General features: G+C 38.3%; 36 protein-coding genes, 1 tRNA gene and 1 pseudogene (2 of these 38 running past the window's edge). 12 read left to right on the plus strand and 26 right to left on the minus strand.

The window, feature by feature from the left end; genetic code table 11:
- The 6 genes from ISX59_RS09880 to ISX59_RS09905 all read right to left on the minus strand — a co-directional run.
- On the minus strand, positions 1–99 hold the beginning of the coding sequence (locus tag ISX59_RS09880; protein WP_220575864.1) for a GDSL-type esterase/lipase family protein. Its footprint begins 1,974 nt before the window's first position; 99 of the gene's 2,073 nt are visible here — the first part of the coding sequence; the start codon lies at positions 97–99; its stop codon lies beyond the left edge, outside the window.
- On the minus strand, positions 96–758 hold the full coding sequence (locus ISX59_RS09885) for an SGNH/GDSL hydrolase family protein (protein WP_022012119.1): 663 nt from the start codon (positions 756–758) through the stop codon (positions 96–98). Before ISX59_RS09885 ends, ISX59_RS09880 begins: the two co-directional genes overlap by 4 nt.
- 20 nt (positions 759–778) lie before the next feature.
- The gene (locus tag ISX59_RS09890) at positions 779–2,791 is read right to left on the minus strand and encodes a family 20 glycosylhydrolase (protein WP_005819541.1); all 2,013 of its coding nucleotides are present in this window, start codon (positions 2,789–2,791) and stop codon (positions 779–781) included.
- Between the two features lie 32 nt (positions 2,792–2,823).
- Positions 2,824–4,458 (minus strand): sialidase family protein, encoded by a 1,635-nt coding sequence (locus ISX59_RS09895; RefSeq protein ID WP_005776517.1) that lies wholly within the window; start codon positions 4,456–4,458, stop codon positions 2,824–2,826.
- A 511-nt stretch (positions 4,459–4,969) separates the two neighbouring features.
- Entirely contained in the window at positions 4,970–6,985 is a 2,016-nt protein-coding gene (locus tag ISX59_RS09900; protein ID WP_005776516.1) for a RagB/SusD family nutrient uptake outer membrane protein, read from the minus strand.
- Between the two features lie 11 nt (positions 6,986–6,996).
- The gene (locus tag ISX59_RS09905; RefSeq protein ID WP_005809005.1) at positions 6,997–10,167 is read right to left on the minus strand and encodes a TonB-dependent receptor; all 3,171 of its coding nucleotides are present in this window, start codon (positions 10,165–10,167) and stop codon (positions 6,997–6,999) included.
- A 750-nt stretch (positions 10,168–10,917) separates the two neighbouring features.
- Here ISX59_RS09905 and ISX59_RS09910 point away from each other — a divergent pair.
- A complete protein-coding gene (locus ISX59_RS09910) occupies positions 10,918–14,187 on the plus strand; it encodes a TonB-dependent receptor (RefSeq protein WP_005776513.1) in 3,270 nt (1,089 codons plus the stop codon).
- 28 nt (positions 14,188–14,215) lie between these two features.
- Positions 14,216–15,787, plus strand: coding sequence for a SusD family outer membrane lipoprotein NanU (gene nanU, locus ISX59_RS09915; RefSeq protein WP_005809006.1), 1,572 nt, complete (start codon positions 14,216–14,218; stop codon positions 15,785–15,787).
- A gap of 207 nt (positions 15,788–15,994) precedes the next feature.
- Here nanU and ISX59_RS09920 read toward each other — a convergent pair whose 3' ends face one another.
- The 5 genes and pseudogenes from ISX59_RS09920 to ISX59_RS09940 form a co-directional block, all read right to left on the minus strand.
- The gene (locus tag ISX59_RS09920; RefSeq protein WP_005809007.1) at positions 15,995–17,557 is read right to left on the minus strand and encodes a RagB/SusD family nutrient uptake outer membrane protein; all 1,563 of its coding nucleotides are present in this window, start codon (positions 17,555–17,557) and stop codon (positions 15,995–15,997) included.
- Between the two features lie 18 nt (positions 17,558–17,575).
- Complete coding sequence (locus ISX59_RS09925) at positions 17,576–20,899, minus strand: TonB-dependent receptor (RefSeq protein ID WP_032530380.1); 3,324 nt, start codon at positions 20,897–20,899, stop codon at positions 17,576–17,578.
- Positions 20,900–21,468: 569 nt separating this feature from the next.
- Positions 21,469–21,855, minus strand: a pseudogene (locus ISX59_RS09930) (alpha-L-fucosidase C-terminal domain-containing protein); the annotation flags it as partial.
- Positions 21,856–22,048: 193 nt separating this feature from the next.
- A complete protein-coding gene (locus ISX59_RS09935) occupies positions 22,049–23,653 on the minus strand; it encodes a RagB/SusD family nutrient uptake outer membrane protein (protein ID WP_005786633.1) in 1,605 nt (534 codons plus the stop codon).
- A 28-nt stretch (positions 23,654–23,681) separates the two neighbouring features.
- Positions 23,682–26,969 carry a TonB-dependent receptor gene (locus ISX59_RS09940; protein ID WP_044301595.1) on the minus strand — a complete coding sequence of 1,096 codons (3,288 nt, stop codon included), beginning with the start codon at positions 26,967–26,969 and terminating at the stop codon, positions 23,682–23,684.
- Positions 26,970–27,447: 478 nt separating this feature from the next.
- On the opposite strand from ISX59_RS09940, the gene ISX59_RS09945 reads away from it, so the two are divergent.
- Together ISX59_RS09945 and ISX59_RS09950 are read left to right on the plus strand one after the other, a co-directional pair.
- Positions 27,448–28,770, plus strand: coding sequence for an ATP-binding protein (locus ISX59_RS09945; protein WP_137569058.1), 1,323 nt, complete (start codon positions 27,448–27,450; stop codon positions 28,768–28,770).
- Between the two features lie 742 nt (positions 28,771–29,512).
- Positions 29,513–30,763: an alpha/beta hydrolase family protein gene (locus ISX59_RS09950; protein ID WP_220575865.1), complete on the plus strand. Its 1,251-nt coding sequence runs from the start codon at positions 29,513–29,515 to the stop codon at positions 30,761–30,763.
- A 355-nt stretch (positions 30,764–31,118) separates the two neighbouring features.
- On the opposite strand, the gene ISX59_RS09955 is transcribed toward ISX59_RS09950, so the two are convergent.
- The 6 genes from ISX59_RS09955 to ISX59_RS09980 form a co-directional block, all read right to left on the minus strand.
- Entirely contained in the window at positions 31,119–32,756 is a 1,638-nt protein-coding gene (locus ISX59_RS09955; RefSeq protein WP_186993827.1) for a RagB/SusD family nutrient uptake outer membrane protein, read from the minus strand.
- A gap of 26 nt (positions 32,757–32,782) precedes the next feature.
- Positions 32,783–36,070, minus strand: a complete 3,288-nt coding sequence (locus tag ISX59_RS09960; RefSeq protein WP_032536314.1) for a TonB-dependent receptor — start codon at positions 36,068–36,070, stop codon at positions 32,783–32,785.
- A gap of 459 nt (positions 36,071–36,529) precedes the next feature.
- Positions 36,530–36,976, minus strand: a complete 447-nt coding sequence (locus tag ISX59_RS09965; protein ID WP_005776497.1) for a YhcH/YjgK/YiaL family protein — start codon at positions 36,974–36,976, stop codon at positions 36,530–36,532.
- A gap of 12 nt (positions 36,977–36,988) precedes the next feature.
- The gene (locus ISX59_RS09970) at positions 36,989–38,227 is read right to left on the minus strand and encodes an MFS transporter (protein ID WP_005776496.1); all 1,239 of its coding nucleotides are present in this window, start codon (positions 38,225–38,227) and stop codon (positions 36,989–36,991) included.
- Between the two features lie 15 nt (positions 38,228–38,242).
- A complete protein-coding gene (locus ISX59_RS09975; RefSeq protein ID WP_005776495.1) occupies positions 38,243–39,427 on the minus strand; it encodes an AGE family epimerase/isomerase in 1,185 nt (394 codons plus the stop codon).
- A gap of 23 nt (positions 39,428–39,450) precedes the next feature.
- Complete coding sequence (locus ISX59_RS09980; protein ID WP_005776494.1) at positions 39,451–40,368, minus strand: dihydrodipicolinate synthase family protein; 918 nt, start codon at positions 40,366–40,368, stop codon at positions 39,451–39,453.
- A gap of 298 nt (positions 40,369–40,666) precedes the next feature.
- Between ISX59_RS09980 and ISX59_RS09985 the strand changes: the two genes are divergently transcribed.
- Positions 40,667–41,875, plus strand: a complete 1,209-nt coding sequence (locus tag ISX59_RS09985; protein ID WP_005776492.1) for an ROK family transcriptional regulator — start codon at positions 40,667–40,669, stop codon at positions 41,873–41,875.
- On the opposite strand, the gene ISX59_RS09990 is transcribed toward ISX59_RS09985, so the two are convergent.
- The 5 genes from ISX59_RS09990 to ISX59_RS10010 form a co-directional block, all read right to left on the minus strand.
- Positions 41,872–42,336 (minus strand): WbuC family cupin fold metalloprotein, encoded by a 465-nt coding sequence (locus ISX59_RS09990; RefSeq protein WP_044301598.1) that lies wholly within the window; start codon positions 42,334–42,336, stop codon positions 41,872–41,874. The genes ISX59_RS09985 and ISX59_RS09990 overlap by 4 nt on opposite strands.
- The gene (locus ISX59_RS09995; protein WP_044301600.1) at positions 42,333–42,866 is read right to left on the minus strand and encodes a UpxY family transcription antiterminator; all 534 of its coding nucleotides are present in this window, start codon (positions 42,864–42,866) and stop codon (positions 42,333–42,335) included. Before ISX59_RS09995 ends, ISX59_RS09990 begins: the two co-directional genes overlap by 4 nt.
- Complete coding sequence (locus ISX59_RS10000) at positions 42,842–43,954, minus strand: Wzz/FepE/Etk N-terminal domain-containing protein (RefSeq protein WP_032530691.1); 1,113 nt, start codon at positions 43,952–43,954, stop codon at positions 42,842–42,844. Before ISX59_RS10000 ends, ISX59_RS09995 begins: the two co-directional genes overlap by 25 nt.
- 5 nt (positions 43,955–43,959) lie before the next feature.
- Positions 43,960–46,509, minus strand: a complete 2,550-nt coding sequence (locus ISX59_RS10005; RefSeq protein ID WP_005809019.1) for an SLBB domain-containing protein — start codon at positions 46,507–46,509, stop codon at positions 43,960–43,962.
- A 95-nt stretch (positions 46,510–46,604) separates the two neighbouring features.
- Positions 46,605–48,527, minus strand: coding sequence for a nucleoside-diphosphate sugar epimerase/dehydratase (locus ISX59_RS10010; RefSeq protein WP_220575866.1), 1,923 nt, complete (start codon positions 48,525–48,527; stop codon positions 46,605–46,607).
- A gap of 198 nt (positions 48,528–48,725) precedes the next feature.
- Between ISX59_RS10010 and ISX59_RS10015 the strand changes: the two genes are divergently transcribed.
- The 7 genes from ISX59_RS10015 (at position 48,726) to xpt (ending at position 55,353) form a co-directional block, all read left to right on the plus strand.
- Positions 48,726–48,798 (plus strand) — tRNA-Thr (locus ISX59_RS10015).
- A gap of 152 nt (positions 48,799–48,950) precedes the next feature.
- Complete coding sequence (locus ISX59_RS10020; protein ID WP_122330733.1) at positions 48,951–49,826, plus strand: DNA/RNA non-specific endonuclease; 876 nt, start codon at positions 48,951–48,953, stop codon at positions 49,824–49,826.
- 160 nt (positions 49,827–49,986) lie between these two features.
- Positions 49,987–51,024, plus strand: coding sequence for an endolytic transglycosylase MltG (mltG, locus tag ISX59_RS10025; protein ID WP_032530690.1), 1,038 nt, complete (start codon positions 49,987–49,989; stop codon positions 51,022–51,024).
- An 83-nt stretch (positions 51,025–51,107) separates the two neighbouring features.
- Positions 51,108–52,700, plus strand: a complete 1,593-nt coding sequence (locus ISX59_RS10030; protein WP_005819330.1) for a thiamine pyrophosphate-dependent enzyme — start codon at positions 51,108–51,110, stop codon at positions 52,698–52,700.
- A gap of 3 nt (positions 52,701–52,703) precedes the next feature.
- Entirely contained in the window at positions 52,704–53,288 is a 585-nt protein-coding gene (locus ISX59_RS10035; protein WP_044301602.1) for an indolepyruvate oxidoreductase subunit beta, read from the plus strand.
- Positions 53,289–53,389: 101 nt separating this feature from the next.
- Positions 53,390–54,697 carry a phenylacetate--CoA ligase gene (locus ISX59_RS10040; protein ID WP_005776480.1) on the plus strand — a complete coding sequence of 436 codons (1,308 nt, stop codon included), beginning with the start codon at positions 53,390–53,392 and terminating at the stop codon, positions 54,695–54,697.
- 86 nt (positions 54,698–54,783) lie between these two features.
- Positions 54,784–55,353, plus strand: a complete 570-nt coding sequence (xpt, locus tag ISX59_RS10045; protein ID WP_005776479.1) for a xanthine phosphoribosyltransferase — start codon at positions 54,784–54,786, stop codon at positions 55,351–55,353.
- Between the two features lie 66 nt (positions 55,354–55,419).
- Here the strand turns inward: xpt and ISX59_RS10050 are convergent, their stop codons facing one another.
- The 4 genes from ISX59_RS10050 to infC all read right to left on the minus strand — a co-directional run.
- Positions 55,420–56,208 carry an EFR1 family ferrodoxin gene (locus tag ISX59_RS10050; RefSeq protein ID WP_022011269.1) on the minus strand — a complete coding sequence of 263 codons (789 nt, stop codon included), beginning with the start codon at positions 56,206–56,208 and terminating at the stop codon, positions 55,420–55,422.
- Positions 56,209–56,632: 424 nt separating this feature from the next.
- Complete coding sequence (rplT, locus tag ISX59_RS10055) at positions 56,633–56,983, minus strand: 50S ribosomal protein L20 (protein WP_002561638.1); 351 nt, start codon at positions 56,981–56,983, stop codon at positions 56,633–56,635.
- Between the two features lie 100 nt (positions 56,984–57,083).
- Positions 57,084–57,281: a 50S ribosomal protein L35 gene (gene rpmI, locus ISX59_RS10060; RefSeq protein WP_004297539.1), complete on the minus strand. Its 198-nt coding sequence runs from the start codon at positions 57,279–57,281 to the stop codon at positions 57,084–57,086.
- Between the two features lie 65 nt (positions 57,282–57,346).
- Positions 57,347–57,671, minus strand: the 3' portion of a protein-coding gene (gene infC, locus ISX59_RS10065; protein ID WP_032530688.1) for a translation initiation factor IF-3. It continues 287 nt past the right edge of the window; the window shows 325 of its 612 coding nt (coding positions 288–612); the start codon falls outside the window, past its right edge; the stop codon is at positions 57,347–57,349.

A 57,671-nucleotide genomic window follows, 5' to 3' on the forward strand; every position in this document is an offset into this window, starting at 1 on the left:
CGTAATACTATTCCCCACGCAAGCAACTTTTATCCGCTTCTGTGCGGACAAAACTGCGCAAATCATCAAAAATAGAGATAAGAATAGTATCTTTTTCATTTCTTGTTTATATAAGGTTTAACAATATCCACCCATTTAAGGTAGCCTTTACCCAGTAAGTGTAAACCATCATTTGTATACTCAATATTCATCTTGCCGGTCTTCTCATCAACAAAATGAGAATAGAGATCAATATAGGTCACGTGTTCTCTGTCAGCCAGCCGAAGCAGCCCTTCATTAATCTTTTTCACCTCTTGCCAACGTGACGTATGTCCGCCAAACATCTTATAATGATCGGTTACCGGAAGTACACTTTGCAAATATAGCTTTGTTTTTGGAGATTCTTGTTTAATTTTTTGAGTAATCATACCAATACGATGAACAATTGTATCCGCAGAGGTGCCCCGGCTTACATCATTTATACCGATCAACAAGAATATTTTAGCGGGTTTTCCTTTTAAAATCGCATCCAGCCGATCATAAACACCCATACAGATATCACCACTGATTCCCCGGTTTTTGACATGCTTATTATTCAATAATTCACTCCATTCTCCCCCGTTAGTAATACTATTACCCAGAAAAATGATATCTTTTGAAGTCACAGGCAGCTCCTCAAACAGAGTTGCACGTTGATAATAGAACGTAGAATATTTGCGTTCCTGTGCGTTGCCCGCCATTGAGGCGAGCAACAACATCATTAATAAAATTTTCTTCATTCGTTTTTATTTTTTCTCGATCACTTCGTTTTGTCGGGCGAATAGATAAGTCCGTCCACTGCATTTTCTCCGTCAGGAGTTACAAAAACTGTAGTAAACATCCACTTCACCAACCGCACCTCGGGCATATTGAATTTGCCAACCGGCAATTTCAGGAAAACTTTATTCCAGCCTTTATTCAGATGTACGGCGATAGGCGGACGTGCCACACAATTTTCATTTCCCAACGCTATTTCATTACTCTTTGTACTATGAGTAGCTGTCCATACAGGCGGCTGTATTTCTTCATTATTGATCCAGATACGGCTGCCTTTATAGTCCCATTTACCTTGTAACGGAGCCAAGTCCATTTCCGAACGACCATAATTCTGAAATTCAGCCCATAGCCCTACTTCCTGATCTTTCGGAGAGTAAACCCATGTATAGGCATAAGCCGTATGATTCTCTTGCGGATCTTTATAGAAAGTAGGTACCATTTTCCCCCATACATGACGAAGATAGATACCCGCACCAATGGCAGGGTGTACCCCATACTCTTTTCCTTCATATAAATAAGAATCCTTCAATTCCTGTTCCGGAGGAAAGACTTTATTCAAATCTCCACCATTAGGAAATGCATCAGTAATATTCCATTTTACATTCGTCTGTTTTACATAGGCGAACGGATATCCCTTAAATGTATGCTCTTTATGCCAAAGCATACGATTCTCAAAATCAGCAAATTCTTTAAACTCCGGAGAGTCTTCAGAAGGTAAGATAGTACCATTCTTATCAAAATATTCTGTACCTCCGCCTTTCCATGCACGTTCAGCAATAGCCAGCATATTAGGATAGAAATTATTCTCAAGTATAATATTGCGTTCGTTAGCTACGTAACGGTCATTCCAGATGGCAAGAATTGTCCCTGCAATATCGTCACTTCCTTGCTCAACATTATAAATACGGCTGTTATACAATGCAATGATATCGCCAAAAGTATCAAAATGATTGAGATAATGAAACTTAGAATCAATTGCGGGAATACCTTTTTGGGCTTTTCCACGATAACTCCACAAATGCGTCATATCAATTTCGCCAGGTTTATAATGCCATCCCGGATTCCACGAAATTACTTTCTTTCCTTTGGCACGGACATATTCGACCATTTCCGGAACGAACTTTAGATTGGTAAACCGAACTTCATCCGTACCAATATGAAGATAAGGTACATCAAAAGTCTCGCAAACTTCATCTACCAGCAATTTAAGAATTTTCATTCCTTCCGGGCTCTGCATATCATGACGGAATGTACGGACAAAAGCCTCACTATGCCCCGGCATATCAAATTCCGGGATTAAAAGTATATTATGCGCTTTACAAAAAGCGACTAAATCTTTCGCTTCTTCCAATGTATAGTATTTACCCGGCATACGAGTCGTATTCACACTGTCATTCAGCATCGGAAAAATTTTACTTTCCAGCCTCCACGATTGATTTTCAGTCAGGTGCCAATGAAAGACATTAATTTTAAAACGTGAAAGAACAGCAATTTCACGTTTCAATTCTTCAATCGACATATACGTACGCCCTACATCCTGCATAAAGCCACGTATTCGGAAAGCAGGCCAGTCAACAATTGAACAACCGTTGAATGTTGCCTTTTTCTTTCGCACATCCTGTAACTGGGCCAAAGTTTGCATAGCCCAATACACACCATGCTCCGTCACAGCCTCAACCGTAACTTTACCATTATTTACCACCAGGCGATAAGCTTCGTCTGCGTTCAAAGGTACCTCTTCTAATGAAGGTACCAGTTTCACTTCAATACTTGCACGAGCTTTGTCATCAATGACTCCACCCCTATCGACAACAAAAGCTTCCCACTCTTGCCGAAGCACCGGAGTAGAAAGCTTTGTTCTGCCCAGTACAAAGCTGGAACTTAAAGGAGTGAACTTTTGCGGCTCCGGAAGCAGGTGATATTCACCTGCCCGGACCGTAGAAATTGTGCATAAGTAAATAATGAAACTGATTAAGAAAATTTGTTTATTTCTCATCGGTGTTTATTTAGTTTATGGGGGAAAATTTCTCATTTAATAATGTCTTTCAACTTCACTGCCTGGAATGTCATATGTGCCACACTGCTTTCATAAAGAATACCAACCGTTTCTTTATCAATCATAGTAAGACAAGAATAACCCCAGTTATTGCCTTCATCCAATAAAAGTTGGTGTTCGGGTGACCAAGTCACACCACCATCCAGACTGATTTTAATAGTAGTATTATAACGTCCTTTCGTCGTATTAGGATTAGAGAATATCAATAAATCCTTGCCCAAAACATTATCTTTGGCTTTCACGCTTATCAAACTAGCCATGCAAACCGATTCCGGCAATGCCTTGCGAGAAGATTCATGTTCTGTCCATGTTTTACCCAAGTCTTTTGTAATAGCCACAGCACGACTTCCACCACGATTATCACGCATATTCAACATCAATACTCCGGGCTCGACCTCGGCAACCTGAGCCTCTGTAGTATTCGTGCGTGCATAATTGTGCATTTTCCAGTTTTTACCACCATCTTTGCTATACATGATACCTGCATTGGGTACACGTGTCGAATCAATAAACTGAGTAGGGAATACCAAAGTACCGTCACTCATAGTGATGCCCCGACCCGGACCTTGCAACAGAAAATACCAAGACGGATCTTTTACCTGTTCTGTGATATTAATAGGTGCAGACCACGTTTTACCGTCATCCGTACTTTTGGCAAGAACAAGTTGCGCAGTATGATTCATATCCATACCCGGATGTGAACTCCACCATGCACGTTGGTTACCCATACCATGTGTCCAGGCAGCAACCACCCAAACATTATTTGTTTTTGTATCAACAAGGATAGAAGGGTCTCCTACTCCATTCTGACCGGCAGGCAGACCACCGAACTCCCCAAATGCCAAAGGCAAACGCATTTTCTCCCAGGTTTTTCCACCATCTGTACTGCGGCTTAAACCAACATCAACATGCTCTTGCAAGTCCACGCTACTATTATACCGTACATCATAAACTCCCAGCAGTGTACCTTTATTAGTAGTCACCAATCCCGGGATACGGAATGCGGCAGAATTATCATCTCCGGCATGACGTACTCCTACCCCCATGCGGTGTTCAATTCCTTCTTGCGAAACAACATCCAACAGAGCCTTCTTACCATCCAGAGTGACCGAAGCAATATCGGCAGTCACCTTACTGGTAAGGGATGTACCCGGCTTCATTTGCAGACTAATCCAGAAATAGTTAATTCCCGGAAACAGTTTTTGGTTCCCTTTCAAAACAACTTGATTGCCAGGATTACTCACCTCCGATTTTTTTATTGAATAAGAAGGATTGGCGGCAAGCGTTTTTCCCGGAGTGTTACTGGAGATGTATCCCACAGGAGCAAAACGTTTCTTATCTCTGTCCTGCAATGCTTCTGTACCACCATAATAAAGTTTTATAGACTGAATTTCAGACAGATCCACTCCTTTACCAAAATTCAACACTACATCATTAAGAGTCTGGCTCTCTTTAGCATCCAAACGAAGATAGAACAAGACATTATCTTGTCTCTCTATCAAAATAGGAATACGGGTCTCACGAACAAAAATTGTATCTGCGGCTCGAACTACCGGTATAGCACACAGAAAACAGAAAAGCGAAAATAGAATTACAGCTTTTTTCATGGTATCGACTAATTAATATTTATGTTATCGGGAGCAAAGATAGTATTTTTTATTATACAACAGCTATATTAATTAAATATTTTATTATATACCAGCCAATTAATAAATAGCACGCAAGCTAAGGGATTGTTTTTAATTCTATTTGCCATAAAAGCCTGTCTAAATTTCCTTCGTCTGTTTTTTCACAGAATACAGATACTCCCAAAAGGATAGAAAGAGACTAAGAAATCAATTATAAAACGACAAATTCCTCTATTCAAAGTGCTAAAGGACCGAAAACAAACGTATCTAAAATGGTAATTAAACTTCATCCTGGCTACCAGGATGAACTTGGCTTGTACGAAGAAAACATTTCTCTAAAGATCAAGATATACTTTACTCTGAATCTTTCGGATTCTGAGTTTTAACTTTGTGATGAGCATATCTGAAGTCAGAATAAAAAAGAGAGAGACGTTATCTTCAATAACACCCCTCTCCTCTACTTTATTTAAATAATCTATTGAAAACCGAATTATTCTTCAGCAACCTCTCCAATCTTAGTTGGCCAATAAGGATTCTGGTATAATACAGACGTTTCTACTTTTTCATCCGGAGACAGCAATTCCATCTCGCGAACCGGCACAGGGTTGAGATAATGAGCTTTCTGCCAGGTATAACCGTCGTATACGTCATTATTGGCTTTCAAAATGGCATAAGGACGCAAATACTTAAAGGTACGTGAAGAGATATTGGAACCTTCTTCACCGGAATCTTTAAATGTAATCTCAGCACCATTCTCATCTTTGTTAGCCGACTTATACATTTCATCCCAGAAATTACATCCTTCAGGCATATAGTTTTTCGTCAGCAAGTGATCCATCGAACGCCAACGAACCAAATCATCCCAACGCATACCTTCACCAATAAATTCACAACGACGCTCACGACGTATATTTAATAAGGTAGCATCTACAACCTGGGCACCTGAATACTTACCCCAATCTGTTTCCTGATTCAAATCAGTCGCATTGATAGTTTTTGTAAAATCAGGATCCAATCCGGCACGTTCACGAATAGCTCTCCAATACTGAGCCGCTTTGCCTGCCACATTGCCATTCTTCATATAATAAGCTTCCAGATAATTTAGATAAGCCTCAACACCACGGTAAATAATACATCCTGTAGTTGATTCAGCCTTTCCCCAAACATTCTGTGCCATATCAAAGCTGGCATATTTACGAATGCGATATCCTGTCTGGTCTCTCATCTCTTCACGGTTAGACACCGGGTGTGGAGCAAACATTTTCACCGTACCCGCTTCTTCGGTTGAATATACAGGCACAAAATTACTTTCACCAAACATAAACAACTGAAGACGATTATCACGATTTGCTTTCACATTATCCAATGTAGCATCACCTTTGTAAGGAGCCGCACTGCTTGCCGCATACCAAGGTAAACCATCCTGCATCAAGAAACTTTCAACATAGCTTTTCAACAAACCATGATTAGAACCGGATGCAATCCATGCCGGAGCACCATGCATGATAGAGAAGCTACCGGTTTTTGCATATTGACGCCAGAAAAGCACTTCATCATAGCCACTCAAATCAACAGTAGCATACATCTCAAAATAAGGATTCCATCCGGATGTAATAGAAGGATTAGCCGGGTCCGCAACTTTCGTGTTGGGTGTCAAAGTGATTTTATCTGCCACTTCTTCCGCAGCCTTCATAGCCTCTGTCAAGAAGAAATCAACTTCTGCTTCCACATCCAACGAAAAATTAGGATGCACTTTCTTTCCCGGCCAGTTGTCATCTCCCGGTACCCTTCCTGTACCTTTATGGTACCTTTCGAAAGAAGCTTCATACAATGCTACCCGTGATTTAATCAACAAAGCCGTCTCACGATTCAAACGAGTATTATTCTTAAATCCCTGACTATACATCATACTGGCAGCGTCATCCAAATCTTTCAAGATAAAACGGGCAACCAGATTACGAGGCTGACGAACACCTTTCTCCATCAGTACCGCTTTATCGTCAGGAAGAACTTCCGTTATGATCGGAAAATCACCATAATTACGCAACAGATTATAATACACAAGCGCACGCATCAAATGCATTTCTCCAATATAATGACGAATATCAGCATCCGCTCCGGCAACTTCACCCGCTTCATATTTAGGCACAGCATTTTCAAAGAAGTAATTGCAATAACGGATATTACTAAAACTCCAGTTGCCATCACTGGAAGGAACTTTCCAAAGTCCTTTTACATAACGGCTACTACGCCCTCCGGCTACCATATTATCTGTTCCGCCATCATTATTGGCTATGCCTGCTCCATAACCGCCATGCGAAGAAAAATAGTTCTGATACTTCGCTATGGAATAAGCAGCGAAATGGTCTACTGTCTGAAAATAGACTTCCGGTGTGACAGAAGAAAGCGGTTCTCTGTCAAGAAAGTCATTACAGGATGTGAGTGTCAATGCCCCTCCTGCAATAAAACATGCTTGTATAAACAGATTTTTTATTTTAAGTTTCATAATACTTCAATTTAGAAATTAATGTTAACACCGACAGATATTACTCTTTGCAAAGGATACAGTTTACCGGATCCTGTTCCGGCCAAACTTCCGGTAGCCTCCGGATCGAAAATCTTAGAAAGGCTGGTGATTGTAGCCAGGTTATCTCCTGAAAGATATACACGTACAGAAGAGATTCCGGCTTTTTCTGTCCACACCCGAGGCAATGTATAACCCAACTGAACATTTTTCAAGCGCAGATACGCACCATTCTGCAAATAACGTGTCTGGACTTGGGTATTACGGCCACCACTAAAGTTAACACGTGGATAATACGCATCTAAATTAGCACCCAACGGGTCACCTTCCGGACGGAAGAAATCCCAATGTTCAGTAAATCCGGTAGATTGCCATTCATTTCCTTGTCCGTTGGCTCCCCAGAAATAACATCCGTCCAACCACAGGTCACGTTTTCCGATTCCCTGCATGAAAATACTGAAATCGAATCCTTTCCACGCAGCGTCCAACGTAAGACCATATTTCAAGCGAGGGGTTGAATTACCGATAATGCGATAGTCACCGGTATCTCCTAACTTATTAGTACCATTGCTTATTTTTCCGTCACCATCCAAATCGGCATACATAATGTCACCGGCTCCCCAACTGGTTCCCAAAGAAGACTGATCAACTTTTGCCAAATGGGCATCCATCTCTTCCTGTGTTTTTGCAATGCCAATTGTTGTCAATCCCCAAATATCATTCAAGTGTCTGCCTTTATAGTACGAACCTACATCATATGAGTCATTCGGATAACGCAAAATTTTCTGTTGGTCATCAGAAAGCACTAATTTAGCTCCATAAGAAACTTCACCAATCCGGTCTCTCCAATTCAACTCCAACTCAAAACCATATGATTTCATATCCGAGTTGTTGATTTTAGGAACTGAAGTTCCCAACAGACTTGAAAGTTCAGGAGCCGGACCAATCATATCATAAGTATAACGTACGAAATAGTCGAATGAACCAGACAAACGATTATTAAAGAAAGACCAATCCAAACCGACATCCCAAGTCTCTACTGTTTCCCATGTTTTCTTAGAACTGACAATACCCGGATTTGTAGCATAGTTAGGACGTTCGCCATTTACTAACCAACCATAATTAGACCCTACAGGCATAGTCTGATAAAATGGATACCAAGCATCATTGGTATTCGTATTACCCAACTGTCCCCATGAAGCTCTTAACTTTAAACTTCCCATATTGATCTTTTCAGCAAAGCTTTCCATAAATGGTTCGCGGGCGATATTCCAACCGGCAGAAAACGAAGGGAAGAATCCCCAACGTTCTTTTCCGACAAAACGGGAAGAACCATCATATCGGCCATTAGCCTCAAACATATAGCGATCTTTATAACTCCAGTTGACACGCGCAAAGAAACCGGCTACAGAGTTGTCGGCATAACCACCATAAGCCTGTGGGTCATCAGTTGCCGTATTAATAGTCGGTACCCCCGGAGTAATCAATGTGTTTTTCTCAGCCGTAATGTTTCTGGTTTTATATAACTCTGCATTAAAACCAGCCATCACTTTAAAATAATGTCCGTTATCGAACTGTTTGAAATAGTCCGAATAAATATTTGTGGTATAATAATTTTCCTTCCAACTATATTCATTCACGCGAGAAGAACCTGCCGCATAAGAACCATATCCCATATCCCACACTGTATAATAGGGATCTCCATCTACATTGTAGGCATAAACAGGTAATACTTCCCAATGCTGATATTGAGTAGTGGTACGTACACTACCTTCAAGATTGATTTTCCAGTTTTTAATAGGCTCAAAAACCAGTTGCAACTGATTCGTATAAAAATCTTTCTGGCTGTTCTGCTTTCCTCCATTTTCCATCTGCTCCACTTCACCTTCGTCCATAGGGAATCCGTTAGGATCATAAGCCGGATGCACAGGCCATTTACGAGCTAAGTTATGGAAAAAGTTTCCTGTCAAGTAAGTAGGACGTTCAAAATCCTCACGGGTCCATTTAGTAGAATATGCCACCTTGAACCAGTCAGTGACAGCCGTTGTGATTTTACCATTCAGTGTGTAACGTTGAAACTTGTCAGATCCATGACGCATTAAACCTTTCTGATCCAGAAAACTTCCACTAATCAAGTATTGGGTTTTGTCCGTACCACCATTAATACTAAGGTTATGTTCCTGAGATGGCGCCCAATGATCATAAAATTCTTCAAACCAATCCGTGTTTCCATTCGCACTAGCCCATTTTTGCCAAATACCTGCTCCATTATCAACTGTAGTAGCTTTCAACGTTCCTTCTTGATAGGCTTTGATGCGTTCCATTACGGCAGGTGCAAAAATATCACCGCCACTTTTATTAGCAGAAGCACGATTGAAGTACTGAGCAAAAGTGTAAGAATCCATAATATCGGGAATACCAATAGCATCAGAAAAACGTGCGCTACCGCTATATGACACATTTGTCTTACCGCTCTTACCACTCTTTGTAGTTACAAGAATCACACCGAACGAAGCTCTTGCACCATAGATAGAAGCCGATGCAGCATCTTTTAATACCGAAACAGATTCGATATCGTTAGGATTGACAGTATTCAGATCACCCTCAATGCCATCAATCAAAACCAATGGAGAAGAACCCGATCCATCACCGATCGTTCCGGCTCCACGAATATTCATGTTCAATGTTCCATCCAGAGAACCACCGTTATTGCCAACAGTAAGATTCAAACCGGGAACAACCCCCTGTAACGCTTGTGAAGCATTTGCTACCGGCCGTGCTTCCAATGCATCAGCACTAACCATACCTACAGCTCCCGTAACGTTCACCTTCTTTTGTGAACCATAACCTACTACAACAACCTCATCCAGAACTTCCGAATCTTCTTTCAGCACAATATTATAAGTGCTTTCAGAACCAACTTTAATAGTTTGTTGTTTATAGCCAATATAACTCACCAAGAATTGTGAATTAGGCGCCACTTTTAACGAGAACTTACCATTTAAGTCAGTAATTACTCCATTAGTGGTTCCCACTTCTACAACACTTGCCCCAATAACGGGATCTCCGGTAACATCTGTTACCACCCCCGAAATCGCCTTTACCTGTGCCATCACATTAAACGATAGCAAACAGCCCAACAAAATAAAAAGGACTTTTTTCATAAATTGATTTTTAGTTAATAAAAAAGGAAAATTATCTCTTCTAAATCTCTTAAATATAAACACCTGAAAATGAGCACAGTCCTATCGGTACTTGGTTATATGGTATAACAGAAATAAGGACAATAAATATGCAATAATCTAAACATCAATTGTTTATCTTACAAACGAAAGATTTTAAAAAAATATTTTCGTACAAATGTTCACAAACAAATTTATTATGGTGAAAAGTAGTGAATCATCAGGCTATACTTTTCATCTTTTCTTGTGTTCGGAAGCCACTTTTATGTAAGTGAAATGAAGTGATCCATCTTTCAACACAAAGAAACATCTTATAACATATAATAAGGTTATTAGATATAATCTTTGGCACTTTTCAAGTTAATCAAACAGTATTTCAAAATAAAAACATATTACATTTGTCCATTTTAATGAAAGCAGTCTCATATATAATATAAGAAATCAATATTATATATATAGCACTCTTCCATAAACAATCTTTTATGAGAATCCGGAGCTGATTATCTTAGTTTTTCAATATTATTTCGGTTATATAAAAAATATATTTAAAATATACTTGTGAGTTTTTAATATAATATATATATTTGCAACGGTTTGATAGTATATAAATGAAAAGAAATAATAAATTTAACCTTTTTCATTTATTATTTAGGTAGTAAAAATACCAAGTACCGATAGAACTTAGTAAAAGCAATTATAATTATCTTTATTATTAACTAAAAAGCAATACTTATGAAGAAAACCATCTTCTTGATTTTGTGCTTATTATGCTCTATAGGAGCTATAGCTCAAACAAAATCCATCACAGGTGTGGTTACAGATGGTACCGGTGAATCTGTCATCGGTGCAAGTGTCGTTGAGGTAGGTACAACCAATGGTACAATCACTAACCTTGACGGCAAGTTCTCATTAACGATAGCTACTGGCGCTAAATTCACAGTTAGCTATATTGGTTACAAACCTCAAACAATTACTGTTAGCGCTGCAAACACTTACAATGTAGTACTGAAAGAAGATACAGAGGTATTAGATGAAGTGGTGATTACAGGATACGGTGGCTCACAAAAACGTGCAACTTTAACTACTGCTATTTCAAAGCTTGATAATTCTGTACTTAAAAATGCGGCTTTCAGTAATGCAGGACAGTCTTTACAAGGCTCTGTTACAGGTCTTCGTGTTGTTAACAAAACGGGGCAACCTGGTAGTGAACCGGATATTACATTGCGTGGAGGCGCTACTATTACAGGCGACAACAGCAAAGCTCTTATTGTAGTCGATGGTATTGTTCGCAATAGCATGAGTGATATTAATCCCTCTGATATTGAATCTATTCAGGTTTTGAAAGATGCCGCTTCAACAGCTATTTATGGTGCACGTGCCAATGGTGGTGTTATTTTGGTTGAGACTAAAAGTGGAAAAGAAGGAAAAGCATCTGTTAATTACAAATTTAAAATGGGTGTGAACTTCGCTCGTAAAGGCTATGATTTTTGCGATGCACACGATTATATTTATTATAACCGTATGGGCTACAAAAGAACCGGACGTACCAATGTCGATACACAAATGGGATATGGTATTGGAAATAACTTATTTGATATCCGCTATTTGACAGACGAAAATGCTAATCTGAAAAATGAAGGTTGGTCTTCTATGGCAGATCCATTTTATGATGGAAAAACGATCTTGTATAAAGACTACTCTGGTGAATTGGACGATGTGGTGTTTAACAATAGTGCTTTAACTCAAGATCATTATGTGAACATTACAGGTGGTAATGATAAAGGGACTTTTTCTGCAAGTTTAGGCTACTATAAAGAAGATGGTCAGATTAGAGGTACTGGTTACGAGCGCTTCAATGGTGCATTGAACGGTTCTTATAAAGTATTTCCTTTCCTGACAGTAAAGGCTAATGCGACTTACTCTTGGTCAACTCAACCGGAACTTTGGATCGGTCAATATGAATTTTTCTACCGTACACGTTCTCAACGTCCGACATGGAATCCTTGGAATGAAGATGGAACTCCGGCCTCCGGTTTCGGTACAGGAGACGGTAATCCCGATTATTACAGAGATAAGTTGACGAGCGAGAACAGCACTAATAAATCAACCTACAGTGTTGGATTTGCCCTTGACATTTTACCTAAAAAATTAGTGTTAAATGGAAATGCTTCACTTTATCGTTATGACTGGCAGAGAGAGAAGTTTAATAAATCTTATCAAGCTCAATCTTCTGCAACTCCTGATAATACACGTCAGGCTGAAGCTTATGTCCAGAAATACAATCAAATTCAGTTGAACGGAACACTGACATACACAGATACTTTTGCTGAAAAACACAATCTGGAAGCAATGGTAGGAACTGAATACTTCACCTATGATCAGTTCGATTTTGAAGCTAAAACCCAAAACTCTCCAACTGATGATATTCCTACCTTGAATGCTGGTTCTACAAGGACTTATACTTCTACAACTAAAACAGCATACCGTATTCTATCAGGGTTTGGCCGTATCAATTATAACTATGACATGAGATATTTAATTTCATTTGTTGCTCGTTATGATGGTATTTCAAAACTGAAAGATAACCGTTGGGGATTTTTCCCTGGTGTGTCTGTGGGTTGGAATATCATGGAAGAAAATTTCTGGAAGGATTCTAAAGTCTCAGAAGTTATTTCTAACTTGAAACCTCGTCTTAGCTATGGTGTAAATGGAAATGTAAATGGTATCGGAAATTTCGATGTATATGGTGCTTACTCTCAAGTAGGTGCAAAGACATATGGAGGTTCAACCGCATTCTACAACTCAGGCTTGGTAAACACCGGATTACGCTGGGAACAAAGTCAGTCATTTGAAGCTGGTCTGGACATCGGATTCTTAAACAATCGGTTAAGTTTCATTCTTGACTACTACAACCGTACTACTAAAGACTTGTTAACTAAACAAGCACTTCCGGGATATACAGGCTTTACAGAGATCATGACTAATATGGGAACTCTGCGCAACTATGGTTTCGAAATGGAAGTAAGAGCCAACATTCTGAATAACCCGAAAGGATTGACATGGGATGTTACAGCCAATCTGTCTTCTGTAGCAAACAAAATTGTGAAATTACCTTATAACGGCAATGAAAATAACCGTGTAGGTGGCTATGAAGTGGCAACCGGACGCAAAAAAGCCGATGGAACTCCTGAAACAAAATGGATTGCCGGCCGTCAGGAAGGTGGTAAATTGGGAGAATTGGTTGCTTACAAACAAAATCATATATTCAAAGATTGGGATGACGTGAAAAAGTATGCCAATAACCGCATCGACGAGGTAGCCAACTTATATGGTCCCGGACTTGCAGCCCAATATGCCGGAAAAGAAGGATGGCAACCGATCGAACCGGGTGATGTTTGTTGGGAAGATATCAATGGCGATGGTGTAATCAATGGATATGACCGTCAAGTAGTAGGAAATATATTTCCAAAAATTACTGGTGGATTCTCTACTACATTGGGTTATAAAAACCTCTCTTTATATGCTCGTTTCGATTACGCTTTAGGACATACCATTTATAATGATCTCGCAGCACGTTCTTTGGGACAGTATCAAGGTTCATTCAATATTATTAAAGAGGTAAAAAAGACATGGAGTGAGACCAATACTGATACAGATTTACCTGCATTCTATTACGCAGACCAGTTAAGCAAGAAAAATATTACACGTTCAAATAACGGTAATACAGCTATTGATAATAACAGTTCACGCTTCTATGAAAAGGGTGATTATCTGGCTTTGCGTGAATTGACATTAAATTATAATCTGCCTAAAGCATGGATCAGTAAAGTTGGCATGACAGATGCATCAGTCTATGTAACAGGACAGAACTTATTCTATATCACCGGATACACGGGTGTTTCTCCTGAGCCGGCTGTAGATACAACTTATGGTCGTGGAATAGATAACGGACGTTATCCAACTCCGAGAACAGTTTTATTCGGTTTGTCAGTGACATTCTAAATTATATATGATTAATACAAATAGCATTATGAAGAAAATATTTACATATATGTTAGCAGGGCTTTCTCTCCTGCTGTTTTCAAGATGTGATGCACTGGATATTGAACCTACCAGTTCTATTGCGGATAGTAATTACTGGAAGACTGAAGCTCAGTTCAGTACCTTTAATGTAGGTTTGCATGCATTACTTAGAGAATGTAGTTTTAATTTTTTCTTATTAGGTGAGCCTCGTGCGGACATTTATGGAGACGTTCCCTTTGGAGGAGAAGCCACTCAAGGTATGGAACGCTTGCCTTTCAATACGATAAATAAGGAAAACACAGGAATAACCAACTTTGCAGGAATGTACAAAGTGATCAATCAGATCAATTTGATGATCGCTAAAACCAAAGAAACGACTGTACTTCCCGAAGCTACTAAAAACTATTATTTAGGTGAAGCTTATGGTATGCGGGCATATCTTTATTTTCATTTATTGCGTTCTTGGGGAGATGTTATTCTCTATCTGGATTATACGAATGGAGCCTCTTTAGACTTAAGCAACCTCTCAAAAGCAGCCTCTCCTGCAGAAGATGTGATGAAACAAATCAAAGAAGATATCATTGCTTCTGAAAAGGCATTCGGCAGTGATTACTCTTTCAAATTCGGCAGATATTACTGGTCAATGGCCGCAACACAAATGCTGAAAGGTGAAGTTTATTTATGGAGTGGGCGTCAAATGGGTGGCGGCACAACAGATTATACTACAGCCAAAACAGCTTTACAATCAATTATCAGTAATGTAAATGTCAGCTTGCAGGATGATTTCTCAAAAGTATTTGCTTACAATAATAAAGATAATGCCGAAATTATTTTCTCTATACGTAATGCAAAAGATGAGTATAACATGTGGGACGATAGATTTAGACAAAACTTAGTACCACAGCAGGCATACATGACTGCAACTTACTGTAATAAAGAAGGAATTTCATTTAAAGATTTGCCTGAAGGACAACTTAACGGTTTGATTCGTCTGCAGATAAGATACGATTTGTATAATAAGGCATTCCGTGATGGAGATACCCGTAAGGACGCTTCCATGACAGCTGTTTACCAAAAGCAAGAAGATGGCACAATTAAATATATTGCTCCTTTCTGCAATAAGTATCAGGGAGTCCTGTTGGACGGAGCTTCACAGCGCAGTTTTTTGAATGATTACCCCATTTATCGATATGCAGACTGCCTGTTATTACTTGCCGAAGCAAAAGCGCTGTTGGGAGAAGATCCGGCAACTGAGATCAATCAAGTTCGTGAACGTGCTTATGGAAAAGAGTTCTTTGAGTTAAACAAAGCTACGCTATCTTATCCGAATGATAAAGGAGACTTCTATACGGATAATAAATACATGTCCGGTGATGAAGATCCTTTGGAAGCCATTTTGAAAGAGCGCATGCGTGAATTTATGTTTGAAGGGAAACGCTGGTATGATTTAAGATTATTGGGTGCAGACTATGTGACAAAGCGCACTTCTGCCGTTGCGACCCGCTTATTATGGCCGATTAATGAAAGTGTATTGACAGACAATCCGGCGTTAAAACAGACTCCGGGATATGAAAATTGATTAGTTAGTATAAGCGGGGAATGTCCGGCCGGACATTCCCCGCTTTATTTTGTTCTCCTCCATCTGCATATATAAAAATCGGCTCTATGATTGGAGAATAAGGAGTAATGTGTGTATGGCAATGAAAAAAGAGAAGCTGTCTCAATAATAACCGAGACAGCTTCTACATTTAATAAATAATCATATTTAAAACCTATTGATTAAGTTTTATTTTTCATATCCAGGTGTCTGTTTCAGCAACGGATTGACACTCATAATGTTAACATCAATAGGCCATAACAACTTGTATTCCTCGCTTGGGTCCAAAAGAGGTTTATCCGAAGGATAATTCGCAGTAGCAGAGAAAGCAAGAGATTTGCCATTAGCATCATGCATACGTACTACATCAAACCATCGCTTACCTTCCCAAACAAACTCTTTATCACGTTCCTGGAGAATGGTCAATTCATTCTCTGCATAATTTCCTTCCGTATATTTATTAGCCTCATAATTGGAGCCATATGCACGTTCACGCACTTCATTAATATAACCTGCGCAAGGATTTCCTAAACCATTTTCTATTTCAGCCATCATCAATAAAGCATCGGCATAACGGTAAACAATCACATCGGTATCATAAATACGATTGTTGTTCGAGTTGATAGAACCAATAGCCTTAAGCATAACACAACCAAAGCCTTCTTTATTCTTTTGGGTATAATATTCTAAGAATGTTGCATCACGACGAGTGTCTTTATCGCTATAGCTTTTCCAGAAATCTTCTGTATATTCATGGCGGAATGTACCTCCGGTACCTTTCAAATTTAATGTATCCGTTTCAATTTTATTATCATCACGGTCATATACCTGTCCAATGAATACTGCCTCCTGATAGAGGAACATGCCTCCCCAGTTTGTAGCTTCGCCATCAGCAAAATGTAAGGTGAAAATAACCTCTGCATTATTACGGTTAGCTGTACTAAATACATCGCTGAATTTATTTAATAGCTGAAATTTGCCTATCACTCCATTCAGAGCTGTTTTGGCTGTTTCTAAATCCGATCTTCCAGAAGCTGTATAGCCATTTATTGAAACTTTAGCAGCCCACATATAAATTTCCGCTTTCAACATCAGAGTAGCAGCTTTAGACCACATTGTCTTATCATATTTATTGGTCACTTCTTCTGTACCAAAATAGTTTTCAGATTTACCGATATCTTCTTTTATGAAGGCCATAGTGGCCTCGGGTGTAGCACGTTCGACATAAAATTTATCTGCAGTCACTTTGCCATCCAGCAACTCGACTGTTGTTACAATAGGTACTCCGCCGTAAGTTTTATAAAGCATAAAATAATAAAGAGCCCTTAAACCATATGCTTGTCCTAAATAGGCTTTTCTGTCTGCCTCACTTAAAAAATCACATTCATTCTCAACTTTTTGAATGAAATGATTAACTTGCATAATCGGGCTATATAATCCAAACCAGTTGCTGAATCCCGGATTATCCTGGCTTAAAGTGTTGGTACGCAATATGGCATAGTCCAAACTGGTGTTTTGTGAAGAACTACCAACGCGCTGTGTACCACCGCGCAATTCTCCCAAACAATAAAACATATTATAGTTACCTCTCAATTGAGAGTGCATGCCATTCATAAACCCTTCCACCTGGGCTTTATTATTCCAGTAGTTGCCGCTTCCGAAATAGTCTTCCGGAGCGAGATCCAATGCATCGCATGAAGTGTAAAGCACAGACGATACAAATAAGGAAATGATATATATTATCTTTTTCATAATTTGTCTTTTTTATATTTAGAAAGAAACATTAATACCAAAAATCACTGTACGAGGTAATGGATATCCTCCATTATTATCTGCTTTTTCCGGTGAGAATAGGTGTTTTGCTTCTGTCAAATAGCCTAAGTTCTGACCTGTAATAGATAGTTCCACATTGCTCAACTTAGCTTTTTGCGCCCATACAGATGGTAATTTATAGGATAATGAGAGTTCACGCAGCGCCAGATAATTTCCATTATAGGCAAACATGGATGAGCTACGGCAATAATTACGTTTACCCAATTGATCGGCCCATACATAAGTTGGATATTTAGCATTCGGATTTTCAGGAGTCCATGTGTTTTTGGTCTCCTCAATGGTATTATAAGTACCTTGAGCACATGCCATGATCCACATTGTTTTCCAGTCCACTGCGGTGAATCCCAATGCATAGTCGAAACGTGCAGACAAGGTAAGGTCCTTCCAGCTTACAGTAGTATTGATACCTCCTGTCCATTTAGGAACAGTATTCCCAATTTTCACCATGTCATAATTATCAATAACTCCATCACCATTTACATCTTTCCATTTCACGTCACCCGGCTGAATCGGAAGGGCATTGGCTTTTTGAGAATCTGTTAATTTATTGTAACCTTCTGTTCCACCATAAAGAGGACGGCCACTTGAACCGTTATTACCTGTTGTCAAGTCAATCAAGTTAGCCGGGATTTCGTCTTGAGATTTATAAAGTCCTTCTGCCACAAACATGTATAGATCGCCCGGACGTTGTCCTTCCTGATATCCACCAACCCACATTTTTTCATCTCCGTTTCCAGTATAAACCTGATAAGCACTTTGACGATTTCTTTCAAGTCCATTGTCCGGCAAAGAAACAACCTTGTTTTTGTTCAAAGCACCATTCCAGTTCAAGTTCCACTTCCAGTCTTTGGAATCAATGATCCGGAATCCTAATTCAAATTCAAATCCTTGATTCTGGAACTCACCATTGTTTGAAGTAACAGAACTTACACCTGAAGTAGACGGTACTGTGATATTAGCATATTTATCACTAGTCAAACGGTTGTAATATGTCAAGTTAGCATTGATGCGATTTTCCAAAAAGCCCATATCTAAACCGACTTCAAAAGTTCTCGATTTTTCCCACATCAAATATGGGTTAGGAATGCTGCTTAACAAGAAACCGGTTGAACCATTATAGCGATTGCTGCCATAAGCTCCCTGAACTGTATAGTTTCCAACAAAGTTCTTGTTTACATTACCATTTAAACCAAAGCTGGCACGTAATTTACCGAATGAAAGAATAGATGCTGTGTTTTCCATAAATTCTTCTTTACTGAACACCCATCCCGCTGATACACCCGGAAATACTCCCCAACGGTTTTCTTTAGCTAATTTGGAATATCCATCCCGTCTTAAAACCAAAGAAAGCAGATACTTAGATTGGTAGTCATAATTAACACGTCCAAAGAATGACATAATACGTTGACGAGAATGTGAAGAGTCTATAGAACGCATTCCTTCCTCTTTTGAGGTGTATTCCAAATCCATAAAATCATCGGTGGGAGCTCCAGAACCAGAAGCACTGAATCCCTTGCCGTATGAATCATAGTATTCAAAACCAACCATTGCATCCAAGAAGTTGTCCTTATTGATCTGATAATTATAGTTCAATACGGCATTATATGTTTGGTCTAAAGTACGGCTATATGAAGCAGAGGTGGCGTGAGATGTAATCAAGTTACCCGGAGAGCTCAAATAGTCTTTATTAAAAGCTTCTGTTTTTTCTTCGGAATAATACCAGATGGCTCCTAATTTCAATGAGAGACCTTTCATGAAATCAATTGTGAAAGATTGATTCATCGTAAACTTATCCGTATTATTATCACGAACGAATTGCTTAAAATTGTATTGTTGGTTACCATCACCGGAGTTCGGTCCTAATAGCATATCTCCATCTGCATTATAACCACGGAAAGTAGGAGGTAATGAAAGACAGCGTGAGAAATAGTTAGCCTCAGCTGTTTGCGATGCAGGAAGTCCGTTCCAGGTCGCATCTGCAAAATTGAAACTTGAATTAGAAGTTAACCATTCCTTAAGTTTATAATCAGCATTAAAAGTAAAAGTAATTCGTTGATACCAGTTACCTACTGCTGTACCCTCACTCTTATTGTAGCCCAAGCCGGCATAATAACTTCCTTTATCATTACCACCGCTTACGCTTAAGTTATAATCCTGAGAGAATGAAGGTGTGTTTATATTAAAATCGGCAATGTCTGTATTTTTATAAATAATTTTATCTCCATATACCGGGTCAATCATAGTCTGCCATCCTTGATTGAGCAGAAAAGATAGATTATCTGAATAGATCATCGGACTCCAAATAGCAGAACTTGTTTTATTTCCGTCTAATGGCGTTACACCATCCTTGTCAAAATATAAATTACCTGTTCCATAAGGAGTTGCAGTAGTCAATCCGCTTAGAGAAGACCATCCTTTCACATTAGCTCCGTCCGGGTGTTTCATATCTCCAACGTAAGCATTCATATAACCTGTACGCATCCAATAAAGGTAATCACCGGCATTCATAAAGTTATAAGAATCCTTGAAGTAGTTCAAGCCAAACTTTGCTTTTAGATTTACCTCTGCTCTACCCGCCTTACCACGTTTTGTTGTTACAAGTACTACACCATCATTAGCACGTGCACCGTAAATAGCAGTTGCACCGGCATCTTTCAACACCTCCATTGATTCAATATCATCCGGATTAATATCACTCAGCGAAGAGCGTACCTGACCGTCAATTAAGATCAGTGGAGAACCGGAACCATCAAAGTTCGTACCACCACGGAGTACTAAAGTTGGAGCACTACCCGGATTACCCGAAGTCTGACTTACTGACAAACCTGCTACAGCACCGGAAAGAGCTTGAGCCGGATTAGTAAACATACCTTGTTTTAAAGTTTCCTCTTTTACTTTGGCTATGGAGTTAGTCACTTTAGAACGCAATTGTTTACCGCCATAACCTGTTACAACCACTTCATCCAACATTTCAGAATCTTCCTTCAACTTAATATTAAAAGAATTTCTGCCCTTTACATCGATCGTTTGAGGCTGATAACCAACATAAGAGACTTTGATCTTTCCGTTGGGATCGACCATTAATGTAAACTTGCCGTCAATGTCGGTAATTACACCATTGGTAGTGCCGACCTCGACAACACTTGCTCCGATGACTGTTTCACCGGTAGCATCTGTAACCACACCTGTGATTGATTTCTTTTGCGCCATGGCTCCGATGGAACATAACAAGCACAAAATCAAGAAGATGGTTTTCTTCATAAGTATTGCTTTTTGAGTTAATAATAAAGATGTTTATATGTGTTTTTAAAACTGTTTACTAAGTTCTATCGGGACGGTAGGCGAAAAATGGAAGGAGAAGAAAAAGAGAGTAAGCAGGAAAGAAGCTGATATACAGAGATATACAATTTGTTTTTTAAGCCCCAAAAGGCTAATATAAGTGAGAAAATAACTTTTTTCGGACGGTAGACTAATGGTATAAAACAACAGATAAATGTTATAAAAATGCAATATAAACATTACTGTGGACAAGAACAGGGGAAAAAGAAAGTCATTAGAAATAATATTGATAATTATTTACAATACATACATTCTAACACAATAGAAAAAGCAATGCCACTATTAACATTTTATAGTACTAAGTGACGGATACTTGAAGGAAAATAAATTCAGCTATACTTATAGAGATAATTATTTAAAGAAAAAGCTTCATAGAGTTTATATTTAAGGCAGTACCCAAGTATACAGAAAGATACTCAGATACTGCCTTTTCAATTTGTGCAGCATGCTCGTGCAACAAAAAAGAAACTAATCGGTTTTATACAATATACCTATCGGTCTTTTTTATTTTCTATATTGTCCAATTTAAGAACCCATGCATAATCACAAGGTAATTCATCTGCGTACAGAGAAGGCATTGTGATTTCAAGATCATTACCTTTTTGTTTCCAAAGAACTTTCTTATCTGATCCTAATAAAGCAATCTTAGTCTTATTCCTTGTTTGAACGTTTTTCAACACAATTTTATTTTTAGGATATTGAGATAAAATAGCGTATACGTTTTCTCCCTTTGGGGTGAAAAAAACTTCTTTTACCGCATATCCGGGCTCCGGATCGACTGTCTGTTTCAATATAGCATCTCCACTGACATAATGCTTTTCTTTTGATTTCCACTCCCTGTTACCCTTAGTCCATTGGCATGAACGGTTCCAAGCACGTATGACTTTTATTATTAATTATTGGATACAATTTCCAGAAAGAATAATTAGTTTGCTATTGGAAGATAAATATAAAATAAAAAACAAACCTTCATTTTTACAATAATGGGACTTATCCCTGGTAATACAGAAATAAGTCCCATGCCACTTTTAAATATCTGAGAAAATCTTTCTCCAGTATATCGAATAATTTCTATTTAACATACCCTGGAGTTTGCTCCAACTTGGGATCTTTATTTAGCATTTCAGTTTCAATAGGCCAAAGTACTTTATATGCTTCAGTAGCCTCATTCAAAATAGGAGTGCCGTCTACGCTTCCTTCTGTACAGAACACCAGTGGCTTTCCGCCTTTAGTTAGGGTCATACGTAATACATCCCACCAGCGCTGTCCTTCACCAAGCATTTCTTTATCTTTTTCGTGAAGAATCGCTAATTCATTAGTTGTGAAATCAGCATTCTCATAACCATATTTAGCCTTATCCCAAGCCTTGCCATAGGCACGTTCACGAACAAAATTAATGTATTTAGCAACATCTCCTCCTTGCATATTTTCAACCTCAGCCATCATCAGATATACACCTGCCAAACGATATAATACAGCATCAGCATCCCATACATATTGATTGGTTGTTTGATTGAAATGTCCCATAATCTTTTTAAATATGGTGCCTTGTAGTTTATTCGTTTCTTTGTGATAAGCACTTAAGAACGAAGCATCCCGACGAGTATCTATTTTATCATACGCAAGGAAGAACTGTGATTTGTATTCAATGCGCTGTTGCCCGGTTGTACCAACTTTCAAAGTATCTCCCATAAGTTTTCCGTTTTCATCATTATAACCTACAGTCTTAAAGTTTCCTGTTTGAAAATTATATATGTAGGTAGTATAGCTATTACTAGCTTCCCCCTCAGCATATCTAACAGCCATAATAATTTCAGAATTACCTTTATTAGTTACATCAAAAACACTACTATAAGATGGTTGTAACGTTAAGTTATAATTACTCATCAAATTATTAAGATGTGTTTTTGCTATTTGCAAATCAGTTTCATTTGCTTTGTTATCATCAATTGATACCTTTGCATTCCACAGATAAACTTCTGCTGCCAGATATTCTGTAGCTGCTTTGGACCAATAAGCCTTTTTATTACCTCTGTTGTAAGGATCAAAAGAGTTATTATCACCAAAATACTTCAGGGACTCAGTCAAGTCTGATTTTATCTGTCCCATCAGAGTGGATCCACTTGCACGTCCTGCATACAACTCTTCCGGATTAAAGTTCCCATTAACGACCGGATTAGGATCCAAACGCAAAGGGGCAGTTCCATATATCCTGTATAAATCAAAGTAATAATAAGCACGCAAACCATAAGCCTGACCTAGGTAGTAACTTTTTTCGTCTTCGGTCATATAAGTTGCATCCTTTGTGTTTTGTAAGAAGATATTTACATTAGCTATCATTCCGTAAAGTTCTCCAAATTTGCTTACTCCCGAACTTTGTGGGGTTAATTGTTGAGTGACCAATTCACCATATGATAGAGAAGTACCGTCTACAGCAGTTCCCACGATACTTGTGCCGCCTCTTGATTCTCCAAAAGTATATTGATGCTGAAAAATCTTATCACGGAGATTTTTATGCAATCCATCCATATAGGCCTGCACATGTTCTGGTCTTTTCCAATAGTTTCCTGTACCATAAGAGTCAATAGGTGCCAAATCGAGTGAATCACAAGCACTGTACAAGCAGACAGTAACTGCCAAAACTCCTAATCGTATCATTATTTTAAAGATGTTCATATAATCATTCTTTTAAAGGTTTGTAAATTTAGAAAGTCAGATTCACACCAAATAACACCGTACGAGGCAATGCATATCCTGAACCTACTTTTCCGTTAGCTCCAGTTTCTGGTGATGAAACATTCTTTGCTCCTGTAATATATCCCAGGTTCTGTCCAGTTATGGACACTTCAGCACGTTGCATTTTGGCAGCACTCGCCCACTTCTGAGGAAGAGCATAACTCAGTGACAGTTCACGTACAGCTAAATAGTTCCCTTTGTAAGCAAACAAGGTTGATGGAGTATTGTAGTTATTCTTACCCAATTGATCTGCGTATAAGAAACGAGGGTATTTAGCATCTGGGTTTGATTCTGACCATGTATCATAGTATAAAGTAGGTACATTATACGAACCTTGCATACATCCCATATACCATGGTGTCTTACTCTGATCTGAGTTTTCATACACCCAGAAATCAAGTGCAAAGTCGAAACGAGCATATAGTTTCAGTCCTTTCCATGAAAGAGTTGTATTGAAACCACCCATCCAATGTGGATTCATATTTCCTACTTTTACTTGATCGAATTGATCGATGGTGCCATCGCCATTTACATCATGCCATTTTACATCACCAGGCTGGATCGGAAAATTCTTTTTAGCATCTTGTTCCTCCGCACTAAGTTTATTCCAAGCTTCTGGACCATAGTAAGTTACTGACCCCATATGTTTTACAATCAGATTACCAGGAATTTCATTATATGATTTGTAAATACCATCTGCTTTATAAAGATAAAGCATGTTGGGTTCACGACCTTCCTGATAACCATCTACCCACATTTTTTCGTTACCTTTACCAGAATAAATCTCATAAGCATCTTGCCGATTTCTTTCAAGTCCATTATCTGGTAATGAAACAATTGTATTTTTATTATATGAAATATTACCAGATGCAGACCATGACCAATCTTTATTCTCAAAAATCTTACCGGACAATTCAATTTCAAGACCGCGGTTACGCAGTTCACCATTGTTATTAGTCACAGAAGAGAATCCCGTTGAAGTAGGAAAACTCAAACTAGCATATTTGTCGGATGTCAAACGATTATAGAATGTAAAATTAGTAGTCAAACGATTATCGAAGAAGCTCATATCAATACCAGCTTCAAAGGTAGCAGTCTTTTCCCATCTTAAACTCGGATTCGGAAGTTTACTGATAAGATATGCCAAATTTCCATTATAGTTAGTGGTAGGTCCATAAGCTCCTTGCAAATCGTATTCACCAATCCCTGATGCATTACCATTAATACCATAACTCATACGCAACTTACCAAATGACATTACCGGAATCGTATTTTTGATGAAATCTTCACGACCGAAAATCCATCCGGCAGATACACCTGGGAAAAATCCCCAACGATTATCGCCTAGCAAAGAGGAATAACCGTCACGACGGAATACTGCTGATAACAGATATTTTGATTTATAATCATAATTCAGACGTCCGAAGAAAGATAAGATTCTCAATTTTTTATGTTCTGAATCAATAGAACGTTTGTTTGCTCCTGGATCAGTTAAACCAAGGTCTGGCAAATCATCTGTTGCCGCACCTTGTCCTGAAGCTTTAAATTGACGATAATACTTATCATAGTATTCTGTTCCAAGCATCAATTCGACATTATGGTCTTTAAAGAATGTCTGTTTATAGTTTAATACCGCATTGTAGGTCTGTCTAAAATCACGGGTATACTGCATTGAACTTGAACGGGTTCTATCATAATTCCCAGGATTCTTTTCGTAGTCTTTTGTGAATTTTTCCTGTAAATCTTCTGAGTAATACCAGTTTGCATTCAAATTAACCGATAAGTTTTTCAACAAATCAATTTTAAACGACTGTATCATTGTGAATTTATCAGACTGTAAATCTTGCCACCATTTATCCGGTTGGTAAGACTGATTTCCATCTGCCGTACCTGGACCTAACACCATATTTCCTTCTTCGTCCTCAAAAATCACAGTAGAAGGTAACGAACGAATACGACCAAAATAATTTGCCTCTGATCCATTGGAACCAGGCATACTTTCCCAATTAGCGCGGTTATAGTTTAACGATGATGTACTTGTTAGCCAATCTGCTATTTTATAACTTGCATTTGTCACAAATGAGTAACGTTCATAAAATGTATTAATAGGTATACCTTCCTGACGATTATATCCGATACCTGCATAATAACTTCCACGATCATTCCCACCAGACATATTTATGTTATAATCTTGTGATAATGCCGGATTGTTTAGATTATATTTATCCAGATTGGTATCTTTATAAATAATATCTTTTCCAGTAATAGGATCAACTACCGTCTTCCATCCCTTTTGAAGCAACCACGAGTTTTCATCATTTAAATACATTGTACTATATGCTGATTTACCATATACATTACCTGTACCATAAGGCTGTGCACCGTCAAGAGCACCATTCGCATAAACACCGTATCCCTTTGTATTACCGGCTTTATCAACAAATAAATTACCTGCATCATAAACAGCTTGTCTTAACGCTTTGATATATTCTCCACCATTAAGAAAGTCATAAGGAGTATATGCGTAATTCAGACCAACTTTAGCTTTAAAGTTTATCTCACGAAAACCTTGTTTACCCTTTTTAGTTGTTACAAGTATTACACCATTACTGGCACGCGCACCATAAAGTGCAGTCGCACCGGCATCCTTAAGTACATCCATGGACTCAATGTCCTCAGGATTAATGTCATTTAGTCCGTCACGAAGCTGGCCGTCTACAATTACCAAGGGAGAACCTGTGCCATCCAGATTAGTTCCTCCACGAAGAATAATAGTTGGTGCTGCTCCTGGATTACCGGAACTTTGAATAACTTTCAGTCCTGACACCGCTCCAGATAAAGCCTGAGCTGGATTAGAGAACAAACCTGTTGTCAAAGCTTCCTCTTTTACTTTAGAGATGGAGTTAGTTACTTTAGAACGAAGCTGTGTTCCGGAATATCCTGTGACTACTACTTCATCCAGCATTTCAGAGTCTTCTTTCAACTTAATATTAAAAGAATTTTTGCCTTTTATGTCGATTACTTGAGGCTGATAACCAACATAAGATACTTTGATCTTTCCATTGGGATCGACCATTAACGTAAACTTGCCGCTAATGTCGGTTATAACACCATTGGTGGTACCGACCTCGACAACACTTGCTCCGATGACTGTTTCACCGGTAGCATCCGTAACCACACCTGTGATTGATTTCTTTTGCGCCATGGCTCCGATGGAACATAACAAGCACAAAATCAAGAAGATGGTTTTCTTCATAAGTATTGCTTTTTGAGTTAATAATAAAGATGTTTATATGTGTTTTTAAAACTGTTTGCTAAGTTCTATCGGGACGGTAACCCAAATGTGGAGAAATGGAACAATAAGCACATTTAATAAACAGCTAACATACAGCAATTTAAATAATTCACATAATTATAAAAAAGAAAAAAATAGACCCATTATTTATAAATATTAGCGGTAGCATAGGGGTATAAATGACAAACAAATAAGGTTATATTATAAATATAATCTTCATAATTAACTTATATCATAATAGACAAGACGTTAGTTCAAAATAGTTGACATATATAAATTGGCATATCGAAAAGAACACAATCAGCTATTAACATTATTATACAAAGCGTCAGAGGAATCTTATGAAACATTGTACTTGAAATAATAGAAATAGAGTTATCTTTGTAACCGCGGTTACAGTAACGCCCGTTACAAAGTAAGGACTAAATAAACAAAGAATATGAAGTTTTACAATAGAGAGAATGAATTAGCTGAATTACAAAGGATACAAGAATTATCTTTTGGAGAGAACTCTCGTCTGACAGTAGTTACCGGAAGAAGAAGGATAGGTAAGACAAGTCTTATTATGAGAGCCTTTGAAAAAACTTCTACTATCTATTTGTTTGTGGGGAGAAAAAATGAGGCATCTCTATGTCGGGAATTCATAACCTTAGTTTCCCAGGCACTTGATATTTATGTACCAGAAGAAATATCGACTTTCAAATCCCTCTTTCGGTATATTATGGAAGCTGCTACCAGACAATCATTCAATTTGGTTATAGATGAGTTCCAAGAATTCTACAATATCAATAAGTCAATTTATAGTGATATACAAGATATCTGGGATCAGTATAGACAAAAAACCCACATGAATTTCGTTGTGAGTGGCTCTATTTATTCGTTAATGGAAAAGATTTTTCATAATGAAAAGGAGCCGCTTTTTGGCCGTGCTGACAACATTATAAAACTTTCTGCTTTCAGTCTGAATGTATTAAAGAAGATCATGAAAGACTATCATCCCCAATATACAAATGATGATTTATTGGCACTATACTCATTTTCTGGTGGAGTTCCTAAATACGTCGAATTATTTTGTGATAACAGAGTGTTAACTGTTGATGAAATGATCGATTTCATGGTCAGAGACAACTCCCCCTTTACAGATGAAGGAAAAAATTTATTAATAGAGGAATTCGGCAAGAATTACGGTACTTACTTCTCAATCCTGAGCGCCATCTCTGGCGGATATAATACTCAGACGGAAATAGAAGCACTACTTGGCGAAAAGAGTCTGGGCGGTTATCTAAAGCGATTAATTGAAGACTATAACATAGTAGTACGCCAACGTCCTGTCTTTTCTAAAGAGGGTTCTCAAACTGTCAGATATGAAATATGCGATAACTTTATTCATTTCTGGTTTAATTATTTCGATAGAAATCGTTCACTCATTGAAATAAAAAACTTCGTTGGCTTACGAAAATTAATAAAAGCTGACTATCCGACATATTCAGGAAAAATCCTGGAACAGTATTTTAAGCAAAAATATGCTGAAAGTTATGAGTTCCGTCTTATTGGTTCGTGGTGGGAGCCCAAAGGCAATCAAAACGAAATTGACATTGTAGCTATTTATTTAGATAACAAAAGTGCAATTGTAGCAGAAGTCAAACGTCAAAAAAAGAATTTCAAGCCAGAACTTTTCCAAAAGAAAGTGGAGCACTTAGAGAATAAAGTTTTGGCTAAATACCAAATAAATACAGTCTGTTTATCATTAGAGGATATGTAGTAGATAAATGTTCATTAGTAAAATGATAAAAGTATCTCGCTATGGAGCAGCCTGTTTTTTGAATACCCCTTTTATCAATTTGATATATTGGTACAGATCTGACATTTTGTATTTCTTGATGTCTCTACATCGTGCTAATCAGAGGGATGAGAGGAACCAGAATAGAAAAAACAAAATCTGAACCGTTTTATCAAATCAAAGGAAAAGTGAAATCACGATTCTACGATCAAAAAGCATATTTTTACCGACTTACGATTTACTTTTGCATAGAGATATTTCAAAAAAGGAACATAGCCACATATTTCTTTTTTCTTAATTTCATTGTCAAATAGAACATATAAAAGATTATTTTCACACTCTTAGCAGTGATTTAGACCGTCTGTTGACAGAGAACTAACAACTTGTTTTCAAGAAATTAATTTCGTATCTGTACGAAGTTAACTTCTTGAAAACACAAAGTTAACATTCTGATTTTAGCCAGTTAATATCTTCCGGTAGCAGTAATGAATTTATATACATTACTTTTGCCAATACAGTATATTATTCCTCAATTTATTCATATTATCTTCTATTTGTAGGATAGGAGATAATATTACAGGATTCTCAAACAAATAAAATACTATCTTTTTGCATCATATCTTATACTGTCACTTACTATATGTCCAATTGTATATTTCAACAATTAAAAGGAGTATATCAAAAAATAAAACTATATTTGTAAAACCTATAAAATTTAAATCACATGAAAAATATTTTTTTAACAATTGGAATATCACTGTTTTTTAATGGCAGCCTATATGCTCAGTCCGATGGCTGGTCTCCTAAGGATCATAATTTAATCACGTCTGCACGTGAGGACGGGCGATTTTTAAGCTCTTATGGTGTAGTGCACGCTATGCTCAGAAATACTAAGCCATGTTATGCTTTTCATGATGACTTCTCTCCCAAACAATTTCGAAAATGGCAAAAAGGACTTCGCCATGCGATGGAAGAAATAATGAAATTTCCTCAAATAAAAAATTCTCCTGCTCCTGTTTGTATAAAAAGAGAACAGCGGGAAGGTTATCGATTAGAAAAATGGGAATTTTATCCGCTTCCTGAATGCGTTTCTACTTTTCTTGTTTTAATACCTGATAATATAAATAAACCCGTACCTGCCATTTTATGTATTCCCGGTTCCGGAGGAAATAAGGAGGGACTTGCAGGTGAACCGGGGATAACTCCCCAATTGGACGACCGGTACAAAGATCCGAAACTGACCCAAGCCCTCAACTTTGTAAAAGAAGGATATATAGCGGTAGCAGTAGATAACCCGGCTGCCGGAGAAGCCTCAGACCTGGAGAGATATACTTTGGGCTCTAATTATGATTACGATGTTGTATCTCGCCATCTTTTAGAATTGGGATGGAGCTATTTGGGATACGCTTCATATTTGGATATGCAGGTTTTAAACTGGATGAAGACCCAGGATCATATTCGTAAAGATCGCATTGTAGTAAGTGGATTTTCTTTGGGAACCGAACCTATGATGGTATTGGGTACGCTTGATACTTCAATTTATGCTTTTGTTTACAATGATTTCTTATGTCAAACTCAAGAACGGGCGGAAGTGATAACTATGCCTGATAAAAACGGACGCCGTCCATTCCCTAATTCCATACGTCATTTAATACCTGATTTTTGGAAAAATTTCAATTTTCCAGACATTGTAGCAGCTTTGGCACCCCGTCCTATCATACTGACTGAAGGGGGATTAGATAGAGACTTGAATCTTGTAAGAAAAGCGTATGCTATAGCAGGCGCTCCCGATAACGTGAAAGTATATCATTATAAGAAATTCGCAGATCCAAATACACGAAAAAATGTAGAATACTTACCTGAAGGACTGGATCGTAATGAATATTTTCGAATGGTAAATGTAGATGGTCCCAATCATTATTTTAAATCAGAACTGGTTGTACCATGGTTGAGAGAATTATTGGAAGAAAGATGAAATGTAGTAATTGAAACCTAAATAAACAATCAATTTTAATTGAGGAGACGGAAAACAAAAACAGGAAGAAAAGAATTTTGTTATCCGCCCTCTCATATCACCATGTATACTGTTCGGTACATGGCGATTCTTTATCTATGATACAATTTACTGTAATACTCCACCAAAGTGGGATATTTCGCCTGTTTCAGTTTGTCATTATTCAAATCAGAGGACGGATAAACGGAATCTACCTTTATGCAGATAGATAGTTATCGAGCTCTGTCTCGTCTTAATGGACGGACAAAAGACATGCCGTATACTAAACAAAGTACACGGCATGTTGGCAATTAAGATTAATCGTATTTAATAATACCTATTCTTGTTTTTTATAAGTAGCATACCCCGGAGTTTGATAAATCAAAGGATCATTACCCAATAAGGTTTTGTCAACCGGCCAAAGCACTTTATGAGCCTCAGTTGTTTCGTCTAAAGCAGGCGTATCTGTTCCAATGCTTCCCTCTTTACAAAAAACGAGATGTTTTCCTCCTTTAGTCAATGTCATGCGACGAATATCCCACCAACGCTGTCCCTCTTGAATGAACTCTTTATCTTTTTCATGAAGAATCGCTAATTCATTTGTTGTATAATCAGAGTTTTTATATCCGTATATTGCCTCATTCCAATTAGTGCCATAAGCACGTTTACGAACAATATTAATATATTGAGCAACATTTCCTCCTTGCATATTCTCAATTTCGGCAAGCATTAAATAGACAAGTGGCAAGCGATAAATAATATAATCACCACAATAGATACGGCTTCCCTGAGCATTCACATAACCAATGTTTTTACGAACATGCGTTCCTCTTAAGGTCAGCTCATTTGTCTCAACATTTTTATTATACGAAGCAATAAATGTAGCTTCACGCCGCGTATCTGTTACATCAAAACTATTATAAATTTCATGTTTATATTCCAACTGCTGACTACCTGTATTGGCAATATTCAATGCATCAAGAAATTTTTCACCATTAGCTAAATAATTATCTTTAGTACTTCCAGTAGCCATTGCATAGGTGAACAAATTATTGTTATTAGTGGCCTCACCTTCTGCATATCTAACTGCAAATATGATTTCAGAATTTCCTTTTCCATTTTTGGCATCGAATACTGATGAAAAGTCATCTAACATTTTCAGTCCATAATTGCTCAAGACGTTTTGCAAATGTGTTTTTGCTATTCCCAGATTCGATTCATTCGCAGAATCATCTCCAGTAGATACCTTGGAAATCCAAAGATAAACCTCACCCATCAAGCACTCAGTAGCGGCTTTGGACCAATATCCCTTTTTATTTCCACGATTATTTGGATCAAATGAGTTATTATCACCAAAATACTCCATGGATTTATCCAAGTCTTTTTTTATTTGATCCATGACTTCTTTGGGAGTAGCACGCGCCATGTATAGTTTATTGGGGTCAATAACTCCTTCTACTACATCTGCAGAGAGACGTAAAGGTACACCACCATAAGTGCGATACAAATCGAAATAGTAAAAGGCTCTTAAACCATAAGCTTGTCCAAGGTAATATCCTTTTTTGGTATCGTCCATATAGGTGGCATCCGTTACTCTGGCGATAAAGAGGTTTATATTAGTCAACCGCCCAAAAATATCACCAAATTTATTAATGCCTCCAGTATGGTCTTCGTCAAAATTCTGTAATTTTATGTCACCATATAACATACCCATGCCATCGGCACTAGTACCGGAACTTATTAAAGCACCACCACGGGCTTCTCCCCAAATAAAAGTATGCTGAAAGGCCGCATCACGTAAATGCTTATGTATACCATCCATATATCCTATTACGTGTGCTTCTGTTTTCCAATATGAACCACTCCCATAGTAATCAATCGGGGAAAGATCTAATTTATCGGCACAAGAAGTACAAAGTACTCCGGAAGAAGCTGCCAGTAGGCTATATAATATTGTAGATTTTATTCTTTTCATATTTATTCTATTTAGTAATTAATTACTTAAAATGTTACATTAAGTCCAAATAAGAGAGTTCTCGGTAATGCATAGCCTGAACCCGCATTAGAAACCTCAGGTGTTGCTACATTGGCAGAAGTTATATATCCCAGATTTTGACCGGTGATTGACACATCTACTTTTTGGCAATATGCTTTGTTTGCCCATGCTTTAGGAAGTGAATAACTCAAAGAAATTTCCCTGATAGCTAAATAGTTTCCCTTGTAAGCAAACATAGTTGAATTTCGTGCATAATTAGCATTCGTTAAGACGTCTGCATATGCATAACGGGGATATTTTGCATTAGGATTCTCTTCTGACCAAGTATTGAATACCTCTTTAGTTGTATTATAAGTACCTTGAGCACAAGCTAAGAATATCTCAGGTAAAGTGTGGTCATAGATCCAATAGTCCAAAGCAAAGTCAAAACGACCATAAAGTTGGAAATTTTTCCAGCGTAAAGTAGTGTTGAAGCCACCGATCCAGTGGGGAGTTGTATTACCTGCTACGACTTGATCATAAGAGTCAATGATTCCATCTTCATTAATATCTTTCCATTTCATGTCACCCGGCATAATAGGCAAAGCACTTTTTTGTTGTTCTTTGGTTAGTTTTTTCCATGCTTCAGGACCATACATTTTTTTACCAAAATAATTACCGGAGGTAATAACCAAGTCCCCGGGAATCTCATCCCAACTACGATAAATTCCTTCTGATTTATAAACGACCATTACTCCCGGCTCTTTCCCTTCCTGATAGCCGCCAACCCATTTTTTTGCATACTCTATTTCACCTTTTTCATTAGTGAACTTTTCTCCTGTATAGATTTGTTGTCCACCTTGACGATTGAGTTCCAGACCGTTTTCTGGTAATGCAACTACTTTATTCTTATTAAATGAGATATTTGCGGATGCTTCCCAACTCCAATCTTTTGTTTTCAGAATTTTTCCAGATAGTTCAATTTCAATACCACTGTTTCGGAATTTTCCATTGTTATTTTTGATAGAGGAAAAACCGGTTGTTGATGGTAAACTGAAATCTGCATACTTATCAGATGTCAAACGATTATAATAGGTAAAGTTTGCATTCAAACGGTTTTCAAAGAAACTCAGATCCATACCAACTTCAGCTGTTTTTGTTTTTTCCCATCTCAATCCCGGATTAGGTAAAGTTCCAATTAGAAAACCTGTATTTCCATTATATACTGCTGTATTATAAGAACCTTGTAAAGTGTAGGCACCAATGCCTGAAGCATTACCATTAACGCCATAACTAGCACGCAGTTTACCAAATGACAAGAACGGAATGGCATCTTTTATAAAATTCTCCTGACCGAAAATCCAACCGGCAGATACACCTGGGAAAAATCCCCAACGGTTATCACCTAATAGAGAAGAATAACCGTCTTGACGGAATACTGCGGATAGAAGATATTTACTCTTATAGTCATAATTTAGACGGCCGAAATATGAAAGAATACGATATTGTTCATGCCAGGAATTAATAGTACGTTTTCCCTCTCCTTTATCTGTTAAACTCAGATCAGAGAAATCGTCTGTCGGTGCACCACTTCCTTTTGCTTCAAATCCACGTTTGTAGTTATCATAATATTCCATACCTAACATTAAATTAACATTATGATCTTTGGCAAAAGTATGAGTAAAGTTCAGGACTGCATTATACGTTTGCGCAAAGTTACGTTCAAACTTGGCGGTACTTTCGCGAGTTTTAGTGTAGTGTTCAGTCAACATATTATCCATATAATCTTTAGTGAAAGATTCATATAAGCCTTCTGAATAATACCAGTTTGCTGTACCTTTGATAAACAACCCCTTCATGATATCAATCTGAAATCCTTGAATCATGGTAAATTTATCTGTTTGATTAAAGTTTTGCCATTTTTCAGGTTGAAAAGCCTGATTTCCATCAGCAACGTTAGGACCTAAAGTCGGATTTCCATCTTCGTCTTCAAAACGAGCCGTAGGAGGAGTTGACATGATACGACCAAAATAATTTCCTTCACTTCCATTTGATCCCGGCATGTTTTTCCAGTTGGCTCGATTATAGTTGAAATTGGAAGTACTTGTCAGCCAATCTGTTATTTTATAGTTAGCATTTAATACAAAACTATAACGTTCATAGAAAGTACTGATTGGAAGACCTTCCTGACGGTTATACCCCAGACCGGCATAATAATTTCCCCGATCATTTCCTCCTGACATATTAATGTTATAATCTTGTGAGAAAGAAGGATTATTTAAATTATAATCGGCAGGATTAATATCTTTGTAAATAATCATATTTGAAGGATCCAATGGATCAACCATTTCCTTCCAGCCTTTCTGCAGCAAGTAAGCATTATCTGCTGTTTTTCCCATAATATTCCAAGCAGATTTACCTAATACATTCCCTGTACCAAAAGGCGAGGCACCTGTTAGATTAGCCAATGGAGCAATTGACACGTATTCACCATCAGAACATTTATAGCCAGATTTAGCATAGGTAGTACGCAAAACGTTGATATAATCCTCACCTCCCAAGAATTCATATGGATTATTCACATAGTTAAGACCTAATTTTGCTTTAAAGTTTATTTCACGATGACCGGCTTTACCATTTTTAGTTGTAACCAATATAACACCATTACTGGCACGTGCACCATACAAAGCGGTAGCACCTGCATCCTTTAAGACTTCCATTGATTCAATATCCTCAGGATTAATATCATTCAAACCATCTCGAAGCTGACCATCAATCATAACCAACGGAGATCCTGTTCCGTCAAGATTGGTACCACCACGCAATACAATTGTTGGAGTTGCTCCCGGACTACCTGAAGCTTGTGTTACCTTCAAACCTGCAACAGCTCCAGATAATGCCTGTGCAGGATTAGAGAATAAACCGACTTTTAACGATTCTTCTTTTACTTTTGAAATAGAGTTCGTAACCTTCGTACGTAGCTGTTTACCACCATAACCGGTAACAACCACTTCATCCAGCATTTCAGAGTCTTCCTTCAACTTAATATTAAAAGAATTTTTGCCTTTTACGTCGATTACTTGAGGCTGATAACCAACATAAGATACTTTGATCTTTCCATTGGGATCGACCATTAACGTAAACTTGCCGTCAAGGTTAGTTATTACACCATTGGTGGTACCGACCTCGACAACACTTGCTCCGATGACTGTTTCACCGGTAGCATCTGTAACCACACCTGTGATTGATTTCTTTTGCGCTATGGCTCCGATGGAACATAACAAGCACAAAATCAAGAAGATGGTTTTCTTCATAAGTATTGCTTTTTGAGTTAATAATAAAGATGTTTATATGTGTTTTTAAAACTGTTTGCTAAGTTCTATCGGAACCCCAGCACATTATTACTCTCAAAGCATTAAATAGGGAGAAACATTATATTACTATTAATCAATTATTTATAATCACATTTATAAATTAGATACAAATACATAATGCATATATTTAGTCTATTAAAAGACAGTATCATAATAGTCATTCTCTCTAAAAAGACATTTACCTTATATAGAACATAATAACACTGATTATAAGCAATATATAAATAGAGGAGAGAGAATCTTATAATAAGAAACTCTCTCCTCTCCCATTTGCATAGAAAAAATAAACATCTATCAAATCAATGATGATAGAAATTTACATAACAGCTCTATAATAAAAAACGCCTGGATTATTAATATTAACAATCCAGACGTTTTTTTTATTATACGTTTAACAAACTACAATTTAACTTTTGCTATAAGTTTACGAATCTTACCTTGTCCGATAAGGGGAGCATGGGGATCCTCCGGATATACAATCATGAATTGTCCCGGGAGCAAATCAACGAATGTAGTAGGCACATCAGAGTAAAGAGCACAATCCCCTTCTGCCGCATAAGGTTTCATTTCACTCTTTAGATCTTCAATAGCTTTCCAGCCTATAGTCTCTGTTCCTTCCAACAAAATATGTACATCAATGTAATCGCGATGTAACTCCAAAACTTGTTTATCGCGTGTAACACACTCAGGATTCACATTATTGATAAATAAGTTATCACCATCTATCTCAATTCGTCCTAATTCAGCATGAAGTAAATCATGTGTTTTTACGTAATCAAACAGAGTTTTAAACAGTGGGTGAAGTCCTTCTACCCTTTGGCTGTTCTGTAAATTAGATACAATCATTTCCTTTTATTTTTATTCCATATTATCTGTTTTCGGACGCAGGAAGTAGAGTTGTACTGCCAGTGCTATAAATACAATGATAGCCAACATGGCAAAACCTAAACCTAAATTTCCACCATCGGTCCACTTACCCAGCAAATCCGTGATAAATGCTCCTGCAAATACTCCTGTCATATTCATGATGCCATATGCTGTTGCACGATATTTAGAAGAAACGAACTGACAAAGAATAGGCATATTATTAGCATCAAAAATACCATAGCCGATACCGAATAATAACCCAGCCCCAACAACAGCAACAAAACTATGCCCAAATCCCAATAATAACAAAGAGGGAATCGTCAATCCCAAACCAATTGCACCGGTATATACACGCCCACGAATATTTTTTTGTACCCATTTATCAGAAAGAGTACCACCTAAAATTACACCAATAAATGAAGATAGTGCAATTGTTATAGTCGACATAGGTCCTGCCTGTGACATTGGAATATCAAGGTTTTCAGCAAACAAAGTTGGAAGCCAATTTTTAGTAGCCCATCCCGGCAAACTAGGAGCCGCAAAATAAAGCAATATAACCCAGAAAGCTATATTACTGAATAGTAATGATAGGCCTTTAAACAAACCTGCTTTCTCGCCATTCTTGGATGAAGGTTCCGGACGTTCTACTTTAACATGCTCTTTTTTATCTCTTAAAAATAATACCAAAACAAAGGCATATGCAATACCAATAATACCAAACCAATGAAAAGTAGTATGCCAAGAGAAAGCAGCCGCAACCGTAGCGCCAAAGCCACCAATAGCCTGTCCGGTATAAAGTCCGGTCATGTGAATACCAACCGCCAAAGAACGTGATTTTTCACCATGATAATCAGCAATTAAAGAAAGACCGGCCGGAATATAAAGAGCTTCGCTCACTCCCATCAATGCACGTAACCAAAAGACTTGATTAAATGTTTCTGCAACTCCCATTAAATAGGTCACAAAAGACCAAACAAAAAGACTGCCAACAATCAACCATTTACGATTCAGCCTATCGGCAATCATACCAGAAATTGGGCTCATAAGACCATAAATCCAAAGGAAAACGGCCATTAAACGGCCAAAATTAGTTGCCGACTGAAGTTCTACAATATCTACTTGCATAGCATCTTTCATCGTGCTAAGCATTTGTCGGTCCATATAATTGAGTAGGGCTACCCCCCATAGGAGGGCAACCACTATCCAAGGATAAATTTTTGAGTTTTTCATGATATAAATAAGAGATTATTTTTCTGACAGCAATTCCTGACAAAGTGCATAGCCTTTCGTCATCATTCTAGGAATGTGGAATGGTCCCTTAAACAAATTTCCTTTTGCAGGCTGAGAAATTGTTCCGTCACGATGAAGATAACCGTACCATTCACCAAATTCCGGATCAGGGAAATGGGCATAAGTCCAATCACTGATTTGTTTATGCATAGCCAAATATTTTTCATCTTTAGTAGCTTGATATGCATATAATGTTGCAATAATGGCTTCTGTCTGTGGCCACCAGAACTTCATATCATGTGCGTAATCTTGCGAAGGCAGGTTTCGACAGTCACGGAAGTTTATAATACCTCCAAATTCCTTATCCCAACCCCATTCCCAGGACCAATCAAGAATCGTAAGCGCTGTATCAACCATCTCTTTATCCCAATTACGACTCTTAGCTTCTTCAAGAATAAACCACGAAGTCTCGATACAATGCCCAGGATTAATGGTACGAGTAGCATTTGTATCAATAAATTCTCCATTGGGACCTACTGTTTCAAGCAAAGCTTTAAACTCCGGATGCATGAAGTCTTTACGCAAAATGGCTATGGATTCCTCTATTTGTTGATCAAGAACCGGATCATTAATAGCAGCACGAATACGTGAAGCTACATTAATAAGAATCATAATAATAGAGTGTCCTTTCATCTGTACGCGTTCACAATATTTCGGTTCCAGAATTCCAGGAGTAGAAAGAAAGCGCCGGATATCATTGAACAGTTTCAAGGCTTTAACAGCGTAATTATGATCGCCCGATGCGATAGCATATTCCGACATCGCAATGGCAGCAAATGTTTCAGAGAAAACATAGCGACGTTTACGAATAGGCAAACCCGTTTCAGTCACTTCAAAAAACATACGCCCATCTGTATCGAAACAATGTGCTTCAATAAAATCAAGAGTACTTTTCGCAGCTTCCAGCCATTCTGAATTATGTTCAATGTGATTATATGCATATGAACATGTAAAAGCAAATCTCCCTTGGAACCAAACAGATTTGGTTGTATCCATCAGCTGGCCATCTCGGTCTACGCAGGTATAAACACCTCCGTTTTTGCGATCCCAACCATATTTCATCCAAAAGGGCATGATATTGCTTATCATGTCATTTTTATAAGAGTCAGACCATGTCTGTAGATATTCTGTAGTATTCATAGCAATTGCAGTATTAGTTTATCTTAAAACTTATTGCAACGATCAAAGAAATGAATAGCCTCTAACTCAGCTTTCATACGTATTTCTTCATCATCTGTCATATTCTGGAAAGGAGTACGATTCTTACCTAAATCCAATCCTATCAATTTCATAATCCGCTTTCCACCTACAATATTTCCTCGGAAATGACAGATTACATTAATAACTTCCTGAGAGAAATTCTGTAATTCACGCGCTTTATCAAGATCTCCGGCTTTCCATGCTTCTATAATACCAACCAGATTTACACCATTATAATTGGTAGTTCCTCCAATGCCGCCTTGAGCACCACCCATAGCCAGACATGGAAGAATGGTTTCATCTTGCCCATGCAGCATATCAAATTTACCTCCTTTATACAAGCGGCACTGATTGTATTCATACATACTCTCAAAAGTATATTTAATTCCCGCAAAATTCGGAATACGTCCATCTACTGCCTCCAGAAATGAAACCATTGATAAGAATGCTCCATTAAATGCAGGAATATGATAATAATAGAATGGAAGATTTGGAGCGCCACAGGCTATTTCTTCACAGTATTTCACGAGTTCTTCGACACGACCCACTTTCGGAAAAGGAGGAGCCATAGCGCCAATTCCCCATGCACCGATTTTCTGAGCATGTTCGGCAAGCTTACGACTTGACTTTACACAGCAACTACCTACATGTACAATTACCTTAAATCCTTCCGGTGAAACTTCTACCCAACGTTCGGCGAGTTTCATACGTTCTTCATCGGTTAACATATATCCTTCACCAGAAGATCCATTAATGAATACACCTTGCAGACCGTTCTTTACTAACATCTTAGCATATGCTTCAATGGGTTCATAATTTACTTCTCCATTTTCATAAAACGGAGTAAAAGGAGCATTGATCAATCCAATAATCTTTTCCATGATAATTTCGTTTTTATATTAATGATATAGAATTTTAATATGGATTAGGAACTAGTTTTTCATAATACACTCGTAATATCCTTAGCATATCGGTACAAATATACGCATATTTATTAAACAATCAACATATAATAAAATATTTTATTAATAAAAAGAAGATTCAAATATCCGCTTAATAAAATTCATTCACTATTATTATCAATTAAAAACAATAGAGAAACATCTTTTCACCCTGAAAAACCTGAATTAATAAACAAATTAACTATCTTTGTAGATATTACCAAAATAATTAATCTATATGAAACAACATCTTTTAAAAGAAATAGAACTAGGAACCAAAAGCGCTCTTCTCAAAAAGAAAATTATTACACATTATATATATAATGGCAGCTCAACAATTACTGACCTGTCTAAAGAGTTGGATCTTAGCGTCCCCACAGTTACAAAATTTATTAGTGAAATGTGTGAGGAAGGCTATATTAACGACTACGGTAAATTAGAAACAAGTGGAGGGCGCCATCCTAATTTATATGGCCTAAACCCGGAATCCGGTTATTTCATAGGAGTTGATATTAAAAGATTTGCTATTAATATCGGTTTGATAAACTTCAAGGGCGACATGATGGAACTTAAAATGAATATCCCTTATAAATTTGAGAATTCAATAGAGGGATTGAATGAATTATGCAAACTCATTTCAAATTTCATAAAGAAACTGACAATAGCCAAGGAGAAAATACTGAATATCAATGTAAACGTTTCAGGCCGTGTTAACCCGGAGTCCGGATATAGTTTCAGCCAGTTTAACTTTGAGGAACGTCCATTATCAGAAGTCTTGGCAGAAAAGTTAGGATATAAGGTCACTATAGACAATGATACACGCGCCATGACCTATGGAGAATATCTAAAGGGATGCGTAAACGGTGAAAAAGATATTATTTTCGTAAATATCAGTTGGGGATTAGGTGTTGGAATTATTATAGATGGCAAAATTTATACCGGCAAATCAGGATTTTCCGGAGAGTTTGGCCATACCAGCACTTTTGATAATGAAATCATTTGTCATTGTGGCAAAAAAGGCTGTCTTGAGACCGAAGCTTCTGGTTCCGCACTACACCGTATCTTGTTAGAACGTATACAAAACGGAGAAAACTCTATTTTATCCAGCCGTATAGGAGATGTCAATAATCCTATAACACTGGACGAAATCATTGCTTCTGTAAACAAAGAAGACCTTTTGTGTATTGAGATAGTGGAAGAAATTGGGCAGAAACTAGGAAAACAAATTGCCGGACTTATCAATCTCTTCAATCCAGAACTTGTCATTATCGGTGGAACAATTTCACTTACAGGTGACTATATCACCCAACCTATAAAAACCGCCGTCCGCAAATATTCACTTAATTTAGTAAACAAAGACTCAGCAATCGTAACATCAAAACTTAAAGACAGGGCAGGTATCGTAGGAGCTTGCATGCTTGCAAGAAGCAGAATGTTTGAGTGTTAAAACTCAAGCATTCGCTCCATAAATAATCGGGCAGCCTCCTTGTCAGCAACTGGAGGTGCCCAAGATGCCAGATTCTCCGGAGTAAGAGGTACAAAAGGCCCCTGCTTAATTTCATAAATAACCGTTCCTGATTCCAAGACAATAATAGTATGCCATACGCAAGGAGGAATCTCAATTCCATAACGACCTTGAGTCGGATTCAGATTGACCTTTTCCATTACATTACCCTCATCATCAAATAAAATAGCCAATAAGCTCCCTCGTAAAACCAAGTAAACTTCTTCCTTATCCGGGTTTTTATGGCGATGAGGGGGTAAATAAGTTCCAGGCTCTAAAGCATTCAACATCCTATGAATAGCAACTTCCATGGATTCATGGAAATTATAATTCATTCGAAGACGTGAATTTTCCTTAGCCTGATCAGTTACTCTATCAAGAAGTTCTTCGGTAATCAGTTTCATTGTTTTTCTTTTGATACTACACAATCTGCAGATACTGTAGCCAAAGCACATCCTAACCCTTCAATCCGAAGTAACAACTTATTGTTTCCCTGACATTCAACTAATTCAGCCACTAATCCCTGCAACTGTCCACGAATCACCTGTACAGTAGCTCCTGGAACAAAATCTGTAGGCGCGAACTCAACCAATTCATGGGAACGTTCTATCATCGTTCTGAAAGTTTCCATCTGCACCTCAGGTATAGAAACGTATTGTCCCTTTTCCTTCAACAAAAAAGCTACTCCATGAATACTGGTTATTTGTGTAATCTCTTCAGAGGAGATATATACAAATAGACATCCCGGAACAACAGGAATAAAAATCTTTTTCTTACGATTGTTCCACATACGAATCACTGGCTGAAGAGGCAGGTAGTTATCAATACCTATCTTATCCAGTTGTTCCTTCACTTTCTTCTCTGCTCTTGGTGCCGTATATACAGCATACCAACAAGAAGCATTTTCTTTTATTTTTCTGGCTGTTTCTTCCATCCGTTCAATAAATCTTTAACAAAGAGAATCCATCCTATACTACCAACACCCGCTAAGAATACAAAACCAATTAAAATCATGATTTTATTAGGTTTAGCCGGTCTCAAAGGGACTGTTGCAGGTTGTACTACAGTATAAACAGGAGTAATTTCCTGTACTTTAGCTTTCGCTACTTGCAGTTGTTGCGCCACTTGAGTGAACACTCCATAAGCCAAATTTACCTCATTTTGCAAGCGCTCTTGCTCTGTACGAAAACTCTGCATAATGATATTCTGGTTACCATCCATGAAGTGAGCATATTTCTGCTGAGCCTCATAGTAGTTCCCCTGAGCTTCATCAAATAGTTTCTCCGTAAAAGCCAAATCATGACGCGCTTTATTTGTGCGATAATCAGTTATATAATTTTGCAAGCAATGCATTACTGTATCTGTTAAAGCTGCAGAAATTAACGGATCCTGCATTGTTACAGAAAGTGTAGTCACTCCTGTTTTCTTATCTACTGAAACAGATATACGATGACTCAAAGCATCTGCAATCCCAGCCTGATCCGGAGTCAGACAAAAAGGATTTATTTTTGCGTCTCCAAGTTCTTCCGGCGTATCTTTAAACAAAGAAACCACCCAACCTAATGCCTTAAAAGGAGCTGATGCAATCGCCCCCCACCATGGAGATCGCTGATGTTTATCCAAGTACTCATATAGAGTCGTATTAATTTTACCTTTCTGGTCAGTCACTTTTACATCAAACATTTCCAACAAGAATGGTGTAGAGCTGACAATATCCGGATATAATTCGGGAGAAAGAGCATCTTCTCCACTTGAACTGCCAATATTGATACCAGCCATAGCAGCTAATGCTCCCATACCTCCTGTAGATGACTTACTGCCAGTCTCAGGCGCCAGCGTCACACTAGTAGAATATTCTTTGGGAATACTAAAAGCTACCACAAGGCCTACCAACAGGGCAATCCCACAAACTTTAAATACCAATTTCCGACCAGCCCAAACTTTCTGAGCCAACTCTATCAAATCGATCTCTTGTTCTTCAGGTTGTGGAGTCGTTTTATTTATATTCTTATCTTCAGTCATAGTTATTACTTAAAGAGGTTAACCATAGTTGCAATCATAGTAGCTAATGAAGCCGCAGAAGTACCCATTCCTATAATTTCGGCTGCCGACATTCTCTTCTTCGGATCCTTACTTGGCACAATAATCTCACATCCCGGTTCTATTGCCTTGGAATTACCTGTACGCAGACGAGAAACGGTACCATTCATATAGACAACAAAAGCTCTTTTCTTTTTCGCAAGACTTGCAAAACCACCAGCCTGATTAATATAGTACTTCAAACTTTCACCCTTCTTATACAAGACTGTATTAGGATACATTACAGCGCCATTGATTTTTACTGTACTTACATATTCCGGCACGAACAGAATATCACCTTCACGCAACACCATATCAAAGTCCGATCCGGGATTAGCCAAAGCCTTTTCCAATTCTATACCTACAGAATAAGTATCAGAAACATCCAGTGTCTTGACAGAGATAGAATCAGCCCCACCTTTATTAGCCATGCGGAGTGCATCTTCCTTGCGCCGTAATTCCTCTTCAGTCATTTTACGAATCAAACGCGCACCTTTTACATAAGCATCTTGGGTAATCCCACCGGCCTTGGCAATCAAGTCACTGAGGCGTTCATTCTTTTTCGATAACGCATAGCGACCACCAAATAAAACTTCACCGCCAACCGTAACATTTTGTTGTTGATGATAAGCAGGACTACGACGAATATACACCTCATCAAAAGGCTCCAAATGGAAATCCTGATCGCCTCCAACAAGGAAACCATCCTTCAACTCAAAAGAGAAAGTCTTACCAACCACATTGCTCAATTCTGTACTTTTTGAATTTTTAATTCGACGGGACACATCAACACGAGCTGTTGAAGCAGCTTCTAATAATCCACCGGCCTGCAAAACAAGATCCTCAACCGACATATTCGACGAGTATAAGTAAGTACCCGGATTGGCAACCTCGCCATGAATAGTAAGTGTCGCTTCTTCTTTCAAATCTTCAATACTTGGAATATAAAGTATATCATTCTTCTGAAGAGGAATATCAGCAACTGTGCCATTCAACAATCCCTTCAGATCAATTTGAATCATTTCATGAGTAAGGTCGTCGTTTTCACGATCGATAATGGCACGATTCAAAAAAGCATCTCCTCTTACCCCTTCAGCTTTCTTTATTAGCTGTTTTACAGTATTTACAGTACCATCAATTTGATACATACCGGCACGATAAACAGCTCCACGGACTTCTACACGATTCTCAAAACGTTCTAATACCGAATCAACAGCTAAAACGTCTCCATCATCCAGTTTAAATACCGAATAGTCCATTTCGTCCACATTATATACTTGATGTTCACGACCCGTTTTACGAATCAGGCGTATAGCTTTCTTATAAGCATCTCCAGTGAATCCTCCTGAGTATTTCAAAATAGTAGCCATCGTCTCGGAAGGTTTCATTTCATAAAACATTGGTCTTTTTACCTTGCCAGTAATTTGTACTAAGGATTCATAAGGATCAACAATAACCACATCACCGTCTTGCAAGCGGACATCGTCATTCAATTTACCTTTCATTATAAAATCGTAAACATCCAAATCGGCTATTTTCTTACCGTTACGCACGACTTTGATACTACGCAGACTACCGATCTTATTAACGCCACCAGCGCGATACAAAGCATGGAATACAGAAGAGAATGCCGAGAGCGCATAAGTGCCCGGTATAGCCACTTCTCCCATAATACTGATTTGGATAGTACGTATATTCCCCAATGTTAAATCGACAGAGGTGTTAGGGTTCGGACCTGAAATGCCGGCATAGATTTTTGAAAATTCACGACGCACCGTATTATTAGCTTCACGAACAGTCATCCCGCTTAAATAAATAGGACCGAGATTATCAACTAAAATACTGCCCTCTGGCGAAATAGTCTGTCTTATTGTTGTCTGAGAAGCTCCCCAAACATCTATAATCACCTCGTCTCCAGGACCCAAGCGATAGTTTACAGGAGTAGCAATATTTACATTAGGCTCGAATGTAAGATTCTCGTTAGTGAAGATATTATGTCCAAAAATCTGTTGTGTCGGATCCTCTTCCGGTTTCATCATATATTCATCAGACCAATCCTCTTCATACATCATGTCCTCATCAGTCATTTCCTGATTATCATCGCCCATACCCCGTTTATTTTTCTGGTTAGCCGATTGACGGAGACCTTTTATATTTTTCTGATTCTTTTGATTTTTCTGATCCTTCAGGTTTTTCTGAGAACGATTCGAATAGTCACTTTCATCATTTTGCTGAGTACGTGTACGAGACCTTGTTGTATTCTGGTTACTCTGTGTACTTGTACTACCATTTCCATTTTCATATTTTTCCTGAATACGCTCGACCTGTTCCTTCGTAACGCCTCTTCTCATCAACTCTGTTGTAATCTGCTTCTGAGTTTTACCCATCTTTTGAGCATCTTTTACATACTGTACGACCTGATCATCGGACATTTGCTGAGCTACAGCTACACCGGATAAGGTAAAAATCAAGAAGAATAGTGTAATAAATCTACGCATAAGATATTCTGATTAATCTTTAGTGTTCCTCTAATAAATTATAAACCGGGCACAAAGGTAACATATTATTTTCATAATATACATTTATTTCATTCCTAAGTTTTCGAAAATAGATTAAAAGAGGCTTTATCCAATATCTCAAACTCAGAATTCTTACTAACAAACTCTGGAACGATCTTTTTCATAGAAGCAACAATGCCCATGGTGTCGGAAGTATAACTCAAATCTATTAACCTTTGAATTTCTTGCTTTATCTTCTCATAATCATATTCACGAACTTTTGCTATCATTATTTTTTCATGATAAGTAGGACAAGTAGACTCTTTTACATTCAGCAACTCTTCATACAGCTTCTCACCATGTCTTAATCCGGTAAACTCTATTTTTATATTTTTCTGCCCACTTAAATAAATCATTCTTCGCGCCAAATCAACAATCTTCACAGGATTACCCATATCAAAAATATAGATTTCACCTCCATTTCCCATGCTTCCAGCCTCCAATACCAACTGACAAGCCTCTGGAATAGTCATAAAATAACGTATAACCTGAGGATGTGTCACAGTCACCGGACCACCCTTTTCTATCTGCTGCTTAAATCTGGGTATTACAGAGCCATTTGATCCGAGTACATTTCCAAAACGAGTTGTGATAAACTTCACTTGTGCCCCATCTTTTGCATATTTAGATAACTTACGAGCAAGGGACTGAACATAGATCTCGGCAAGCCTTTTACTGCACCCCATAATATTGGTCGGATTAACAGCTTTATCTGTAGAAACCATCACAAACTTATCTACGCCATATTTCACAGCCAAGTCGGCCATAATGCAAGTTCCCAATACATTCACCTGTATCGCTTCAGACACATTATCCTCCATCATTGGCACATGCTTATAAGCAGCAGCATGAAAAACATATTGCGGCCGATACTCCTTATAAATATACTCCATCCTCGTTCGATTAGTTACATCAGCCACCAACATTTTAGCATCAATATCCCGCCAATTATCCAGTAATTCTAATTGCACATTATGTAACGGAGACTCCGCCTGGTCAACCAAAATCAACTTATATGGGTTCAGCCCCGCTATCTGCCTAACCATCTCACGTCCTATAGACCCAGCAGCTCCCGTGATCATAATCCGCTTCCCTTCAATGTGTGAAGATATTTTCCGGATATCAACATGTATTGGATCCCGTTGTAACAAATCTTCAATCTGTATATCTTTTATTTGCACGCCTTGCCTTCCAAGATCATTGATAGGAGGTACTGTAAGAATACGGATATCTTCAGCTATCAACCGATCAATCATGCCGGAAGTTTCAAGGCGATGTACTTTCTCGGAAGAAACAATAATAGCCTCGACTCTTTCTTCTTCTAATATATCAAACAAAGACTCATTATTCGCGTATACCCGGCAACCCATTGTTTGCTTCCCAATAAATCCCGTATCATCAGAAATAAACCCTTTCAATCTAAAATGATTACTTCTACTAACCCGTAGCGATTTGGCAATATTAATACCAGACCCTTTTGAACCATAGACAAAAACGCGAATACTGTGCCTACGATCAAAAGTCATCAACTCATGTATCATTTTCACCAAGATTCGCAAACAAACCATCAAGGAAAAATTAACTATATAAGCTGTAAGAATAACACTAATCGGCAGAACTTCTCCTCCACTCCACCCTATCCAAAGCAAATTGCCGATACAAACAACAAAATAGCCCAGAGTTAAAGAAATAAAAATACGAGAAATGTCAATAAAGGAAGAATAGCGAATTACTCCTACATAAGTACGATTCAGATGAAAGAAACACACATTACATATTACGCAGAATAGAGTTGTCCACACCCATAGTGAGAATTCAAAAACTAACACAGACAAACCTATTTGCAAAAGGCTCGCCAAAAACATTGAAAAAATCACTAAAAGAACATCGACAGCAAGTATCAGCCATTTTGAAGCAACTCGTGATGAAAGATACTTATAATAAAATCGTATATTCATAGTAATATAAAAGTAGATTTATCAGTAAATATGCAAAGATGAGTTTTAATATTTGAATCTACAACTATTTTCTAATTTAATCCTCAACCTTTTTATTTTATAAACATTTCAGAGAAAATATCACGAAAAAAGTATAGATTCATTTTGTTTTTAAAAATAAAGATGTAATTTTGCACGCCGTAAACGATAAAATGCAACGCCGCTATAGCTCAGTTGGTAGAGCAACGCATTCGTAACGCGTAGGTCGCCAGTTCAAGTCTGGCTAGCGGCTCTTTTATTATCCCAAAGGTGTAACTTGTATATAAATACCTGTTACACCTTAATTTTATCCATACAATAGCTGCTAACAATAATCATTGGAATACAATAATGCCTACGTACCCACATATTACTCGAAATTTCAAGCTTTAAATTTTCAATATCATGAAAAACAAGCGAAAAAAGTCGTCTAAAAAATATCATAGAAATTCGTTTAAGAGTATTTTCGGAATAGCTCTATTTGCAATCTTACCTTTAATTTATGGAATCTATCTTTGCATACCGGAGATTCAGACTACCCTCTTTCAGACAATAAAGGAATCAAAAGAGAAAGCTGTACCTAACTGTTTATGTTATGAGAATCTGGAGATTCCAATTTCTCAACACTCGCTAAACGGACAGCTGGTTTGTCACAAGGGATACACTGTATCTTATAATACAATCCAAAAGATTCCAAACTGGGTAGCTTATGAACTCACCCGACAAGAAACAAAGGGAAATGCCCAAAGAAACAATCAATTCCTCGCCGATCCTTCTATCAAAGGCAATATGGCAACTAATTCTGATTATTCACATTCCGGATTCGACAAGGGGCATATGGCCCCCGCTGCCGACATGAAGTGGAGTAACGAAGCTATGAAAGAGTCTTTCTATTTCAGCAATATATGCCCGCAACACCCCGAATTAAACCGGCGAAAATGGAAAGACTTGGAAGATAAAGTACGTGAGTGGGCAGTAGCCGACAGTTCCATCTTCATTGTCTGCGGTCCGATAATGAATAAAGAATCCCATACAATCGGCAAGAACCAGGTAACCGTACCAACAAGATTTTTCAAGGTCATCCTTTCTCTTTACGGTTCTCCCCCCAAAGCTATTGGATTTGTTTTCAACAACGAACCTGCAACAAAACCACTACGAAATTATGCAGTCTCAGTTGACAGCGTTGAACAGCTCACCGGCTTAGATTTCTTTTCTCCTCTTCCCGATTCTTTAGAAAATAAACTAGAGAGCCAAACAAATATCGCTTTGTGGAAAATATGAACGGGAACAAAAGCGTATATCAAAAACTAAAAATGAAAAAGTAAATACCCCTAAAAAGTAAATAATAACTAAACAGACAGAAAACATTTATTATCCAAGAACAAACATCTTTGAAATCTTCTTAACTTTGGCACAACTTTATAAATAGTGAATATTCTATATGAATAAGAAAAGAAAAAATATATTTTTCAGCATACTGGCTATTATTCTCTTCATTGGCATTGCTGGTTCCGGAATAGTTTATTACTATTTGTTCTATCCTCAATTTCATCCAAGTAAAACCACTTATATTTATATAGATCGTGATGACACTACAGATTCTATTTTCAACAAAATAAAAAAGCAAGGAAATCCTCATAACTTTGATGGTTTTAAATGGATGGCCCATTTCCGTGAATTTAGTAAAAACATCCACACCGGACGTTACGCTATCAAACCGGGTGATAATGCATACCACCTATATAGTAGGTTATCAAGAGGATACCAAACACCTGTCAATTTGACCATCGGAAGTGTACGAACTCTGGACAGATTAGCCCGCAGCATAGGAAAACAGTTAATGATTGACTCCACTGAAATTGCTACAGCGTTATACGATCCCGCTTTCCAAGAGAAAATGGGATATACGAAAGCTACCATGCCTTGCCTTTTTATCCCTGAAACCTACCAAGTATATTGGGACATCAGCATAGAAGACTTTTTCGCCCGGATGAAAAAAGAACATAATAAATTCTGGAACGAGGACCGATGTTTAAAAGCTAAAACAATCGGAATGACACCTGAAGAAGTTTGTACATTAGCCTCCATTGTAGAAGAAGAAACTAACAACAACGATGAAAAGCCGATGGTTGCGGGATTATATATAAACCGTTTACATACAGGTATGCCTCTGCAAGCTGATCCAACAATCAAATTCGCCTTACAAGATTTTAGTCTGCGCAGAATTACCAACCAGCATTTAAGCATACAGTCTCCATATAACACTTACCTGAATACGGGTCTTCCTCCGGGCCCTATCCGGATACCTTCTCCCAAAGGGCTTGATAGTGTATTGAATTATGTAAAACATAACTATATTTATATGTGTGCCAAAGAAGATTTTTCGGGTACTCATAATTTTGCTTCCAACTATGCAGACCACATGGTCAATGCAAGAAAATACTGGAAAGCGCTGAATGAAAGAAAGATTTTTAAGTAATCCCGTGATAAAATGATCTTAAAAACGTATCTTTGCCCGATATTATAACAAAATACGTGATTAACACCAAAAGAAAATAAGATATGAGCAAACAACTCTTACTTGGCGACGAAGCCATTGCACAAGCAGCACTGGATGCCGGACTTTCAGGCGTTTACGCTTATCCCGGTACTCCATCCACTGAAATTACCGAATACATCCAGATGGCTCCTATCACGAGCGAACGTAACATACACAACCGCTGGTGTGCCAATGAAAAAACGGCTATGGAAGCCGCCTTGGGTATGTCTTTTGTCGGCAAGCGTGCATTAGTCTGCATGAAACATGTGGGAATGAACGTAGCTGCTGACTGTTTTATCAATTCAGCCATCACAGGCGTAAAAGGGGGACTGATTGTAGTTGCGGCAGACGATCCCAGTATGCACTCTTCACAGAACGAACAAGATAGCCGTTTCTATGGCGACTTCTCATTAATACCCATGTACGAACCGAGCAACCAACAAGAAGCTTATGACATGGTATACAATGGTTTCGAATTTTCCGAGAAAACCGGTGAACCGATACTAATGCGCATGGTAACACGTTTGGCTCACTCTCGTTCAGGTGTAGAAAACAAAGCACAAAAAGCACAAAACGAAATCTCATTCAGTGAAGATCCACGCCAGTTTATCCTGCTACCGGGCAACGCACGCAAGCGTTATAAAGCATTACTTACACGTCAGGATGAATTTATCAAAGCATCCGAAGAATCACCTTATAATAGATACGTAGATGGCCCCAATAAAAAAATGGGCATCGTAGCCTGTGGAATCGGCTATAATTACTTGATGGAAAATTATCCTGACGGTTGCGAATATCCCGTTTTGAAAATTGGGCAGTATCCACTTCCCAAAAAGCAATTGATGCAATTAATCAATGAATGTGACGAAATCCTCGTATTAGAGGATGGACAACCATTCGTTGAGAAGCAACTGAAGGGATATCTGGGCATAGGATTAAAAGTAAAAGGTCGTCTCGACGGTACATTGTCACAAGATGGAGAATTAAATCCGGACACCGTGGCACGCGCTGTCGGCAAAGAGAATCGTTCCGAATTCAGTGTTCCGAATCTTGTAGAGATGCGCCCTCCGGCTTTGTGCGAAGGCTGCGGGCATAGAGATATGTATATAACATTAACTCAAGTATTGAAAGAAGAATATCCTACTCACAAAGTATTCAGCGACATTGGTTGTTATACGCTGGGAGCAAATGCACCATTTAACGCAATCAATTCTTGTGTAGACATGGGAGCATCTATCACTATGGCTAAAGGTGCATCCGATGGCGGGCTCCATCCGGCTGTCGCTGTAATCGGAGACTCTACTTTTACTCACTCCGGAATGACTGGACTTTTGGACTGTGTCAACGAGAATGCCAATGTTACCATTGTCATATCCGATAATGAAACAACAGCAATGACCGGTGGACAAGATTCTGCCGGCACAGGCCGACTTGAAGCTATTTGCGCCGGATTAGGCGTAGATCCGGCTCACATCCGTATAGTTGTTCCTTTAAAGAAAAACTATGAAGAGATGAAACAGATCATCCGTGAAGAAATAGATTATAGAGGAGTATCCGTTATCATCCCACGCAGAGAGTGTATACAAACATTAGCACGTAAAAAAAGAAGTAAGTAAGCCATGAAAAAAGATATCATATTATCAGGTGTGGGTGGACAAGGTATCCTGTCCATCGCTACAGTAATCGGAAAGGCCGCCCTCAAAGACGGTCTGTACATGAAACAGGCAGAAGTGCACGGCATGAGCCAGCGTGGCGGAGATGTACAGTCGAATCTCCGAATCAGTGACCAGCCCATTGCATCAGATCTGATTCCCTCAGGTAAATGTGATTTGATCATCTCCCTTGAACCCATGGAAGGGCTTAGATACCTCCCCTACCTCAGCCATGAAGGTTGGTTGGTAACAAACGAAACTCCATTTGTTAATATCCCCGATTATCCCGCTGAGGCAGATGTTATGGCAGAAATCAATAAACTGCCGCATAAGGTTGTTCTGAATGTAGATAAAGTAGCCAAAGAAATAGGCTCTACACGAGTTGCCAATATTGTTTTATTAGGTGCCACTATCCCATTCTTAGGCATCGATTACGAAAAGATACAGGATAGTATTCGTGAAATATTCCAGAAAAAAGGTGATACAATAGTCGAACTCAATTTAAAAGCCTTGGCTGCCGGAAAAGAGATCGCAGAAAAAACGATGAAATGACCAGGAACAATTGAATATAGAAAAGGTGATAATGTGATCGGGACAACCGTTGCATTATCACCTTGATACATTATCACCCCTACTTAAATAATTTATAAGCCATGAATACAAAATATTGGGAAGAAGAGATAGAGACCATGAGTCGTAAAAAACTGCAGGAACTACAACTCGAGCGACTCAAGAAAACAATTAATATAGCAGCCAATGCCCCTTATTACAAGAAAGTATTTCGAGAGCATGGCATCACTTCGGAAAGTATCCAATCACTGAACGACATCCGTAAACTGCCCTTTACCACAAAAGCAGATATGCGAGCCAATTACCCTTTCGGACTTGTCGCCGGAAATATGAAAGAAGACGGAGTACGTATTCACTCTTCAAGCGGAACAACAGGAACACCAACGGTTATTGTCCATTCACAGCATGACTTAGATTCATGGGCCAATCTGGTTGCACGATGCTTATATTGTGTAGGCATACGTAATACAGATGTTTTTCAAAACAGTTCCGGTTACGGTATGTTCACAGGAGGACTCGGATTCCAATATGGAGCTGAACGGCTGGGAGCTTTAACTGTACCTGCCGCTGCCGGTAACAGTAAACGCCAGATCAAGTTTATTACCGACTTTAAAACAACTGCCCTCCACGCCATCCCCAGTTATGCCATCCGCTTAGCTGAGGTCTTTCAGGAAGAAGGGATCGATCCATGCAGTACCACTCTCAAAACTCTCGTAATCGGTGCAGAACCACACACAGACGAACAGCGAAAAAAAATAGAACGCATGTTAGGTGTTAAAGCATACAATAGTTTTGGAATGACCGAAATGAACGGCCCCGGTGTCGCGTTTGAGTGTACAGAGCAGAATGGCATGCACTTTTGGGAAGATTGCTATTATGTAGAAATCATTAATCCCGAAACCGGAGAACCTGTCCCAGAAGGAGAAATCGGAGAACTCGTACTCACTACCCTTGATCGGGAAATGATGCCGCTCATACGTTATCGTACACGTGACCTCACTCGTATTTTACCGGGAGAATGTCCCTGTGGACGTACCCATATCCGAATTGACCGCATCAAAGGCCGTAGTGACGATATGTTTATCATCAAAGGAGTCAACATCTTCCCCATGCAAGTAGAAAAGATATTGGTACAATTCCCCGAATTGGGAAGCAATTACCTTATCACACTTGAGACTGTTAACAACCAAGATGAAATGATTGTAGAAGTAGAATTGAGCGATCTTTCTACAGACAATTACATTGAACTTGAAAAGATACGTAAGGACATTACCCGCCAGCTAAAAGACGAAATACTTGTCACGCCCAAACTCAAATTGGTAAAGAAAGGCTCTCTACCACAAAGTGAAGGTAAAGCTGTCAGAGTGAAGGACCTGAGAAACAATAAATAATCATCCAATGAACCCAATATGCCGATGTACCATCCGAATACATCGGCGCATTGGCATATTGGGCACATTAACTTATTATTATAATCATGCAATTACTTAAAAAAAGAATCCTGCAAGACGGAAAATGCTATGAAGGGGGAATTCTCAAAGTAGATAGTTTTATCAACCACCAGATGGACCCGGTACTAATGAAGTCAATTGGCGTAGAGTTTGTGCGCCTTTTTGCCGGAACAAACGTCAATAAGATCATGACCATAGAAGCCAGCGGAATTGCTCCGGCCATCATGACGGGCTATTTGATGGACTTACCCGTCGTTTTTGCCAAGAAAAAGTCGCCAAGAACCATACAAAATGCCTTGAGCACTACAGTACATTCATTCACTAAAGACCGTGATTATGAAGTAGTCATCAGCTCTGACTTCCTTACCCCGAAAGACAATATATTATTTGTCGACGACTTCTTGGCCTATGGAAACGCTGCTTTAGGTGTTATCGACCTCATCAAACAGTCTGGTGCCAATCTGGTAGGAATGGGATTCATCATTGAGAAAGCATTTCAAAACGGACGTAAAACACTTGAAGAAAGAGGAGTAAGAGTAGAGTCTCTTGCCATTATTGAAGATTTATCCAATTGCCAGATTACAATAAAAGATTAACTCTGTAAAAAAGCCTTTGTATTCTCTCGGACAGGCTATACAAAGGCTTTTCTTTATAATACTATTCTACTTAGCTGATTCGTGTGAAATACTCACATTAGGGTTTAAATACTGCCCTTTACTTCTGGTTCTTTTCCCATATTGCACTGCATGCTTCGGACAAACGTGGTAACAAGCCAAACAAGATGTACAGTCCATCCCCCACACCGGTCTCCACCCTATCACAACTACATTCCCAACCGGACATATTCTTTCACAGCGCTTGCAACCGATACAATCATCAGTAACATAAAACGGTTTTGCAGAAGTCATAAAACGATTAAAAAGCGGATTCAGTATCTTCGTTTTCAACCATGGAAAACTCCCCTCATTGCAATGAAAACCCGTCTCACGAGCATTTATCGAGTAGTTAACTTCTTCTACCCTGCCGACAGCTTTTTCTAATTTCTCTTTCTCCAATTCTTTCTTATCCACGTCAAATCCGGGAAGCAACACATAATTATTAGGCATCGTCACCGAAAATCCGGCATTACACTCTATTCCTTTACGAGATAATGCCCTGCGAAACACTTTCTCCGTCAATCCTGTATCATCTCCACAAGAACACACGAAATAGACATATTGGGAGTGATAATTAGCCAAAGTGACCCAATCCAGAAACTGCAACACGGCCAACGGAGGTCCCCATGAATAAACAGGAAAAATAAAACCTACTTTTTCATTATCCGCCAACACAAACTCTTTTATTCCATCCCTAATGGCATTCGGCATAAAAACAAATGTTTCGTTTTGTACCCTTGCAATCTGCTCCGCAATCCATTTAGAATTTCCAGTTCCTGAAAAATAGAATATCATAACTATATGTGTATTTAAAAGAAAACAGCATAAAAAAAGGACGGTAGTCTTTAAATGATTACCGCCCTTTTCCTTTATTAAAAAGCCGCACCGATGATGTGATGAAACTCCGAATGACATGATTTGAGTGCCCGTCCTCTTTGTAATCCACCGACTATAAAGTTATCCCGAAGGATGTGGCCCGCCATTGAGAAGCGAAGCTTGTCTCGGTTTTCAGTTTAATTGATGAGTTTCCCGATCCAATCAATGCGGCTAATATTTTACTACAACAAATGTAGTTACTTTTAGTGAGATAAACAAGGAAAAAGAAGATTTTGTTTCTCTCTTAGACTATTTTTTAAATTATAAACCCAGCTTTAAAAATGAAAAGTGCCGGTTACATTAACTGTAACCGGCACTTTGTAAATCATAAAACTGTCGGAACTTAAGCAGCTTTAGCCTTAGCGACTACAGCTTTGAAAGCTTCCGGATGGTTAACAGCTAAGTCAGCCAAAACCTTACGGTTGATTTCGATACCGGCTTTGTGCAGACCACCCATCAGTTTAGAATATGACATTCCTTCCAGACGTGCAGCAGCATTGATACGTTGTATCCAAAGAGCACGGAAGTTTCTCTTCTTGTTTCTACGGTCACGGAACGCATAGGTCAAACCCTTTTCCCAAGTGTTTTTAGCTACGGTCCATACATTTTTTCTTGCACCAAAGTAACCTCTGGTCAATTTCAAAATTTTCTTTCTTCTTGCTTTTGAAGCAACATGATTTACTGATCTTGGCATAGTTTTCTCTTTTTTGAATGTTAGCGCCGTTACTTCACGTAACGAACTTGAAGCTAAAGCATTCGGTTAATAACTTTAATAATACTTTGTACGCTTTTGATTACTTCATAGCTAAGAGTTCCTTAACCTGGCTTACATTTGTTGTATCAACAGTTGTTGAATAACACAGGTTTCTTTTTCTCTTCTTAGACTTCTTAGTCAAAATGTGACTGTGAAAAGCGTGCTTTCTTTTGATTTTACCTGTTCCGGTAAGGGTAAACCTTTTTTTAGAACCGGAGTTAGTCTTCATCTTTGGCATCTTAATTGTTTTTAAATTATTAAATTATATGGCAACGCACTATACCTGCGCGTTACGCATTTTTCTTACTCTTCATTGTTTTCAGCAGGCTTTTCTGCTTTTACTGTAGCCGGAGCAGCTGGTTTGGGAGCCGCAGGCTTCTTTACAACTCCTTCTTTCTTCTTCGGAGAAAGCTGAATCGTCATACGTTTACCTTCCAGAATCGGCAATTGATCGACTTTTGCATAGTCTTCCAGATCATTAGCAAAACGCAACAGAAGCACTTCACCTTGTTCCTTAAAAAGGATGGAACGACCTTTGAAGAAAACATAAGCTTTCACCTTGTCACCATCTTCCAAAAAGCCTTTAGCATGTTTCAACTTAAAATTATAGTCATGGTCATCCGTTTGC

The organism is Bacteroides sp. FSHCM14E1 (assembly GCF_019633785.1).
In the GTDB taxonomy this organism is placed as follows: Bacteria; Bacteroidota; Bacteroidia; order Bacteroidales; family Bacteroidaceae; genus Bacteroides; species Bacteroides hominis.

What these genes read in the sequence shown, in the direction of transcription:
- ISX59_RS09910 (WP_005776513.1), top strand. Translation starts at nt 10,918, where the DNA reads ATGAAGAAAACCATCTTCTTGATTTTGTGCTTATTATGCTCTATAGGA.
- ISX59_RS09985 (WP_005776492.1), top strand. Translation starts at nt 40,667, where the DNA reads ATGAAACAACATCTTTTAAAAGAAATAGAACTAGGAACCAAAAGCGCT.
- ISX59_RS09905 (WP_005809005.1), bottom strand. Translation starts at nt 10,167, where the DNA reads ATGAAAAAAGTCCTTTTTATTTTGTTGGGCTGTTTGCTATCGTTTAAT.
- mltG (WP_032530690.1), top strand. Translation starts at nt 49,987, where the DNA reads ATGAATAAGAAAAGAAAAAATATATTTTTCAGCATACTGGCTATTATT.
- ISX59_RS09980 (WP_005776494.1), bottom strand. Translation starts at nt 40,368, where the DNA reads ATGGAAAAGATTATTGGATTGATCAATGCTCCTTTTACTCCGTTTTAT.
- rpmI (WP_004297539.1), bottom strand. Translation starts at nt 57,281, where the DNA reads ATGCCAAAGATGAAGACTAACTCCGGTTCTAAAAAAAGGTTTACCCTT.
- ISX59_RS09890 (WP_005819541.1), bottom strand. Translation starts at nt 2,791, where the DNA reads ATGAGAAATAAACAAATTTTCTTAATCAGTTTCATTATTTACTTATGC.
- ISX59_RS10040 (WP_005776480.1), top strand. Translation starts at nt 53,390, where the DNA reads ATGAATACAAAATATTGGGAAGAAGAGATAGAGACCATGAGTCGTAAA.
- ISX59_RS10010 (WP_220575866.1), bottom strand. Translation starts at nt 48,527, where the DNA reads ATGAATATACGATTTTATTATAAGTATCTTTCATCACGAGTTGCTTCA.
- ISX59_RS09950 (WP_220575865.1), top strand. Translation starts at nt 29,513, where the DNA reads ATGAAAAATATTTTTTTAACAATTGGAATATCACTGTTTTTTAATGGC.
- ISX59_RS09965 (WP_005776497.1), bottom strand. Translation starts at nt 36,976, where the DNA reads ATGATTGTATCTAATTTACAGAACAGCCAAAGGGTAGAAGGACTTCAC.
- ISX59_RS10050 (WP_022011269.1), bottom strand. Translation starts at nt 56,208, where the DNA reads ATGATATTCTATTTTTCAGGAACTGGAAATTCTAAATGGATTGCGGAG.
- ISX59_RS09990 (WP_044301598.1), bottom strand. Translation starts at nt 42,336, where the DNA reads ATGAAACTGATTACCGAAGAACTTCTTGATAGAGTAACTGATCAGGCT.
- rplT (WP_002561638.1), bottom strand. Translation starts at nt 56,983, where the DNA reads ATGCCAAGATCAGTAAATCATGTTGCTTCAAAAGCAAGAAGAAAGAAA.
- ISX59_RS09935 (WP_005786633.1), bottom strand. Translation starts at nt 23,653, where the DNA reads ATGAACATCTTTAAAATAATGATACGATTAGGAGTTTTGGCAGTTACT.
- ISX59_RS09945 (WP_137569058.1), top strand. Translation starts at nt 27,448, where the DNA reads ATGAAGTTTTACAATAGAGAGAATGAATTAGCTGAATTACAAAGGATA.
- ISX59_RS09975 (WP_005776495.1), bottom strand. Translation starts at nt 39,427, where the DNA reads ATGAATACTACAGAATATCTACAGACATGGTCTGACTCTTATAAAAAT.
- xpt (WP_005776479.1), top strand. Translation starts at nt 54,784, where the DNA reads ATGCAATTACTTAAAAAAAGAATCCTGCAAGACGGAAAATGCTATGAA.
- ISX59_RS10020 (WP_122330733.1), top strand. Translation starts at nt 48,951, where the DNA reads ATGAAAAACAAGCGAAAAAAGTCGTCTAAAAAATATCATAGAAATTCG.
- ISX59_RS09970 (WP_005776496.1), bottom strand. Translation starts at nt 38,227, where the DNA reads ATGAAAAACTCAAAAATTTATCCTTGGATAGTGGTTGCCCTCCTATGG.
- ISX59_RS09895 (WP_005776517.1), bottom strand. Translation starts at nt 4,458, where the DNA reads ATGAAAAAAGCTGTAATTCTATTTTCGCTTTTCTGTTTTCTGTGTGCT.
- ISX59_RS10030 (WP_005819330.1), top strand. Translation starts at nt 51,108, where the DNA reads ATGAGCAAACAACTCTTACTTGGCGACGAAGCCATTGCACAAGCAGCA.
- ISX59_RS10005 (WP_005809019.1), bottom strand. Translation starts at nt 46,509, where the DNA reads ATGCGTAGATTTATTACACTATTCTTCTTGATTTTTACCTTATCCGGT.
- ISX59_RS09960 (WP_032536314.1), bottom strand. Translation starts at nt 36,070, where the DNA reads ATGAAGAAAACCATCTTCTTGATTTTGTGCTTGTTATGTTCCATCGGA.
- ISX59_RS10000 (WP_032530691.1), bottom strand. Translation starts at nt 43,954, where the DNA reads ATGACTGAAGATAAGAATATAAATAAAACGACTCCACAACCTGAAGAA.
- ISX59_RS09925 (WP_032530380.1), bottom strand. Translation starts at nt 20,899, where the DNA reads ATGAAGAAAACCATCTTCTTGATTTTGTGCTTGTTATGTTCCATCGGA.
- ISX59_RS10035 (WP_044301602.1), top strand. Translation starts at nt 52,704, where the DNA reads ATGAAAAAAGATATCATATTATCAGGTGTGGGTGGACAAGGTATCCTG.
- ISX59_RS09955 (WP_186993827.1), bottom strand. Translation starts at nt 32,756, where the DNA reads ATGAAAAGAATAAAATCTACAATATTATATAGCCTACTGGCAGCTTCT.
- ISX59_RS09900 (WP_005776516.1), bottom strand. Translation starts at nt 6,985, where the DNA reads ATGAAACTTAAAATAAAAAATCTGTTTATACAAGCATGTTTTATTGCA.
- ISX59_RS09995 (WP_044301600.1), bottom strand. Translation starts at nt 42,866, where the DNA reads ATGGAAGAAACAGCCAGAAAAATAAAAGAAAATGCTTCTTGTTGGTAT.
- ISX59_RS09885 (WP_022012119.1), bottom strand. Translation starts at nt 758, where the DNA reads ATGAAGAAAATTTTATTAATGATGTTGTTGCTCGCCTCAATGGCGGGC.
- ISX59_RS09920 (WP_005809007.1), bottom strand. Translation starts at nt 17,557, where the DNA reads ATGAAAAAGATAATATATATCATTTCCTTATTTGTATCGTCTGTGCTT.
- ISX59_RS09940 (WP_044301595.1), bottom strand. Translation starts at nt 26,969, where the DNA reads ATGAAGAAAACCATCTTCTTGATTTTGTGCTTGTTATGTTCCATCGGA.
- nanU (WP_005809006.1), top strand. Translation starts at nt 14,216, where the DNA reads ATGAAGAAAATATTTACATATATGTTAGCAGGGCTTTCTCTCCTGCTG.